This window comes from Otoolea muris (genome assembly GCF_943193115.1).
In the GTDB taxonomy this organism is placed as follows: domain Bacteria; phylum Bacillota; class Clostridia; order Lachnospirales; family Lachnospiraceae; genus Otoolea; species Otoolea muris.
Map to the genome: position 1 here is coordinate 1 of NZ_CALPCY010000043.1, position 41,872 is coordinate 41,872.

Here is a 41,872-nt window from a genome sequence, read left to right on the forward strand (position 1 = left end):
CAGAGCCCATGAAAGTCAAAATGGGCGGAAAAGTAATGACCGGATGCTTTATGGAATTTGCAAAGGGAACGGATTTGGGCTCCAAAAGTGAACGGGTGCAGCGGATGTTCGATCAGGTCGAGAAATTTGAAACAGCGGGGCTTTACCGGGATTCATCGACTCTGGAGGTGTTTGACTTCCTCTGCGGCCAGGTTGACCGGCACGGGAACAACATGTTTTACCAGCTAAGCGAGCCGGATGAGAATGGGAAGCGCGCCATAACAGGGCTTCAGGGGATTGACAGCGATCTTGCCTTTGGAGACGAGGTGGAAGAGTTTAATATGAAGGGCGTGCAGTCCTGGAAAGATACAACGTTTATTGATGCGGGACTGGCGGAGAAGGTGAAGGGCCTTGACCGGGATACGCTGGAATATGCCGTAGGGGATCTGATTTCCCAGAAGCAGATTGACGTGATGATGCAGAGAGTCAATCTTATCAAAGACCATATAGAAAAAGACATGGTGATCGTTGAGCCGGATAAATGGGATTTAAAGGCCAATAAGCCGGAGCAGGTAAAGGATCACAAAGACCAGCGCTACGTGGACGCCCTTGACAGAATGGAAAAGTCTGTAGGGGCAAAGTCCGCGTTGAGTGTAAAGCATAAAAACGCGCTGGTCAATCGAGCGGTAAACAGCCTGAAAACAAAAAGGAAAGAAGGACCCAAAGTGGCCTTAAGCTTTAAGGAGCTGGAGGGAAAGGAAAGGCGGCAGGCATTGAGGCGGGAGCCTAAGATGACGATCGGCAAAGACCGGGTTCTGCCTAAGAAGCAGGGGCCGCAGTTGGGGCCGTGACGGCCGGGCCGGGAGAAGGCTGTGGGAGGGCGCCTTTTACAGCCCTCCCGGCGCGCCGGACGGAGGAAAGGCAGGGAGCATGAAAAGGAATGGCAGGCACATGGCGCTGGCTGTGGCAGTGATAAGCCTTACGGCTTCCTTCCCCTCCCTGGGGGAGGAGCCGGGATGGGCGCTTAAAGAAGACGGGTGGCATTATTACCTGGAGGACGGGAGCGCGGCCGTGGGCTGGGTGGAGAGAGAGGGAAGATCGTATTTCCAGACTCCGGAAGGCGGCATCCTGAGGGATACGGTCACGCCGGACGGGTATTATGTGGGCGCGGACGGGGCGTGGTACGAGAGGAAGGAGACGATTCTGGATACGGACTTTACGGCGTCTTTCACGGTTCCGGATCCGGTAACGGAATGGATCGGGAAGGACGCCCTGGCAGGGGTAAAGTCCAGGGTGAGCCAGCGGTTTTCGGGAAAAAGGAGCCTCCGCATAGGGGATAACGCGGTGGAGTTTGTGAGGCGGGAGACGCAGGAGCAGACAGGGACGGCGAAACGGGATACGGCGTCCGGACGGGGTACCTCCGGCTCCGGTGCGTCGGTTACGGAGACGGTGCTTCTGGGGCTTTACAGGGAGCCGGGGCAGGGCAGGTACCGCCTGGATATCCGGGCGGCCCTGGACGGAGAGCGGGCCGGATCGCAGGCGGCGACGTGGAATTATGAGATTTTCCGGGCTATGGTTTATCAGATGTCGTCAGCGCCGGAGCTGCTGGCGAACGCTCTTTACAGCACCTGGGAGGAAGAAAATATCTGGGGGATCGGCCGCGAGCAGTGGGTGAGAGTAGGCGACTGCCAGGTGCTCTACACATCCGGCAGCGGAGTCGGGAGATTCTATATTAGACCGGTTAGGGAAGGAAATGGATGATGGACAGTGAGTGGAAACAGCTAAAGATTATAAAAGACTTTTTTCAGGTTCAGGAGGACGGCGGGATGCCGGAAGGCTCCAGGATGCTTCTGGAGGCCATGGAGCTGAAACACTTTGCAAAGGGCCAGGACATTGTGTCCGAAGGAGCGGCCCCGGAGGATGGGATGTATATTATCCTGGAGGGCAGCGCGCATGTGCTGGCGGGAAACGGAGCCCTGATCAATGAACTGACGACAGGGGACGTGGTGGGGGAGCTGGCCCTGATCAAGGACGGGGTAAGAAAAGCCACGGTGCGGGCGGCGACGGAGGCGGCCTGCGCCAATATTTCCAGGACGCTGTTTCTTGAGATAGCAAACGCCAACCCAAAGGTGTACGGAGCGCTCCTGGAGCTCCTTTACACCAAGACCACCATGATGGTGACGGAACGGGAGCGGCTTAAATCGGAGATTGAGATTGCCTCCCGGATTCAGACCGGATTTCTGCCAAAATCCTTTGGGCGGTTCTGTGAGCTTCCCCATATGAAGATCACGGCCCGCATGAAACCTGCCAAGGGGGTGGGCGGCGACTTTTACGACGTCTTTCTCATTGACGCGGATCGCCTGTGCTTCCTGGTGGCGGATGTGTCGGGAAAAGGAGTTCCCGCGGCGCTGTTTATGACGCTTGCCAAGACCCACATCAAGAATTATATGATGCTTGACATGCCTGTGGCGGAAGTGGCGGAGCTGGTCAACAACCGCTTAAATGAGGACAACGAAGAGGAGCTCTTTGTCACGGCCTTCCTCTGCGTCCTGGATACCAGGACCAACCGCCTGACGTATGTGAACGCAGGGCATAACAAGCCGTTTATCAGCAGGAACGGCGCCCCGTTCCGGATGATGGACTGCAAGGTGGATTTTGTCCTGGGGGTGATGGAGAAAATGGCGTACCGCGAACAGGCGGCGGACTTTATGCCCGGGGACTGCCTGTGCCTCTATACGGACGGTGTGACGGAAGCCTTTGACATCGATGGGGAAATGTTTTCGGATGAGGGCATGGAGGAGGCATTAAACCGCCATATGGCGGAGGCCATGGAGCCGGAGATTTTTATCGAACATCTGTACGATGAAGTGGAACGATTTGCCCGGGGCGCGGATCAGTCGGATGACATCACGGTAGTTTACGTGGCGCGGCCCGGGGAGGGCGTCTGCGCGGGAAATGATAAGAACACGCGTTTGGAGGGAGAGAAAACAACATGGGAGACGGATTGCAGATAACATTCTGGGGAACCAGAGGTTCTATGGCCGCCCCGTTTTCCGACCGCATGAGCTACGGCGGCAACACGAGCTGCATGTCCGCGGAGTGGGAGGAGCAGATGGCCGTCTTTGACGGGGGCACAGGGCTTATGGCGCTGGGAAAGCGTCTCGGTGAAGAGGCGAATCTTGGAACGAGGAGACGGGATCAGCCGATCCACATCTTCATCGGCCATCTGCACCTGGACCATATCGTGGGAATCCCCTTATTTCCCTGCCTCTTCTGGAACGGGGCCAGGCTGCATTTTTACGGGCCCGGGGAGGAAAAGGGCGCGTTCAGGAAGAAATTGCGGACCATGATGGGCCATCCGTACTGGCCGGTTTCGATTGACCAGGTTCCGGCCCGCATTACCTGGCACGACACCATGGACGGGGATGTGTGGGAGCTGCCGCGGGGCGCGAGAGTCAGGGTCATGAAATCCAGCCACCCGGACGGCTGCGTGCTGTTCCGCCTGGAGAGGGAAGGGCAGTCCGTGGTATACGGGCTGGACTGCGAGCTGGGCGGGCCGGGGACGGATTTCTGGAACAGGTACCGGGAGTTTGCCAAAAACTGCAGCCTTCTCGTGTTTGATTCCCCCTACGGGGAGGAAGAATATCCTTCTTACAGGGGATTCGGCCACAGCTACTGGCAGCAGGGGATCCGCATGGCGGGAGAATGCCGGGCGGGCAGGCTGGTGATCAGCCATCATGACTGGGGCAGGACGGACGGGCAGCTTCGCGCCATGGAACAGGAGGCGGTAAGCTTTGGGAAGTCCCGGAACGTGGACACCGTGTTTGCCAGGGAGGGGGCCTGCCTCTTTCTGGAATCATTTAAGAGAGATGGGGACGGAGGCGAGGCGGGATGAAAGAGAATACCCCGGGAAGCAGAATCCGGATCCTGGCCGTATCAGCGGCGGTTTTCCTGCTGTCAGCCCTGGTATGCGGCCTGGGAGCGGCGGGGATGTGGGATATCAAAGCGTCGGACTGGCTGAACCAGAAGGAATCGGTCACTGACAAGAACATCTATATTATAGGAATTGACGACAGGACGCTTGAGGAGTACGGCCCTGTTGCTTCCTGGAGCAGGGACATTCCGGCGCGGCTCGTGGAAATCCTGAATGCGGATAAAGGGGCGCGGCCGGCTGTGATTGGATTTGATGTGATCTACAGTGAAAAGGGAGATGAGGAAGGGGACGCCCGTTTTGCCCGGGCCTGTAAGGAGGCGGGAAACGTGGTGTCAGCCCTGAGCTTTTCTTTTAAAGAGACGCCCGAGAAAGACGAAGCAGGAACGATCGTTTACAATCCTTACCATGTGGATTATGTCATCGCTCCCTATGACGAATTGAGGGACAGCGCGGCCCTGGGCTTTGCCAACACGACCGTGGACCGGGACGGCTACGTGCGCCAGGCCATGGCTTGGCTGGACAATGAGGGAGAGAGAACCTACAGCCTTGCCGGGCAGGTTTACAGAAATTTTCAGGAAAGCCAGGGGAAGGAAGCGGTATTTCCGAAGACGTACGGGAGAAACAACCGGTTTTATTTTTCTTACTCCGGAAAATCCGGGGGCTATAATGTGGTATCCCTAAAGGATGTGCTGGACGGGACAGTGGACGCCAGGCTGTTTGGCAATGCCATTGTGCTGGTAGGCGCGTATGCGGTGGGGATGCAGGATTCCTACACGCCGGCCGTATCCCACAACAGCCAGATGTACGGCGTGGAGATCCATGCCAATATTATCGAGGCGCTGTTAAAGGGAAAGACGCAGCTCCCCGTTTCGCCCGTGCTGTACGGGCTGGCGGCGGGACTGGTATGCGCCCTGTTTTTTGTTTGCTTAAGAAAAATAAAGCTGGGCCCCGCGGCCGGGATCCTGGCTGCGGCTGTGATTGGCTGCCTTGTGTTTACCAGGGCGCTCTACGGCCGGGGAACCGTGGTTCCGGTGATTTTCATCCCCGTAATCCTGATCCTCATCTACCTGGAACGCATGGTGGAAGGATATCTGACAGAGATTTTGCGCAGGCGGCGGGTGGTCAGCGTGTTCAAACAGTATGTGGCGCCCCAGATTGTGGAAAAGATCAGCAAGGACACGGACTTTGAGCTGGTGCTGGGAGGAGAAAACCGGCATATTGCCGTGCTGTTTGTGGATATCAGGGGATTTACCACCATGTCCGAGAGCTTAAAGCCCGAGGAAGTGGTGGAAATTCTCAACGAATACTTAAGCCTGACGACGAAATCAATCTTTGACAATGAGGGAACGCTCGATAAGTTTGTGGGGGACGCCACCATGGCGGTCTTTAACGCCCCCTTTGCGCTGGATGACTATATTTTTAAGGCAGTCTGCGCGGCGTGGGACATGAAGGCCGGATCGGACGCCATTGCCGAGAAGTTTGAGAAGCGCTTTGGGAAGAGCGTGGCGTTCGGGATCGGCGTCAACTGCGGGGAAGCCGTTGTGGGCAATATCGGCTGTGAATTCCGCATGGACTATACAGCCATCGGCGACACGGTGAACACGGCGGCGAGGCTGGAGAGCAACGCAAAGCGCGGGCAGATTTTGATCAGCGAGGCGGTCTATGAGGCGGTGAAAGACCGGGTGGAAGCGACGCCCATCGGCGAGATTCCGCTGAAGGGAAAGCATAAGGGCGTGTTTGTCTATCAGGTGGATGAAGTGAGGCGGTAAGATAGCGGACGATTGCGGGGCGGTGTTTGTCGTGAGAGGGGACGCCAGTGTCAGCTTCCAAATCCAACGGAACCCCGCTCCCGCTTGGAGAAAAGCGCAGCGGACGCCAGTACAGCCCTGCGTATACAACGATAAATTTCACGGCCCGCTCTTTGCGCCACAGCCATGTTGGAGTCAGTCAACGATGCCGCCGGCATCGCCTCCTTCCTCCGCCTTGCTCTGACACAAAGATCGAACCGTGAAATTCACCGCTGTATACGCAGGTCTGTACAGCTCGAAAAGACCTCGCTAAGCGCCGGCGGTTTTCTACGGGTTCCTTATGGATTTGGAAGCTGACACTGGCTGTATATTCGGTAAGCTATAATAAAAAAACAACAGATAACGTAGCCTGCGCCAGTCCCCTCACAAGGACGGGTGAAGGAACTGAGAGTATATTCCAACTTAAAAGGAGGAGTTTGTGGTGAAAGGAAGGTGGAAGTGGCTTTGCGCTCTGTGGGCTGTTGTGGCCCTGGCGGTTTATGCCGTTCCGGTTACCGCAGAGGATTTTGCAAAGCAGGAGGGAGCGGCGCTGGAAGCTCTGTCAGCGCCCGGGGGCCGGAAGGCTTCTGATTCCGAGGCTTTGGAGATAACGGCGGGAGAAAGCGGAGAAAGTGAGTCTGACTGGACAGAGGAAAGCAGTACGGAAGAAAGCAGTACAGAAGGAAGCAGTACGGAAGAAAGCAGTACAGAAGGAAGCAGTACGGAAGAAAGCAGTACAGAGGAAAGCAGTACGGAGGCTATAGAGACAGACACTTCAGCGCCGGATGAGAGCGAGGGAGAGACAACGATTTCGGTTACCGATAACGCTTCGATTTCCCCGGAGGAGGGAGAAGCGATAGAATTGCCTTCCGGAAAGTGGAAAGTGGACGGCGATCCTACGGTATATCATGGAGGGGTTACAGTCTATGCGGCTCAGAAAAAAACATTTGTATTTCGTAAACAGAAATAAGAAGGAGCGAGCATGATACAGAAAACCATATTGGTGAAGGCCGCCGCCGCAGTCATGGGGACGGCGGTGATTGCGGGAGCGGCGGCGGCCGTGAATCATATGTTAAAGCCAAAGAACTCCTATCGTTCCATTCTGCTTTATGAGATAGAGGGAACTGCAAAGATAGAGCGGCAGGGGACGGGGATGCTGAACGGGGTCGAAAATCTCCATCTGGAATCAGGCGATGAGCTGACCGTGGGGGAGGAGAGCTTTACCCGCCTGCGCCTGGATGATGACAAATATGTGATGGTGGAGGAAAATTCCGCCCTTTCCATCGAAGCGGCAGGCGGCAGGGAGGACTCCAGGACATCCATTCATCTGACAAAAGGCGCGATAATCAATGAAATTCAGAATCCCTTAAGCGCTGGCTCCATGTATGAGGTTACCACGCCGAACTCGGTCATGGCCGTCAGGGGAACGATTTTCCGCGTGGAGATTTATTATGATGAAAATGGGGAAATGTGCACCAGGGTATCGGTCTTTAACGGAGAAGTGGCGTCCAGGCTCATTTACCCTGACGGGACCATGGATGAGGAGGCGGTGACCGGCAGCGGACACGAGGTGATTATCCACAGCAATGCGGATCTGACAGAGTATCTGGGAGAGAGCCGGGAAATTGATTATGAGACGCTTCCTCTGAGCACTCTTTATTTGATCCGGGAAATGATGGATCAGGGAAGCTCTGTGGGAGGGATTACCAGGGAGGAGCTGGCGGAATATATCCTGGAAAAGGAAGGCGCGGGTGACAAGGCTGACAACGATGGAAAAGACGCCGCAGGCGAGTCTCAGGCTTCGGACGGGGACAGGGAAAACCGGGAACCGGAGAGCAGCGGGCCCGCGGACAGCGCAAATCAGACGGAGGCAGCGGACAGGAACGAGCCTGAAGGGTCTCCGGTCAGGGAGACGCAAAGAGAATCCCGGCCCGGGAGAGGGGAAGAAAGCCTGCCTGAGACGACAGGGGCGGCAGAGAGCCTGGAGGAGCAGGCAGGGGAAACAACGGCTGCGCCGTCAGAGACAGAGACGTCGGCTTCCGGCAATGAGAGGAGGGGAATAAGCCACAGGCACAGCAGTTCCGGCGGATCCGGCGGTTCCGGTTCCGGAAGCTCCGGCGGTTCATTGTGGCAGAGGCCGACGCAGGCGCCAACCGAGGCTCCAACGGAGTCAGCAGAATATACGGTGACCTTTAAGTACAACGGAAACACCTTTGGTACTCAGCAGGTCAAAGAAGGCCAGTGCGCAACGGAACCATGGCTGAATCCGTCATCGTCCGGAAGCTGGGATTATGATTTTAAAAATCCGAGTCCGATCACGGCAGATACAACTATTTACTGGCAGAAATGAGTTCGAGTGAGAAGTATTGTTTTTGCAGAACAAGTTTTTCCTCCCCGCAGAAGATAATTTTTGCTGATGGGGTAACAAAAAGTCAATAAAAATGAACCAAAACGAGGATCTTGAGAGAATACACTTTCAAGATCCTCTTCTTCTCCCTCCCTTCCTTCTCCAACTCCTCCCACCTCGTATAATAAGTTTGTAAGCAAGAAATATCGCTTATGAACTTATTCTTTTTATGGGTATGGATGGTAAGGACATCTAAGAGGAACTCCCCTCATCCTGAATCCCATCCATACGACCAACAGTTACTTTTTATATGGTTAATCTTGTGTTATGATATCAGGCAGAGTCTGATGTCCGAAGGCACTGCTTTCCCTCCTTTCAGCCGGCTTTGGCCGTGACTGCTTTTTAAGCATTCAGCCTGGCACATATGGCACATTCCGCTGACACAGAAATTTGATAGTCGGACGAGCTTTAGAAGAAAGTATTTAATTACATTAGTAAAAGAGGGAAAATTAAAGATGACATTGCCGGATAAGCCCAAAAGTAAAAATCAAAAATATTATTCATAATGGAGTTCATAACCCTATCATGACCAAAATGGTTATGATGTGGTCATGATGAAAGCAGTTGTCTTTGCCGAATGTTGTGCAGTATTTGGGTAAACATATGCAAAAACAAATATAAATTGGCTACACAGTATGTAGCCAGAGTCCGATTCTAAATCCATAGGGAACCCGTAGAAAACCGCCGGCGCTTAGCGAGTTCTTTAAAGGGCTTAGCGTCCGCTGCGCTTTTCTCCGAGCGGGAGCGGGGTTCCGTTGGATTTAGAATCTGACTCTGGCGGCCCTCTCACGACAAACAGGCCCTCTCACTTCTTCTCTTTTTTATTCAGGAAACGAAACCTTCCGCCCTCTGATTTTTTTATCCCGTCAGACGGATCATTTGTCCCGTCCGGTGAAACCGCGCCGTTTTCGCGTTTTTGCCTCCGCCTCCTGGCAAAGAACCACAGCGCGGCGGCAAGGAGAAGGATCGGAACCCAGACAGGGGTTGTGCCAACGATCAGGATAAATAAGCCCACACAGAAATCCGACATGTTTCTCAGGCTGTGTGAAAAAGCGCTGCTGATCTGCTGTCCGACGCTCTCCGGGGCCGTGGGAGTGAAAATCGTTACTTCCTCGATCTCCAGGGTAACGGTGCTGTAATCCACATGGTTGTCAATGAGGCGGAGCTTGGATTCCATGGACTCCAGTTCATAACGGATTTCAGAGAGGTGATCCTCCAGCATAATCACCGCGTCCAGGCTGTCGGCCTTTTCAAGGAGCTCCCAGATGCGTTCCTGCTCGATGGTCAGGGACTTCTTTTTGCTCTCCATGTCGCTGTACTGCAGCGTCACATCCTGGGTGTTCTCCGAGCGCCGGAGGATATTGGCCTGCTCTTCCACCGTGGATAAAAAGGTGTCGAGCCGATCGGACGGAATCCGCGCGGTCATGCGGGCGTTTCGCGGGACGGATTCGCTGAGGCGCGCTTCGCGCCCTGTGACGCTTGACTCCTCCACATAGCCGCCCAGTTCCCCGATGCGGTCCTTGATACGGGTCAGAAGACTGTCAAAATCATCGGTTTCCATAACGATATCTACGGTGCGTATCAGCTTGCGTTTTGACATGGCAGCCGCTGCCGGCGCGTCGTATTCCTGATACTCCTGCTCCGGGATGGGGGCGGCCTCCATCTCGTACGCCGCATCGTCATATCCTTCAGAATAATTGCTGTCAGACCCGTTTTCATAAAAGGCCCCGCCTGCGGGCGCGAAAGCCGGGGCGGCGGCTGCTTCGGCGTACATGGGTTCGCCGGGGCCGCCGCTGACAGCGTCCTGCGCGGATTTTGATCCGCCTCCCCCGCAGCCGGTAAAGAGTATCGCGCCTGTGCAGAGAGCCGCCAGGGCGGCGCGCCGGAATGTGATTTTTTTCATATTGCCCTCCTTTTACGATGCGTATGTTTGGCTGCCTGCTTTGCAAGAAGCGTCCAGGCAGGCAGCAGGTATAAGTAGCAGGCGGCCGCTATGCTGGCGGACGGGGCGCCCACGGCGGCGAGGGGCACGGCCCCTGCGATGGACCACGGCACAAGGGGCGCCAGGGTGATGGCAGAGTTTTCAAGGTCTATGGCAAACGTCTGCGGATCCGGCTCATTGTCATGGCAGAGTTGGTGGGTGAGCATCACGGCCAGCGTCTGGTTGCAGGCCACCATGGAGGTGATCGCGCTGACCGCGAGCGTGGCCCCAAAGGAGGTGATCCGGCGGCTGAGCGCTTCGATCTTCTTTTTCAGGGGCTGTAAAAGGCCGGTTCCGTCAAAGATCCCCGCATAGCAGGACGAAAGACTCACAATCATCGCCACCTTGACCATGGAAAGGAGGCCGCCGCCGTCCATCATGGCCGCCAGGGCGGGATCCTGGGCCTTATAGCCGAAAATCATCATGCGGGCAATTTCCGCGATGGTAAGGCCCTGCAAAAAGATGCACAGAAAGAAGGCCAGGATGACGCTCACCAGCATGGTCCGTTTGACCTTTACCTTCAAAGCGGACAGGACGAGGATGGCCAGGGCCGGGAGCACAGCGATAAAGTGGAGACGAAAGCTCTGTGAAAAGAGACTCTCCACATCCATCTGTGCGCCCCCGGCGGCCATGGACCGGCCGGCCGCGTAATAGATCGCACAGGTGATGAGAAACGGTATGACGGAGGTCTTTACCATTTCCCTTATGTTGCGAAAAATGTCGGTTCCTGTCAGCTCGCAGATGAGATTGGCGCTCGAGGAGACAGGGGAACAGCGGTCGCCGAAATAGACGCCGGACAGGATCGCGCCGCCCACCCAAAACGACCCGATATTCAGAGCCTTTGCCATGGCCATGGTCACCACCCCCATGGTGGCCGCCGTCCCGAAGGAAGTTCCGGTCAATATGGACACCATACAATTGAGAAGAAATGCGATGACCAGAAAAGCCGGCGGATACACGAGCCGGGCGCTGTAGCATACGATCACAGGAATCGTTCCGGCGCCCCGCCACAGGGCGGTGATGAGCCCGATCAGGCCGAAAATCATCAGGATATTCTTCACGGTGCGTATGCCGGCGAGGGACATGGACAAAAGCGAGCGGGCCGAATGGCCCTTTTTAAGTCCGTAGGCGCAGAAGATCAGGTATCCGGCCGCCAGCGCATAGAGCACCGAAGCGCCGGAAGCGACACAGATCGCCAGCGCGCCCACAAAGGCCAGAAGTACGACGGTTTCCAACATGGTAATCTCCTCCTTTGGAGAAAGTATAACACAAAGGGGGAGGCAAAGCTACTTTCATTTCCCATGTAAAATACTTAAGAAATGATTACGCAGGAACCGCTTTTATGCGGAGAATGATGCATACCGCATGGCCTTTGTCGAATATAATGATTTGAAAGATCCATGACGGAGTATCTATGAAACGAAATCCCCTGCTTGCCGGCACGCTCCTCCTCACAGCGGCCGGATTCGTTAGCCGGATTCTTGGCTTTTTTTACCGTATTTTTTTATCCCGGACAATTGGGGCCGAGGGGCTTGGCATCTACCAGATGATTTTCCCCATTCACGGAATCGCATTTGCCATCTGCTGCGGGCCGATTCAGACCTCCATTTCCCGCATGGCCTCTGCTGACGTGAAAAAGGGGAGAAGCGCATTCCGGACAGGGCTTGCGATTTCACTCTGTCTTTCGCTCAGCCTTATGGGCGCCATATACGCCGCGGCAGAGCCTCTGGCCCGATATGTTCTCTTAGAGCCGCGCTGCGCGCCGCTTCTCCCGGTCATGGCGCTCTCGATACCATTTTCCGCGATCCATGCCTGCATCTGCGGGTATTACTACGGGCTGAAAAAGACAGCGGTTCCCGCCTTTTCCCAGTTGATCGAGCAGTTGATCCGGATTGGGGCCGTTTTTTTGATTGCGCATGTGGCGGCGGTCAATAAGCGCCCGATTTCCGTATCCCTGGCTGTGTGGGGGATGCTGATCGGGGAGGCCGGGTCAGCGGTTTTCAGCTTCCTGTTTTACAGCATTTCGACTGGCGGAAAGAAAAAAAGAAGTGAAGAGAGCGGGGACGGAGAAGAAGACGAGGCGTTGCAGGAAGAGAGAATGGGGAAAAAGGCGATCCACAGGCCGTCCTTTTTTTCGATTGCAGGCCCGTTGATGGCCATGGCGCTTCCCCTGATGGGAAACCGCCTGATTTTAAACTGCTTACAGAGCCTGGAAGCGATATTTGTGCCCAATAAGCTCATGGCCTTTGGCCTTGGCAATTCGGAGTCCTTAAGCCTTTACGGGGTTCTGACCGGAATGGCGCTGCCCTTTATCCTGTTTCCCTCTGCGATCACGAATTCGCTGGCTGTCATTCTCCTCCCGACCGTGTCAGAGGCGCAGGCATTGGGGAACCAGGGCCGGATTCAGCGGACGATCGCCATGGCGCTGCGCTACAGCCTGTATATGGGGATCCTCTGCATCGGCGTCTTTACCCTGTTTGGCGACGCGCTGGGGCAGACCGTGTACCGCAATGAGGAGGCCGGATCCTTTATCACGGTTCTGGCCTGGCTGTGCCCCTTTATGTATCTGTCCACCACCATGGGCAGTATCTTAAACGGGCTGGGAAAAACGTCGAGCGTATTCTTACATACCGCCATTTCCATGCTGATCACCCTGTCCTCGGTCGTGTTCTGGATTCCGTCGTACGGGATCTACGCATACCTGGGCGGACTTTTGCTCAGCGAGCTGGTACTGGCATTCCTGCATATCCACACCCTGTCCGGCGCGGTCCCGGTGCGGCTGAACCTGGGCTCTATGCTGATGAAGCCGGCCCTGTGTCTGGCAGTTGCCATCGGGATCCTGCGCAGGCTGGAGCCGTATCTGGAAGGGCTTCAGGGCGCCCTGCCGACGGAATTTTTGTATGTAATGATTCAGGCGGGGATCTTGAGCGCGCTGTACGGAGGCGGGCTTTTGGCGCTGCACCGGGGGCGGCCGGAGAGGTCTGGGGCTGCGCGTTAATGAGGGACCGGTAATTCACCGGCGGAGTGCTGCCGGAAGCGGGGGATGGATATGGAACCTTGCAATGGGATCCTTCAAATAAACCCTGCATAATAAAAAACACTTGATTCCAAAATCCATTTGTGATATGCTGATACACAGAAAAAACGAAGAGAGGTGAAAGGATGAGAAAATAACTTACTTTTGATGCATGACAGCTTGCAGCGGGCATTTGCCGCTGTTGTTTGTGGCGTCAAAAGTGGGTTGGGTTCTCGTCCCTCCCTCTCTTTTTTGTGTGCAGATATAGTGCGCACAGAAAATGTGGGGATGAAACACCTGCGCCCTTTTGGCAGCCACCGGTTTTTACGCGCTCCGGCTTAACGGCAGTTCTTTAACGTAAGCCGCCGCGGATATTGAGACTGGAGGGATGTATATGGCACAGATACAGGTTGCAAACCTCACATTTTGCTATGAGGGAAGCTTTGACAATATTTTCGAGGACGTATCGTTTTCCATTGACACGAACTGGAAGCTTGGGTTTATCGGCAGAAACGGCAGAGGGAAGACGACATTTTTACAACTGCTTCTTGGAAAACATGCATATAAGGGAACGATCTCTGCCCCGCGTGGGTTTGACTATTTCCCGTACCGGATTTCAGAGGAGATGGAGGGCCGCTGCGTTTCGGATTTTGCAGAGGAATTAAAGCCGGGGTGCGAGGAGTGGCGGGTGATATGCGAGCTTTCAAAGCTTTCGGCCCAGGCGGATCTGCTGTACCGCCCGTTTAAGACCTTAAGCCACGGAGAGAGGACAAAGGCGCTGCTGGCCGTCTTATTTTCAGGGGATCAGGATTTCCTGCTGATTGACGAACCGACCAACCACCTGGATCAGGATTCGCGGGAGACGGTCAAGCAGTATCTGAACAGTAAAAAGGGCTTTATCCTCGTGTCCCATGACCGGGATCTGCTGGACGCCTGCATTGATCACGCGCTTGTGCTCAACCGCCGCTCGATTGAGGTGCAGAGCGGGAATTTTTCAAGCTGGCAGGAGAATAAAAACCGCCGCGATCATTTTGCCAGGATGGAAAACGAAAAGCATGCCAGGGAGATTGCGTCCTTAAAAAAGTCGGCGGACAGGAGCAGACAGTGGGCGCAGAAAAGCGAGGACAGGAAGATCGGCTATGACCCGGTAAAAGAGCCCGACCGGCCGTTCAGGCCCTGGTTCGGCGCAAAGGCCAAGAAGATGCAGAAACGGGTAAAGCAGTATGAAAGGCGGATGGAGCGGGAGATTGAGGCAAAGGAGGGCCTGCTGGAAGACATCGAAGAGCCGGTTTCGCTGCAGCTAAGGCCGCTCGCGTACCACAAGGAACGGCTGATCTATGCCAGAAATATGACGATTGGCTACGAGGGGCAGGCGGCCGGGTCGGCTGTTCTAAAGGACTTTTCGTTTGAGCTGAATCAGGGAGAACGCGTATTCCTGCACGGGAAAAACGGCTGCGGGAAATCGACATGGATCCGCGCGATTCTGGAGGCCGTGCATGCGCCCGCTGAAAATGGAACGGAGACTTCATCCGGGCAGTCCGCGGCCGCATCCGGAGGGCTTACAGCCCCGTCCGGGGGCCTTGTGATCGCAGCCGGGGAGATCCAGGCAGGCTCAGGGCTTACGGTTTCGTATGTCAGTCAGGATACGGGATTTCTGAGAGGCAGCGTCAGGCAGTTTAGCAGCGAACGCGGGCTGGACGAAAGCCTGTTCTGCGCGCTATTGCGCCAGCTCGATATGGATCGCGCGCAGTTTTCCAAACCTATGGAGAACTTTTCCGAGGGACAGAAGAAAAAGGTCCTGATAGCGGCCAGCCTGATGACGCCCGCCCACCTGTATATCTGGGACGAACCGCTCAATTATATCGATGTTTTTTCCAGAATGCAGATTGAAGAGCTGCTGCTTGCGTACAGCCCGACCATGATACTGGTGGATCACGATATCCGCTTTCAGGAGAGGATCGCGACGCGGGTGGTGGAGATGCCCGTATTTTGTGACTGTGCGGACAGGTCTGCGCACTTGCAGCGCTGACTGTACGGCTTAAGCGGTTTGCTTATCGCACACGGCAGCGGCGGCACACGGCGCGCATGGCGTTATATCGCCTTATCTTTTGCTGATTTTTCGTCTATAATGAAAAAAACAGTCAGATGAGGGGGAGATATTGATGAATAATGTTTTAGATAACCTGATATTCCCTGTTTTGGCGTCTGTGATTTCCGGGCTAATACTGAATTATATGTCAAAGAGAAAAGAACATAAGGCCGGGAAAAAGGGCGGCCCTGCAGGTTCAGAGACGGATGGCGCTGCACAGGGAATGCTCCGTAAAGCGGATGTGCGCATCGCCGCTGTCATGCTGACCGTGTTTTGCGTGGCAAGCGCGGTGTCGTTTCTGAGTACCCAGCCTCCGGATCCCGGCCCGACGGGAGATGATCCGACCCGGTTTCCGCCCGCCCCAACAGAGGGATCATCGCAGGCGCCTTCCGGTGAAGAGACGGATTCGGTCATTTATTATGAGAACGGCGATCGTTACGTCGGAGAAACAGAAAATGGCCAGCCAAACGGCAAGGGAACCTGCAATTACACAGACGGCTCTGAGTATGTCGGCGACTGGAAGAGCGGTTTAAAGGATGGCGCAGGGATCCTGTCCTATGCGGAAGGCGGCAGATATGAGGGAGAATTCAGAGCTGACAGACCGGATGGAGACGGCGTCTACTACTGGAAAAACGGCGATAAACTGGAAGCAAAGTGGGCGGACGGCGCGCTGAACGGAAAAGGGACGATGACCTGTCGGGACGGCTCTGTCCTGACGGGAATCTGGCGCAATGACGAATTGGTTGTAAAAATGATTGATAATCTGCATACATGGAATTCCGCCGATGGAACCGGGTTTACCGGAAATGAGGTGAATGGCCTGATCGAGGGGTATGGCCGCTCAGTAGGCGGCAATGACACGTATCTTGGCGATTTTAAAAACGGCAAAAGGGACGGGAACGGAATCTGTTATTACGGCAACGGCGACCGCTATGACGGAGAATGGAAGAACGGGTACATGGAAGGGAAAGGCGTCTTTTATTATAAAGAATACGATAATTGGTACCAGGGCGAATTTTCCAATGGGAAAAGAAATGGGACAGGGACATTTTATTTTTCAAGCGGAGCCCGCTATGAGGGAGAGTGGAAAGATAACGATTACCAGGGGACAGGAATAATGTGGTACGCCCCTGATGACGGGGCGAAGCGCTGGTATTTTACAGGCGTGTGGGAAGGGGATATGAAACGGGGGACGCTTTATTATAAAGACGGGAGGTGCGAATCAGGAGTCTGGAAGGATGGGGAGATGCTCGAAACGTCTGACGGACCCGTGGGAATATTTGCCGACGAAAATGTCCGGACATGGGAGGATGCTGACGGAAGCAGTCTGACAGGAACGCAAAAGGACGGCCTTTTATCCGGCAATGGAATTTTGGTTTATAAAAATAATTCCATGTATATCGGCGAATTTCAAAACGGCGGGCCGACCGGAAGCGGGACAAGGTTTTACAATGACGGAGGCATTTATGTGGGCAGCGTACAAAACGGGCAGCGGGAAGGAAGCGGCGCCTGCTATTTTCCGTCAGGAGACTGGTATGCCGGCGAATGGAAAAATAATAATCTGACAGGACAAGGCGCGGGGTATTATACAGGGGGAGGTTTTTACACAGGAGAATATGTGGAGAGGAAGCAAAGCGGAACCGGCGTCATGCACTGCTGGGATTCTGTGTACAGCGGAGAGTGGGAAAACGGGCAGAGAAACGGCAAAGGCGTCTGGAGCGGAAGAGACGGGAATTGTTACTTTGGCGAGTACAGAGACAATGTAAAGTGCGGGTATGGCGTTATGTATTATCTGAACGGAGACCGGTATGAGGGGGAGTGGAGAGAGGACAAACAGAACGGCGTGGGCACGATGTATTATGCGGACGGGAGTGAAAAGTACGGAAACTGGGTGGACGGCGTCTGCCAGAACTGACTGCATGGTTCCGTACCCGTTTCCAGCGCCAGGCAGTCTCCATCCTGGATGAACCGCAGAAACGCCATCTGATCTCCTATCTTTTGGAGGGCATCTTTATCCCTGCTGTACTGATTGCGGCTATGTTCATGGGCTGTACGTTCAACGCCGTGAACATCATCTCCGAAAAGGAGGATGGAGTGGCCTTTGTCAACGAGATCCTGCCTGTGACGCCCAGCCAGTACATTTTGCAGAAAGTGGTGGTGGGGTTCCTCTTTGGAAGTCTGTCCTCCATCGCGGCCTCATGTTGAAAAAATCAGGGATTGTCGGCTTTTGTGGCGGCAGGAGATCAATCAGTCATTCAATTGTCACTTTTATCTGGTAAAATATAAGTTACAGGAAGTCCGCCTGCCTGCAAGGGCGGACTTCCTGGGCCAATGAGCCGCTTTACTGCAGGTGATGTCATTGAAAAAGGTAAAGAAGAAAGGACTGGGGAGTGACATGGTTGATCTGTATTATATTGAGGATGATCCGGGTGTTGCATGGATTGTAAAAGAATATCTGGAACAGAAGAATTTTAAGGTAACGGTCTGTGAAACGCTTGCGCAGGCAGGGCAGGCGTTAAAGGAGCATGTCCCGACCCTTGTTTTGCTGGACTGGAACATGCCGGATGGACATGGGGACAGTTTGTGCCGGTGGATCCGCAGGAACTGGAAAGAGCTGCCCATTATTTTTCTGACTGTCCGGGGAGACTGCGCGGATATTGTTTCAGGCTTTGGGTATGGTGCGGATGATTATATAGTGAAGCCTTTTGAACTGGAAGTGCTGTATTCGCGGATTCTGGCATTACTCCGCAGAACCGGTAACGTGGCAGAACAATATCTTTCCTGTGACCGGATCCGGATGGACTTAAACCGTCACACGGTTTCCTGTGATTTGGAGGAAATACCGTTAAGCGAGGCAGAGTATCAGCTTCTTTTGTGTCTGATGCAGAATAAGGGAAAGACAGTTACCAGGGAAAGGATACTGGAACAGGTATGGGATGCAAACGGAAATTATGTGAACAATAATACATTAACAGTTACCATGAAACGCTTGAGAGACAGGCTTCATCAGCCGGAGTGCCTGAAAACCGTCAGAAGCGTAGGCTACCGTATGGAGGATACCCTATGAGCGGACGGAAAAATATACTGGTCACTTTTGGATTTGTTCTGTCCACCAGCCTGGCTGCTGCGGCAGTTTCTGTCCTGCTTGCTTCTTACCATTACAGCCGGCTCCAGTTTGAACTGCTGAATGTAATCTGCGGCGAAGTGGTGGAAGAGGAACCGGAGACAAAAATTATCATTTCTGCGGCATTAAAGGAATATACGGGAGGAAATCCTGACGGTGTGGCGGAGGAAGATGTGCTGTCTGCATTGGGATACCGCATCTCTGATTTTTCAGGCGCCACATCCCGGCAGAATATTTTGTTTGTCGCAGCAGGTTTTCTGACAGGAATCCTGCTGTTTATCGTTACCTTTCTGTATCGGAATAAAAGGGAAGCTATACGGATCCGGAATCTGGCGGAGTATCTGGAACAGGTAAATACCGGCAGGGCTGCCATTTTATCCGCTTCGGGGGAGGATGATTTTTCAAAACTGGAAGACGAGATCTATAAGACAGTGACATTTCTTTATCAGACGAAGGACAAGGCAATACAGGCAAAGAACGATTTTGCTGAAAACCTGTCCAATATTGCCCACCAGCTCAAAACGCCAATCACGGCCATTTCCCTTTCTGTCCAGATGATGAAACAGAACATGGATCATAAACATCTGGAACAGATAGAGAAACAGCTTTTACGGCTGACACATCTTGAAGATGCGCTGCTGCTCCTTTCCAGGATTGATGCCGGAACCTTACGTTTACAGAGGGATGAGGTAGATGTCTTTACGCTTCTTGTCCTTGCGGCGGATAACCTGCAGGAGTTGTTTGTGAGTTCCCGCGCTGCCGTTGATATACCGGAGCAGGGGGAAATGCTGGTGACTGCAGATCTGGACTGGACCATGGAGGCGGTGATGAATCTGATGAAAAACTGTATGGAGCACAGTCCTGGTGGAACGGTTCACTGTTCCTATGCGCAGAATCCACTCTATACAGAAATCCTGATCTGGGACGATGGGGAAGGATTTGCAAAAGAGGACATTCCCCATCTCTTTGAGCGGTTTTACCGGGGGGAAAACGCATGTGAGGGCGGTATCGGAATCGGGTTAGCTCTGTCAAAGGAGATGATTGAACGCCAGAATGGAACCATACGGGCAAAAAATAAACCGGAAGGCGGTGCTCTTTTTGAAATCCGCTTTTACAGTCACTGAGTTGTAACTTTCATTTGCTAAACTGATTATTGTAAAAGCCCATGGGGCAGATGAAAGGAGAAAACCAAAAATGGAAATTTTGAAATGTGAGGGAGTAAAGAAGGTATATGGATCCGGTGGAAATCAGGTGACAGCCCTTAACGGGATCGAGCTGTCCGTCAGCAAGGGGGAATTTGTGGCAATTATCGGGGCATCCGGTTCAGGAAAATCAACCCTGCTGCACATTCTCGGCAGCGTGGATAAGCCCACAGAGGGGAAGGTTATGATAGATGGAACCGATCTTTCCAAACTGAACCGGACAGAGGCGGCAATTTTTAGGCGCAGGAAAGTGGGGCTTGTATATCAGTTTTATAACCTTATCCCAACACTGACAGTGCGGAAGAATATCCTCATGCCTCTTGCCCTGGATAAGAAAAAGCCTAATCAGGAATATTTTGAGAAGATAGTAAATTCCCTTGGTATTGCGGACAGGCTTGACGCTTTGCCGAACCAGTTATCCGGCGGCCAGCAGCAGAGGGTAGCGATTGCCCGTTCCCTGATCTACCGTCCGGCCCTGCTTCTGGCAGACGAGCCTACCGGGAACCTGGATCAGAAAAATTCCAAAGAGATTATCGACATGCTGAAACTTTCTAACCGCAATCTGGAGCAGACCATTTTACTGATCACCCATGATGAAAAGGTTGCCTTGGAAGCAGAGCGTATTATAACGGTGGAAGACGGCTGCATTATCAGTGATGAACGGAGGAGGTAATGGATATGTGGAAAGATTATTCAGCGGGTTATATAAAAAATAACCGTTCCTCCAGCCAGTCCGTCATGATCGCTGCATTTATTTCCGCTTTGCTCTTATCCCTGTTGTGCGGGTTGTTTTATAATGCATGGAAATACGAGGTGGAACGGATTGAACAGGAGGAAGGCGGCTGGCACAGCCGGATTTCCGGGGAATTTACAGAAAAGGACATGGAAACCGTAAAAAATTTTGCACATGTGAAAGATGCCGTGGTAAATGAAAAAGAATCTGACAGTGCAGAAACAGTATTGGATATTTACTTTGGTGATATGGGTTCCGTTTTTTCAGACACGCCCCATATCGCACAGCAGATAGGGGCTGCGCCGGAAAAAATCGTTTATCATTATGAACTCCTGGCAATGTACCTGATCAGGGATTCCAGTGACACGGCTCCGAGGCTTCTGTTTCCGATATTTATCTTGATCACGCTTGCGGCCTCATTCTCACTGATTGTGATCATCCACAATTCCTTTGCGGTATCCATGAACGCACGGATTCATCAGTTTGGTATTTTTTCCAGTATCGGGGCCACGCCAAAGCAGATCAGGACATGCCTTTTACAGGAAGCGGCTGCGCTCAGCGCAATACCGCTTATTTTGGGAAATCTGTCAGGTATTGCAGGCAGTATGGGACTTTTGCAGATGGTAAATGTCCTGCTGGGAAGCGACATTCCGGGACGGCATAAATCGGTTTTTGGCTATCACCCGCTGGTACTGGTATTGACATTGATTGTGAGCGCACTCACCATATGGATTTCCGCATGGCTGCCGGCCAGAAAATTAAGTAAGCTGACACCGCTTCAGGCAATCAGAAATACCGGCGAACTGCAGTTAAAGCGCCGGAAAAATTCTCATTTCCTTTCGCTGCTGTTCGGAGTGGAAGGGGAGCTGGCCGGCAATGCGTTAAAGGCGCAGAGAAAAGCCCTGCGGACGTCATCTTTATCCTTTATCTCTGCGTTTATGGCGTTTACTGTGATGCAGTGCTTTTTTGCCCTTTCCGGGATCAGCACAAGGGAGACCTATTTTGAACGGTATCAGGGAGTATGGGATGTGATGGTTACTGTGAAAGACACGGATGCGGATGCTTTTGAAGAAACAGAACGTATTCAGGGGATTGACGGACTGGAAAGCGCTGTTATATATCAGAAGGCGATGGCGAAGCGGGTCATTACAGAGGAAGAAATGGGCGAAGAGATGAAATCCTTCGGCGGATTTTCCAATGCGCCCAGTAATTATGCAACACAGGTGGATGGCGGCTGGCTGGTGGATGCGCCGGTCATCATACTGGACGATAACAGCTTTCTGGCTTATTGTGAACAGATTGAGATTACGCCGCAGCTTCATGGGGCAGTGATCTTAAATCAGATCCGGGATGTGACAAATCCGGATTTCAGGCATCCGGATTTTATGCCTTATATAAAAGAGCCGGGCGCAGGGGAAGACGCTGCAAGTATCTTGAGACAGTCAGGGAATGAACAGGTGACAGCCGAGATACCAGTCCTGGCTTATACCGAAAAAGTCCCTGTTTTACGGGAGGAATACGCAACGCTTAATTATTACGAACTGGTGCATTTTATTCCGGTATCTTTATGGATGGAGATCGGGGGACAGATAGGAGGCGCGGAGGAAGACAGTTATATCCGCATCCAGGGGAAAGAAAATGCGTCATTGGAAGAACTGAATATGCTTCAGGATGAACTTGGCCAGATCCTCAGCGGGAAATATACTATAGAATCTGAAAACCGCATTCAGGAATATGAAACAAACAATAAGCAGATACAGGGAATGATGGCGATATTTGGAGGCTTTTGTATCCTGCTTGCGATTATCGGCATCGGTAATGTATTTTCCAACACGCTGGGCTTTGTCCGTCAGAGAAAAAGGGAATTTGCAAGATATATGTCGGTTGGAATGACGCCGAAGGAACTTAGGAAAATGTTCTGCACGGAAGCACTGGTGATAGCCGGCAGACCGGTTTTAATCAGCCTTCCCCTTGTAATGATTGCAGTGGCGTATATGCTGAAGGCCAGCTATCTTGAAGTGGAGGTATTTATGGCAGAAGCACCATGGCTCCCCATTTCCCTGTTCATGTTGGCTATTTTGGGCTGTGTAGCGCTGGCATATTATCTTGCGTGGCGGAATGTGCGCAAAATCAGTTTGGCAGAAGTTCTCAGGGATGATACAATGATGTAAAATATTTTAATGTTATCAGGCGGATCAGCCATATATCAGTTGGCTGATCCGGTTTTTTCTTTATCAGGGCAGCTATCAGGGGCTCCTTGGCTCCGGCACATTAACCGGGAAGGCCATGGAGATGCAGATACCCTTTAAGGCGGAGCCAAGGAAACCCAAAGGGTTCCTGCCTGTCAAACATGCCAGCCTGCACAATCTGAAACAGGTTTCCGTCGATATCCCCCTGCATGTGCTGACTGCGGTGACCGGTGTGGCCGGTTCCGGGAAAAGCTCTCTGATCCGGGACGTGTTTGCCGGGCAGTATCCGGAACAGGTCATCCTGGCGGACCAGTCCACGGTGACAGCTGCCGGGCGTTCCACCCCGGCCACATTCCTGGGATTTTTCGATGATATCCGGAAACAGATGGCCAAAGAAAACGACGAGAGCGCCGCCCTGTTTTCCTTTAACAGCAAAGGCGCCTGCCCGGTCTGCAAAGGACGGGGGCTGTCACCACCGAGCTGGTCTTCATGGACCCGGTGACGACCGCCTGCGAGGCATGCGGCGGGAGCCGTTACAGTGACGAGGCGCTTTCCTATTTATACAAAGGGAAAATTATCTGGAAGCGCTGATAAAATCAGCGTTTCCCTAAAGAATCGGAAAACAGCAAAAAAAGTCGAGACAAAAAGCGGGGGGCATTATAAAATAGTAACTGAAAATCCATTAAGCCCCCAGCAGAGCTGGGGTGAACGGAGTAAGCAGTAGCGTTACCTAAAGTATCAAAAATAAAACCTCCATGTTATCATAGATTTGGGTCTGGGCAACCTAATCTATGATAAACAGGAGGTATCCATAATGGATAATCAGATTTTAGCACATACGAAGTATAATTGCACGTACCATATAGTTTTTATTCCAAAATACCGAAGGAAAGTAATGTATGGGAAGATTGGAAAAGAAGTGGGAGAAATTATATCCACCGTATGTAAAATTACAGGGATCCATCTGATAAAGGGCGGGATATGCCCGAACCATGTACATCTTTATGTATCAATACCACCCAAAATGAGCATATCGGATGTAATGTCAAAGCTAAAAGGTAAGAGCGCGCTTATGATATTTGACAGACATCCGGAATACAGGGACAAATATGGAAGACATTTCTGGGCAAGAGGATACTATGCGGAGACAATTGGGCAAGTGAATGAAGATATGATAAAGAAATATATAGAAGAACAAGAAGAATGCAGCAGGATAGAAGGATAAGCACCTCTTTTAAGAGGCTGCCAGGCACCATAGGTTAGAAAAAATACTGCCTATAGGCGGTACCGAAAAATGCCCTGGAGGGGCTTATCCAGACCACCGGCAGAGCCGGTGGTCAAGCCGTATGGCTGTGATTGTTCATGGATTGAGACACCCATATGCAGGAGATGTTCAATGTGCTTATGGGGCTCCGCAGATCCGAGATCAATGGGGTAAAGTATTCGGACGTAGATTATATCAACCATACCTTATAAGTGGAACGTCAGTTAGGGAGAGTACATAACGCAGTAAAAGAGGACTTTGCCCCGAAAACATTTACGAAACAGGAAGTAGGATTGAAGACAAAATCCAGTTACAGAGAGATTCCGATTCCTGATTATGTCTTTGAGGCAATCTTAAAGGAACGGCAGGTGTATGAGAAAAACAGAAACGGCAGAAAGAGAGGGTTTCAGGATCTGGGCTATATCTGTTGTTCCACACTTGGCAGGGCAAGGGCAAAGGGTTCCATTGCAGGTATTATAAGCAGCTTCTTGCCGAAAACGGTTTACCGGATATCCGCTGGCGCGATAGCGCAGCACATACTGTACGCTTCTGTTAAAAGAGTCTTTTAATCCAAAGGCAGTATCAAGGCTCATGGGACATGCCAAAGAAATCATAACAATGGATGTTTATGCAGATAACAGAGGCATCATAGCGGATGGAGCGCCGGAAATAGAAGCGTATATGAAAGAAGTATTACCAAACCCGGAAGAAACAGAAATCTTTAAAAAGGAATTGTTGGAGATTGTAGTAGACGTAACCGAATTTCTTCCGGATGCAGTATGACAGAAAAGACGAAAAGAACAAAAGTTCGATTTTGCATCTATACAAATTTAATGATTTGTGGTAAGATAAAAAAGCTCTTTAGTGCTGCCACGTCCGTATAGAATTACGGAGGTGCGCTGAGTTGCAAAAACAGCAAATTGTGAACGGGATTCGTCAAGGGCTTTTTTTCCTCCGATGTGAGTAAATGCCATGACGAAAATGAAAAGTTCCTTGACGAATTTGTGGCATATACGCATCTTTTTTTACGATGAATTTTGGAGGTGGTATTTGTGCAAACTGCACAAAAAATGTTCGAACTTCACAGCGAATACAAGCCCACCGGCGACCAGCCCCAGGCCATAGAAGCCCTGGTCAATGGGTTCCGGGAAGGCAACCAATTCCAGACTTTACTGGGTGTTACGGGCTCCGGCAAGACCTTTACCATGGCCAATGTGATCGCACAGCTTAACAAGCCGACTTTGGTAATAGCGCACAATAAGACATTAGCGGCCCAGCTCTATGGCGAGTTCAAAGAGTATTTTCCGAGTAACGCGGTAGAGTACTTTGTGTCCTACTACGACTACTACCAACCCGAGGCATATGTCCCGTCCACTGACACATATATTGAAAAGGATTCCTCCATCAATGACGAGATCGACAAGCTGCGCCATTCCGCGACGGCGGCTCTGTCAGAGCGCAGCGACGTGATCATCGTGGCATCCGTGTCCTGCATTTACGGGTTGGGAAGCCCGATTGATTATAAGGAAATGGTGATTTCCCTCCGGCCCGGCATGGTGAAGGATCGGGATGAGGTGATCCACAAGCTGATCGATATTCAGTACACGCGAAATGACATGGATTTTAAACGCGGGTGCTTCCGCGTGCGCGGGGATGTGCTGGAGATTTTTCCGGCTTATTCCGGAGGCGACGCCTACCGGGTGGAGTTTTTCGGGGACGAGGTGGATCGGATAGCGGAGATTGACACGCTGACTGGGGAGATTAAGGCCCAGTTAGGTCATGTGGCGATTTATCCCGCATCGCATTATGTGGTGTCCAAGGAGAAGATGGAGGCGGCGGCCAGGAATATTCTGGAGGAGATGAAGGAGCAGGTCGCTTATTTTAAAAGCGAGGATAAGCTGCTGGAGGCGCAGCGGATCTCGGAGCGGACGAATTTTGACGTGGAAATGATGCGCGAGACGGGCTTTTGCTCCGGGATTGAGAATTATTCCAGGCATCTGGTGGGCTCAAAGGCCGGGGAACCGCCCTGCACGCTGATCGATTATTTCCCGGAGGAATTCCTGATCATTATTGATGAGTCCCATATTACCCTGCCGCAGGTGCGGGGGATGTATGCAGGCGACCGTTCGAGGAAAAAGACGCTTGTGGAATACGGCTTCCGCCTTCCGTCCGCGCTTGACAACCGCCCTCTGAATTTCGGTGAATTCGAGAGTAAGATTGACCAGATGCTGTTCGTTTCCGCCACGCCGTCTGTCTATGAGGCGGATCATGAGATGATGCGGACTGAACAGATCATCCGGCCCACCGGACTCCTGGATCCGCCGATAGAGGTGCGTCCTGTGGAGGGGCAGATTGACGATCTGATATCTTCGGTAAATCAGGAGGTGGAAAAGGGCTTTAAGGTACTGGTCACGACCCTGACCAAGCGGATGGCAGAGGATCTCACGGACTACATGCGCGAGGTGGGGATCCGTGTCAAGTATCTCCACTCGGATATCGATACCTTAGAGCGCGCGGAGATTATCCGGGATATGCGGTTGAATGTGTTTGATGTTCTGGTGGGGATCAACCTTTTAAGAGAGGGCCTGGATATCCCGGAGATTTCGTTGGTGGCGATTCTCGACGCGGATAAGGAGGGCTTTCTGCGATCGGAGACATCCCTGATCCAGACCGTGGGGCGCGCGGCCAGAAATGCAGAGGGCCATGTGATTATGTATGCGGACAGCATTACGGATTCCATGCGCTCCGCAATCGAGGAGACGGAGAGAAGGCGGAAGATTCAGACCGAGTACAATGAGCTTCATCACATAACGCCGACCACGATTAAGAAAGCGGTGCGGGATCTGATTGCGATCTCACAGGCAGTGGAGAATATTACAAACGAGGTCACAAAGGATCCGGAGTCCATGGATCGCCAGGAGCTGGAAAAGCTTGTGAAGGAATTAACAAGGAAGATGCATCAGGCGGCGGCGGAGCTGAATTTTGAGGAAGCGGCAGCGCTGCGCGACCGGATGGTGGAGCTGAAAAAGATGCTGTTGGATATGGAGGAGGAATAACACTTTTTTGAGGCTTTGTCAAGGCGTACCCGGGACGCCGTATGAGATTGCGGACCTTTTTGCAGAGGGAGCTCTGAGAGGACGGCTAAAAGCCCTGGGGATTTATCCGTACACCCGAGTTGAGATTGTGACAAAGAAAAGGAGCGGCGCGCTGATTATTCTCCTGAGAGGAACAAGGCTTGCCATGGGACGAAAGATTGCAGACGGAATCGAAATCAGGGAGGCTTACGATCCATGGGGAGAAGGCGATGCAAAAGGGGCTGCGAAAGGTGCGGGTACACAGAGCAGGGCGGCGGGGGAACCGGGCAGCCGGCCGACAGCCTGACAATCGGGCTTGCCGGCAATCCGAACTGCGGAAAGACCACGCTTTTTAATGCCCTGACCGGGGAACGGCTGAAGACGGCCAACTGGCCTGGCGTTACGGTGGAGCGGATGGAGGGCATAGCGTATTACAAAGGCAGGGCGGTTCACATTGTGGATCTTCCGGGGATTTACAGCCTGTCATCCTACACCATGGAGGAGAGAATTACAAAGGCGTGCCTGGAGGATCCGGGACTTCATCTGATTGTCAATGTAGCGGACGCTTCTTGTCTGGAGCGCAGCCTTTTCCTGACGCTTCAGCTTCTGCGCTGCCGTCAGCCGGTTCTGTTAGCGCTTAATATGATGGATGCGGCAAAGAGGAAAGGGATCGCGATACGGACCGACAGTCTGTCCCGGATGCTTGGAGGTATACCGGTGATCCCGGTATCCGCCCGGAAAAGAGACGGGATCGATCGCCTTCTTAAAGAAGCTGTCGCGGCGGCAAAAGCAGGAAGACAGGCCAAACCAGAAAGACAGGCAGAACCAGAGGATGCTGCGTTTTTTGCCGGAGACGGGTATGGTTACATTGAAGAGATTTTGTCAGAATGCGTTGTGCAGATCGGGAAGACGGCCCGTGACAGGGCTGCCCGTACATTTTCAGCGGACAGGGTATTGACGCATCCTGTATGGGGCATTCCGGCTTTTTTGTTGATTATGGCTGTGGTATTTTTTCTCACATTTTATGTGGGAGACGCTCTGCACGGTTTTCTGGACTCCGGTCTGACCTTTGTTTCAGGGGGATTAAGGTCGGTGCTCATAAAGGCGCATTCCCCGGACTGGTTTCTTTCCCTTATCGTGGATGGGATTGTGGCCGGAGTAGGGGGCGTGCTGACTTTTTTTCCGAATCTCTTTATCCTGTTTCTGGCTCTGGCTGTGCTTGAAGACAGCGGTTATATGGCTCGCGCGGCTTATGTCATGAACGAGATAATGGGAGCGGCAGGGCTTTCAGGGCGCGCGTTTCTGCCGCTTCTGTTAGGCTTTGGCTGCAGCGTTCCGGCTGTCATGGCCAGCAGGACGCTTGAAACCGTAAAGGATAAGAGAAGAACTATCCTGATGACGCCGTTTATGTCCTGCTCGGCAAAGCTTCCGATCTATATCCTGTTTTCCGGCATGTTTTTTCCGGAGTATGCGGCTGCGGCTGCAATCCTGCTTTATACAGCGGGCGTGACTGCGGCGGTGATGGCCGGCGCTGCGCTGCGGGCGGCTAATCCGGGAAAGAATCAGGAGGGCAGCGGGTTCCTTTTAATTGAGCTCCCGGAATACCGCCTTCCGGATGGCAGGACGATTCTCTCTTCTGTGTGGGAACGGGAAAAGGAGTATCTCGTAAAGGCAGGGACTGTCATATGTTCTGCCTCGGTTCTCATGTGGATACTCCTGCACACAGGGCGGGCCGGGTTCTGCACAGAGCTGTCGGAGAGCTTTGGCGCGGTTCTTGGCGGGTGGATGGCCCCCTTGCTTCGCCCGGCCGGTCTGGGAAGCTGGCAGACAGCGGTTGCGCTGCTGTCGGGTCTGACAGCCAAGGAGGTAGTGGTGTCCAGCTTTTTTGTTCTTTACGGCATTCCGGATATAGCCGCGGCAGGGGGAGGCAGGGCGGTCAGGCTGGCGTCTGCTCTGAGAGAGACAGGTTTCGGGGCGGCGAACGCCTGTGCGCTGATGGTGTTCTGTCTGTTTTATCCGCCGTGCATGGCCGCTCTGAGCGTTATCTGTAAGGAATCCGACTCTTTCCTTTGGACGGTTGGTATGGTATTATTAGAGCTGATGATTGCATGGGCGGCGGCGGTGGCTGTATTTCAGGCAGGAAGCCTGGCGTTCGGCTGAGCGCTCTAGAGCGTGTTTGAAAAATCATTCCCGCCATCTGCACGCCCCACTTTGCGGCATATTTGTGCCAAATTCACTTAACGCAGCCCACTGCGCCGCGTTCATTTGGCCCAAATCTCCCACAAAGCGGAACGCACATCTGGCAGAAAGCATTTTTCAAACACGCTCTAGCGCGGGAGATATTTTCACGGCCAGGATGCCTGCTCTGCCTCCAGGTGTCTGCATGGTCAGAGCGGCAGGTGCGCAGACCCGCCTGAACTTTTACATATTAGAATACATTTACAGTGAATGACTACTGTAATCCGATTTAAATATCTGAACTTCATGGGTTTTACAAAATACCATGATAGCTCTGGGGCATTCGGAATACTAATGCAAAGATAATGAAAATGGGTGATACTACGTGTTAAGAGCAAAGAGGAAAAAATGGACTACCAGGCGTTGATGGATATGGCGGCGCTGGCTGGCGAGATCATGCTGAACAGCGGCGCGGAGGTATACAGGGTGGAGGATACAGTCAGCCGGATTCTGGGGAAATCGGGTATGGAGCGTATCGATGTGTTTGCTCTGGCAACCGGGCTTTTTGTGACGATTTCTGATCCCGGAGTAGGGGCATTCACAGTGATAAAACGAGTGGATCGCCACGCAACGAATTTAAACCGTATTTACAGTGTAAACAATGTGTCGAGAAGGTTCTGCCAGGGTGAGATGACCGTGACACAGGCGCAGGAAGAACTTTTGCAGATCGCGGCGGAACGGGAATACGGATTTTTTTATAAGTGTATCGGCTATGTGATGACAACCGGTTTTTTTGCGATCTTATTTGGAGGAAGCTTCCTGGACTGTCTGGCCGCGGCTGTGGTGGGGCTTGTTCTGGCGTTGGCAGTCGCGGGAGCAGGCCGGCTGCGCTTTAACGACTTCTGTCAGAATGCGTGCGGCTCGTTTGCCCTGGCGATGGCGGCGCTGCTTTTAAAAGGCGTTTTTCTGGCAATGAATCTGGACGCAGTGATTATCAGTGCGATCATGCCCATGGTTCCGGGCGTTACATTTACATCTGCGATCCGGGATACCTTAAACGGCGATTACAGCTCCGGCGTGGCGAAGATGGCGGAGGCTGTGGTCGTGGCGCTGGCCGTGGCATTTGGCGTTGGCGCTGCGATGATGGCATTCCGTGCGATGGGAGGCAGCGTATGATGGAATTAGAATTATGGATTCAGACGGCCGGCGCTTTTTTTGCGATACTGGGTTTTTCGTTCATTCTGGACGCGCCCCGGCGTTTTCTGTTGTACACAGGTTTATCCGGAGCCGTGGGCTGGCTGGCCTATCTTTTGACGCAGAGAGGCGAGCATGAGGTGATTATGGCGGCTTTTATATCCAGCCTGGCAGCGTCTCTTTTCAGCCATGCGATCGCCAGGCGGCTGAAAGCCCCTGTGACCGTGTTTCTTGTCTGCGGTATCCTGCCGGCTGTTCCGGGCGCATCGATTTACAGGAGCGTATCCTGTCTGATAGAGGGCGCGAGGACGCTGGCCAGCTTTTATCTGATGGAAACCCTTCAGGTCGCCGGAGCGATGGCGCTGGCCATTTTCATTGTGGATTCCCTGTTCCGTCTGGCGCAGAAACCGGGCCCGGGGACGATACGGAGGGAAGAAACAGACAGCTCTGCGCACGGCTGAAGCAGTAAATATGGTCAGAAAGGCGATCCTCGATCGGGACGTCTGTCCGGTTGATACAGGAAACCATGGCGTTTAATTCGTCAGGCGGGAAGGACTGGGAGCGCGGGGTGAGTAAAACCTCATGGATACTGGAAGGCAGAATAAACAGATCATCCTGAAGCTGCTCTGCGAAGTCTTTCAGGATGCCCGGATACAGCATGCAGGAAGCGCCGTTGATTCCCTTCTGGTTGGTAAGGACATAAAGCGGGAGCGTGGGCTGATGTACGGAAGGATTCGCGGGATCGATCAAGTCAAGCTCGGCCAGCGCTGTTTCAATGGGCGTAATACAGCCGGGCATAAGGCGCAGCGTATTCTGCTCGGCCAGAGTCCACAGCTCTTCCTTTGTGATGCCCCACAGTTCGAGGTGGTTATGATGGATCAGGGCTGTCATCTGCCCGTCTTCATTTTCAGAGACGATCAGATAAAATACAATCGCGAGATCCAGATAAGGGTAATGCGGGATGTCTGAAAGGAGCCACTGATTCTTCTTTGCATTGATCAGGCGGTAGGCAATCCGCTCGCGGACAAAGGAAAAGCTGTGGAGAGCTTCCTCCAGTCTCTCCGGCAGAGCGGGATTTTCTTCACACAGAAGCATGATCTGATCCGTGATAGCAGACAGGGGCACGCCCTCCTCCGCCTCCTCGTAGTACGAGTTCAGATAGATCGTGGGGGCCGTTTTGGACGAGGGGGAGGATATGGTGAGCCCGTCGAGCAAAAGTCCGTTATTTTTGAGGACGCGTCGCACAGTGACGTCAGCCCTGCCTCCGAACCGGGCCTGAACCAGGGACTGGATGTTGCTTAAAAATGTTTCATATACCATGAGGTACCTCCTGAGAAATAATATTATGACAACTGCCTTGGCAGCAGGTGCATGAAAGGAAAAACAGAACGGTAAAAGAGTCTGACATCAAATCTGCGGAATCGAATCAGAATCACTTCAGAACAGAAATCTGTGAATATCCTTATAAGAAACGCCGGAAATCGGCAATAATACAGAACATCGGCAGGCCGATGATGGAAATTGGTATTATTATAGCGGAATGCGGGGCAAAATACAAGAGGAAAATGAAAAAAAATTATGGAACATTAATGATAAAATATTTTTATTTTTTAAAAATTAGATAAAAAATATATTAAACAACCAATTAAAGTGATTTAATTCGGGAAAGCTGAGATTAATTTAAAAATAAAATATAAAATATAAAAAAGGTATTGACAAATCAAAAATAGAAGTATATAATAAAGACAACAAAACAAAAGAACCACAGAATTAAAAATCTAAGTAAAGGAGGTACGGACCACCGAAGAGATTAAAATCGTCTGATTTACTTTATTAAATCAGACAAAGGAAAACAACAACCTGAAAAGTCAAACATGAGTCTATAGTAATATCGGAAATGAAGGTTCGATTTAGTAATATGACGAGAAAGTATTATTAGGAAGAAGAGAGATTCCGTAAAAAGTAGAATGGTAAAGGAGGTTTGGTAAGAGAACAGGTTGTTGGTAAAAAAAATTTATATAGATAACAAAAACAGGAGGTACAAACCAATGGACGAGATTTCCTGAAATCGGGTATCGGTTAAGCGGAAAAGCCAATCGATACCCGATTTCTATCGTTTCTGTTGCCTGTTGTGATCCCGTCGCAGGCGGTTTACGTGGTTATAGTTACTGTTGCAGTTATTTTACAATTCCCTCCAGTCCGAATGGAGGCGTGTATTCTTCTTTTGCACTGCTTTTTTTCTGCATATATCCTTGTGTCAATCCGAGATCGATGGCTGTATTCAGGACAGTATTATATTCATAGGAGGTAATTCGCCGGTTCAGCTCAGGGTAGAGCGGGTTTTTGTTATATGGGGTGTACTGGCTCATGAGGCTGATGAGGAAGCTGTCCTTTGGCAGCTCGTCGTGGATCCAGCGCATGAGCCGTATGGAATCGTGCTTCTGGCCGGGCAGGACCAGATGCCGGATCAGGACTCCGCGTTTGAGCAAAAGGGCGCTGCGTCCGCCTTCGGAAACTGTTTCAAGTACAGGAGGGCCGGCGGCGCGGATCATACGCTTTACGGCCAGTGAGGCGGCCTGAAAGTAATCCGGGGCCCCGGAATAGCGCGCGGCCAGCGCCGGATCAAAGTATTTGAGATCCGGCAGCCAGACATCAATGTAGGGCGAGAGAGCATCGATCGCTTCCTTTGTCTCATAGCCGCCGCAGTTATAGACAACCGGAATAACAAGCCGCTGCCGGACTGCCCTGAGGGCGGCCAGGACGGAGGGGAGGTACTGGGTAGCGGTGACCAGGTTAATATTATGCGCGCCCTGAGACTGGAGTGTCAAGAAGATTGCTGCCAGGCGCTCTTGCGTGACCGGCGCGCCGAAGCGCCCGCTGCTGATACGGTAATTCTGGCAGAAGCAGCACCGGAGCGTGCATCCGCTGAAAAAGACGGTTCCGCTTCCCCGAAATCCGCTGATACACGGCTCTTCCCAGTCATGGAGCGCGGCGCGGGCCGCTACGATGTGATCCGGGCCTCCGCAGTATCCGGGCTGCCTGGAGCGATCGATCCCGCAGCGTCTGGGACAGAAATTGCAGGAGTGGTAGGAAAAGGCATGGCTGGCTGGTGTGTTCATTTGTGACCTCCATTGTATATTGATAAGGTAATGTCCGGCGCAAAACAGACGAAATTATTTTACCAATATCAGGGGCGGATTTCTGACGCCTCCCTGACACAGCTCCAGGCTTTCAGAAGAGCTTGTATGTCTGCCGCGGCATTGGCCGGGCTGGTGGACGGGAGCGGGACAGCCTCAATGTTTGTAAGCGGAAAGCAAAAACGCTTATAAAGACGCGCGGCGGCGCTTCCATTTGTAAAGATCCGGGAAATGGGGGCTCTGGAGAGGATGCGGTTCAGATCATTGGGCAGGGGTTCCCGGATCGAGCTGTCGCTGGAGCCTGCGATTTCACAGCTTTCGATCACATCCCAGACTGCGATTTTGTGCCGCAGTAGAAAGCGGAGCTTTTCAGGAACAGAGTCCGGAACGGGTTCTTCAAAAAGCCCGGCCAAAACCAGCCAGAACCGGTTTCTGGGGTTGCCGTAGTAAAACTGGCTCTCCCTCGATTTGACAGAGGGGAAGGAGCCGAGAATCAGGATGCGCGAGCCCGAATCAAAGATCGGCTCGATCGTGTGGAGGACGCGGGAGTTCATAAACATATTACCTCTGGAGTTGTTCGTGGCTGTCTGTTCAGGCCGCTGCCACGGTTTATTGTATTGCCAGAGCATGTTTTAAACACGTTCCGGCGAAGCGCAGCAGTGCCGGTTCTTAGTATATCACAGCAATGTAAAAAAGGATACAGAAAGGATATATTAAAATGATAGAATAAAACCATCAAAAACACCGGTTATGGAGAGTGCGTATGGGACAAAGGATGTTGATTGTGGAAGATGACCGCCTGCTTGCCGAGGCTGCGGCCGATTATTTTACCGGAAGAGGCTGGTGCGTTTATACAGAGGAAAACGGCGCGCGCGCGGCAGCGCTTCTGATGAGGGAGAGCTTCCATTTGATTTTACTGGATGTGACGCTGCCCGGGATGGACGGCTTTGCCGTGTGCCGTGAGATTCGCAAAGTCAGTGAAGTTCCGGTTGTTTTTATCACGGCCCGGGTGCTGGAGGAGGATGAGCTGAACGGATATTCGCTGGGGGCGGACGATTATGTGACAAAGCCGTTTTCCCTGCCTGTGCTGTACGCAAAAGCCATGGCTCTCACAAGACGCGTACACAAAAGCGCCGTTTTTCTGGAAGCGGGCTCTCTTAAGGCGGATGTGGAGGGCCGCCGGGTGTGGAACCGTGGAGAGCTTTTGGCCCTGCCGCCTAAGGAGTACGAAATGCTCCTGTTTTTCATGCAGAATCCGGGGCGGATTTACAGCAGGGAACAGCTTCTGATCCGGTTCTGGGGCTATGATTTTGACGGAAACGAGCGGGTGGTTGACAATCACATCAAAAAGCTGCGCAGAGCGATTGGCCCCTGCGGGTGCGCCATACAGACCGTGCGCAAATCCGGTTACCGGCTGGAGGTGGAAGGATGAGGAAAAACAAGAAGAGCTTTTGGAGGCCGGCAGCGGCGGGATTTGGCGTTATGTATCTGGCGATTACAGGACTGGCGACGTGGCTTGTAAAAGAACAATTCGCGGACGATTACGGACAGCGCTTCAGGGAAGGAGTCGTGTCCATAGTCAAAAAGGCGTCGGAAAAGGAATTCTCTGTGGAGGAAGCCGGGGAAGGATGGGACGGCGAGCAGAGAAAGGATTTCTATCAGGATCTGGCCAATGAGGAGCTTTGGAGGGTGGACAGTGACCGGATTCTCATTTCTGCAGCGTTTTACGATGAGGAGGGGAAGCTGCTGGCCAAAAGCCGGGATCAGATCGGCGGCGGTTCTGTACGGGAGAGCGGCACAACGGTTCGCGAATACGCCTCCTTTGCGCTGGATGATTTCCTCTCCCAGGAGGAAAAGATGCAGTTAGTTCAGCATCACAGTAAACGGCTCGAGACGCGGGATCTGGCGCATCCGGATCCGCTGCGCTTTTCGATGAGAGTTTCCCCGGACGGGCGTGAGCTTTGGGCCATTTATGTCCAGGAGCTCGTGTGGGCAGAGGAGGGGGAGCGGTATACGGATCCGGTGACGGGAAGCAGGCATATAGTGGATTCCGGCGTGATGGTTGATTATGCGACCGGTGAAGAGCTGGGGGAGGGCAAGACCTTTTACGAGACAGGCAGCGAGATCGTGTGGCAATGGCTCAATCCGGCCGTCGGAGGTGAAGAGAGAACGGATGGGATTATTTCCGACGGGGATCTGAGACTTCCTTATATGGATGTATATGGGGGCGGATCCTATGAAAAATGGAAGAGGTGGAGCGATAGCCCCTATCTGCATGACGTTCCTGAGACAGGGGAATTTACCTGGGGATCCGGCCTCGATGAGCCGCCTTTGATAATCGACTCAGACGGGTTCTATTACAGGGGGCGGTATCAGTTAAAGGTGGGGATGGTGGACGCGCCGTCTGCTTACATGGAGATCCGTATGGAAAGCCGTCCATGGCTTGCGGCTATGAATTACATGAAATATGTATATCTGGCGGGAGCGGCGCTGACGCTTGTATGCATGGCGGGGATCGTGCAGTCATTTCGCAGGGCGTACGACAGGCAGGCGGCGCTTGAGGAGAACAGGCGGGACTTTATCAACGCCATGGCCCATGAGCTGAAGACACCGCTTGGCGTGATCCGGAATTTTGCGGAAAACCTTTTGGAACATAATATGGAAGAGAAACGTGATTATTACCTCGCCCAGATCATCCGGCAGACGGAGGAGATGGATCGTATGGCAGCAGAGATGATTGAGCTTTCAAAGCTGGATTCAGAGGAGCTGATTCTGGGAAATGAGCCCGTGTCCTTTTCAGATCTTATACGGGAGCAGATGGCAAGGCTTGAGCCGCGGCTTCAGGAGATGCGTCTTGCGGTGGAGTATCAGGAGGATGGCTGCTTTGTGGTAAATGGGGACCGGAATTATCTCGCAAAGGCAGTGTGGAACCTTCTGTCCAACGCGGTGGAGTACAATCAGCCGGACGGCGGCATATGGATCCGAATCGGGACAGGGCAGTGCGTGATAGAGAATACCGGGCAGCCGCTTAAGGAGGATCAGCTCCTGCGCGCCTTTGATCTGTTCTACTCAGGGGCAAAGAAAGCAGGCGGAGGAAAACGCCATATGGGAATGGGGCTGTTCCTTACAAGGAAGATTCTGAGGCTTCACGGCCTGGATGCCGCGCTTGAGAATGCGGACGGCCGCATTCGGGCGATTATAAAATAAAATACCAGGATTGCTTTACAAGGCGCTGTTTTTTCAGTATAATAGGCAAATATCCGCAGAAACGGCAGATGAAAACGACCGGATGGTTACCTGCCGGGAATCTGCCAGAAAGGAAGAAAGCCTATGAAACGAAACGTATTTCTGGAAAACGGTAAAGAATTTGATTTGTCTGATTTCATGGAATTTGGCAAAGAAGAACGGGAAATTCTGGGAAGCGAGATTCCGATCATGGTATATCGTCTTATGGAATTTTCCCTTCGGGAGGAGATAATCAGCGAGTGTGGAAAAGAAAAGCAGATTGAAATTTTCAGGGAGGCAGGGCGCAGGGCCGGTACATATATTGCCCAGCATATGCTGGATCTGTCGCTGCCCTTTAATGAATTTATCGCGCAGCTCCAGGCGCGCATTGAGGAGATGAAGATGGGGATTCTGCGGGTGGAGGCGCAGGATGGAAAGGCGAAGAAGCTTATTCTTACCGTTTCTGAGGATGCCGATTGTTCCGGTATACCGCTTCTAGGGGAGACAGTGTGCAATTATGATGAAGGGCTGATTGCGGGCATCCTGTCCGCGTACAGTAACGTGGCGTGTCAGGCCGTTGAGGTGGACTGCTGGGGCACGGGATCACGCGTCTGCCGGTTTCGGGTTGAAGCTTTAGAAAAGGAAGGCTGGCAGGCAGATGGAGAGTAGGGCGGCAGAAGCGGGACAGACAAGGGAAGAGAAGAATTGCAGCCTTCTTTTTGACTATTTAAAAGATATTTTATATGGCAGAGATGTGCAGACGCTGTCTGTGGAAGAGCTGGATGAGCCATACAGGCGTCTGGGAGCAGGTCTCCAGTTTCTGGAAGAGGCGGTGAAGGAAATGCTGCGCTATTCCAGGGAGATTTCGAGAGGGAATCTGTCAGGGCAGCGTCCGTCCAGGGACAACTTTTTGTGCGACAATTTAAAGAATATAAGTTCGATTTTGAATCATTTGACCTGGCAGGCCACACAGGTGGCTTTGGGCGATTATTCCCAGCGCGTTTCCGGCCTGGGAGAATTTTCGGATGCCTTTAATACCATGACAGGACAGCTAAAAGAGCGGGAGCGGCAGTTAAAGGAAGAGCGCGATGAGGTAAAAAAACGGGCGGTAGTCATCAAGCAGTATAATGAATTTCTGATGGATCTGATCAATAAGCGCAATGAGTGGATTATGGTGGTTGACACAGAGACAAAGGAGATCGTTTACTGCAATAAAAGGGAAGGGCAGGAAGATGCGGATCCTTCCCGGTGCAAATATCATCTCTCTTTTCGCGAGCAGCTCCGGAACTGGAAAATTGGCGATGAGAAGATGCGCGAGATAACGGACGACAAGAAAAACATCTATGAAGTCAATACCTTTCCGGTCGAATGGATGGAAAACAAGTCGTTTGTCCATATCATATCCGATGTTACGGAGCGGAAGCGGCGGGCGGAGAAGCTGGCCATGAAGGCTTATCATGATCCGATGACAGGGCTCCGGAACCGGTTTTACTATGAGGAGCGCATGAACAAGATTCTGGAGTCGGGCGAGGAGGCGGCATTCTGCTTCCTGGATCTGGACGGGTTAAAAACGGTGAATGATCAGTTTGGACACCTGGAGGGCGATCGGTATATCCAGTCCTTTGTTTCTGTTATCCAGAAAAATATACGGAGCAGCGATGAGTTTGCCAGAATCGGGGGCGACGAATTCGCTCTGATACTTTATCGGTGCGAGGGCCAACTGGCGCTGAAGAAGCTTTCACAGGCGCATCATGAATTCTCAGAAAAAAGCAGCGGGGATTACGTTTCGAGCTTCAGCTACGGCGTCGTGGAGATCGGCGGCAGCGCAGTCCGGTACTCACTGGAGGAGCTCACACGGCTCGCGGATGAGCAGATGTATCTCTGTAAACGCAGGAACAAAGAAAAATACCATATACAGATGCGGTGATTTTCGCTTATTCGCTTGACAAACCGCAGCGCAGGTGATATAAAAGAAACAAGTTGCAAAAACAAAGGCGTTTTGGAGGATTCCAGACGCCTTTTTTTATGCGCAGGGGCGCGTAAGGAAAACAGCGGCTTTGCTGCGCGCGAGCAGGGGAAGATGGCTCTTCCCTACTCGATTGCACACGGGCGTTCAAAGGAGATATGTCAGCAAGATGACGGACGCTCGGCGCGCGAGCAGGTAAGGAACTGTGCAGGGGAAAGGGAGGAGATTGTGTATGGAAGATTTAAAACTGATGGAGCAGGCGGAAACCGTAAACAGGCTGCTGGCCAGATATGGCGTGAAATTTGGGATATATAAGAACAATGAATTCAAAGAGCAGCTTTTCCCATTTGACACGATTCCCAGGATCATTGAAAAACAGGCTTTTGCGTACCTGGAACGGGGGCTGAAGCAGCGGGTGACGGCCCTGAATGCTTTTATAAAGGATATATACGGGAAAAAGAGGATTGTCAGAGATCATGTGGTTCCCGAGGAATTTGTCTACAGCTCCTCCGGCTTTCTTTCTCCCTGCGACGGTGTTCGGCCGCCAAAAGACATTTTCGCCCATATCGCAGGCATTGATCTGGTGCAGGGCAGGGACGGGGCATGGTTTGTGCTGGAGGATAACCTCCGGGTTCCCTCAGGCGCTTCGTATCCTGTGATAGCGAGAGAACTGTGCCGCAGAAGCAGTCCCAATACGTTCGAGCAAAATCATATTGAAGACAATCGAAATTATGCCGCATTGCTCCGGCGCGCCATGGATTATTGCAACACAGGCGGCCATACGGTGATTCTCACGCCTGGACGGTATAACGCCGCTTATTTTGAGCATTCCTATCTTGCTGAGCAGACAGGAGCGCATTTGGTGACGGGAAGCGAGCTGGCGGTTGAGAACGACGTGCTGTATTTCATTGACTATTCGGGTAAACGGGAGCGGGTGGGGGCTGTTTACCGGAGAATCTCGGATGAATATCTGGATCCGATGACGTTTAAGGAGGAATCTGTGATCGGCATCCCCCATATTTACGATGTATATAAGAGGGGAAATGTGGCGCTGATGAATGCGCCGGGAAACGGCGTTGCGGATGACAAGGGAATCTATTATTTTGTTCCTAAAATGATCCGATATTATTTGGGAGAGGATCCCATTCTCCAAAATGCGCCGACCTATCTTCCGTTTTATGATAAAGACATGAAATTTGTTCTGGAACACTTTGACCGTCTGGTCTTAAAGGATGTTGCAGAGGCCGGAGGTTACGGCGTCGTATTTGCGGATAAGATGGCTGCTGCGCAGAAGGAGGCGTTTATCGCGCTCCTGAAACGGGAGCCGAGAAGGTTCATTGCGCAGGAGGTGATTGATTTTATGGATATCGACATTCTGGAGAATGGAAAAAGGACGCCGAGAAAAGCGGATTTAAGGGCTTTTGTGCTGATGGCTGACGAACCGCTTGTATGGAAGAGCGGTTTGACAAGGTTTTCCAGAAACCCGGAGTCCTTTATTGTCAATTCATCGCAGGGAGGAGGATTTAAAGATACATGGGTATTATCTCAATAGAAAATTCTGACAGGCTGTTTTGGCTCGGGCGGTATTCCGAGCGCGTTTATACGAGCGCCAGGCTGTTTGCAGCCAGCTTTGATAAAATGATTGACGTGGATATGGGACAGTATTCCATTTTCTGCGAGAGGCTCGCCATCCCCAATATTTACGGATCCAGGGAGGATTTTTGCGGGAGATATATCTCGGACGAAACGGATCCGAACTCGATCTGCGCCAATTTAATGAGGGCCTATGACAATGCGGCGGCGCTGCGGAATGAGATCGGGAGCGAGGCGATCACGTACATACAGCTTGCCGTTTACGACATCAAAAAATGCGGGGAATCACAAGCGCCGGTTATAGAACTGCAGGAGGTCGTGGATCATATCCTGGCCTTCTGGGGGATCGTGGATGATATGATCGAGAGTGAAAATATAAGGAATATCATAAAAACCGGAAAACGGGTGGAGAGGCTTGACCTCTACGGACGCCTGAAGCTGGATCCGGCGTCCATCAGCCGCGAAATCAACCGTCTGGCCGGGCGGATCACAAAGACAAATCTTCATTACGACGCCGATAAGCTGGAAGAACTGAAAATGCTTGTCAGGGCAGAGCCATTAGATTATGACAGAATTATAGAATTGGCAGATCATCTGCGCAGGGACTGAGAACGATGAAAACATTGCAATTTCATTATCATATGGATATTGTATTTTCTGAGCCGGTATATAATCACACCTACACCTTAAAATGCCTGCCGCAAACGACGCAGACTCAGGAAATAACAGAATGTGCCGTCGAGGTGTTTCCAAAGGGAAAAATGCAGGAGAGCGCAGACTCATTTGGAAACAGGATGCTGTACGGGGAGGCGCAGGAGAAACAGAGCTGTTTCTCCGTGGATGTAACGGGCATGGCCAAAACAGGTCTTTATAAGCAGGCTGCGGAAAGTGATTCGGAGCGGGCGCTCTATAAATATCAGACTTCGCTTACCAGTCCGGGCATGCAGATCCAAAGCCTGCTCGGCAGGCTCCGGAAAAACAGCGCATGCTCCCAGAAGGAGAGAATCTATTCGTACATGAATGCAGTATACGAGAGTATGCAGTATACAAAAGGCGTTACCAGCATTTCTACAACGGCGGAGGAGGCGCTTTCTCTGGGACAGGGCGTATGCCAGGATTATGCGCATATTCTCCTGTCCCTGTGCCGGGAGGAAAAGATCCCGGCGAGATATGTGGTGGGACTGCTTCTCGGGGAGGGCGAGAGCCATGCGTGGATTGAAGCATTTGACGGAGAACGCTGGCGGGGCTTTGATCCAACAAATAACCGGTTAGCCGAAGAGGATCATATAAAAATATCACATGGCAGAGACTATCGGGACTGCTCCATCAACAGGGGCGTGTTTACAGGGAGGGCGACACAGAGGCAGACGGTGCTTGTGAGAGTGACAGAGGTGTGAGCGGATGGAGGCCGCGGACATCTGCCCCAACGCGAAGCGATTTTTAGGGGCAGATTCTCCGTCGCCTGAATTGCTGTCATCAGAATTGAAAAAACAGGAAAAAAAAGTAAAAACGGGGTTGACATTTCCTATAAGATTTGCTATTATAATACTCGCCTTGAAAAACAGGAAACCAAATCAGACAGGAAAACCTGAAAAGAGACAAAAAAAGTTAAAAAAGTTGTTGACAAAAACAGAAACATGTGATAAACTATAAAAGTTGCTGAGAGAGACAACAACACAGAACCTTGAAAACTGAACAGTATATAAAACCCTGAAAATTCTTAAGACAAAAGGCTTATGGTTAAGCCTTGAAGTTTGAGAAAACATTCAGAACAAAACCAAACAGTAATAACGATTAAAA

At 52.1% G+C, this 41,872-nt stretch carries 37 protein-coding genes and 2 pseudogenes; 33 read left to right on the top strand and 6 right to left on the bottom strand.

All coding sequences use genetic code 11. The features are described 5' to 3' along the window. From NFS31_RS19785 to NFS31_RS27955, 8 genes are all read left to right on the top strand, one after another. Positions 1–830, top strand: an 830-nt coding sequence (locus NFS31_RS19785; RefSeq protein ID WP_251498994.1) for a hypothetical protein, incomplete at its 5' end; no start/stop codon positions are given. Between the two features lie 79 nt (positions 831–909). Further along, positions 910–1,740, top strand: coding sequence for a hypothetical protein (locus NFS31_RS19790; protein WP_160228222.1), 831 nt, complete (start codon positions 910–912; stop codon positions 1,738–1,740). Then, positions 1,737–2,993 carry a PP2C family protein-serine/threonine phosphatase gene (locus NFS31_RS19795; RefSeq protein ID WP_251498997.1) on the top strand — a complete coding sequence of 419 codons (1,257 nt, stop codon included), beginning with the start codon at positions 1,737–1,739 and terminating at the stop codon, positions 2,991–2,993. The genes NFS31_RS19790 and NFS31_RS19795 overlap by 4 nt, the downstream gene beginning before the upstream one ends. Beyond that, a complete protein-coding gene (locus NFS31_RS19800; RefSeq protein ID WP_251499000.1) occupies positions 2,972–3,874 on the top strand; it encodes an MBL fold metallo-hydrolase in 903 nt (300 codons plus the stop codon). Before NFS31_RS19795 ends, NFS31_RS19800 begins: the two co-directional genes overlap by 22 nt. Then, entirely contained in the window at positions 3,871–5,682 is a 1,812-nt protein-coding gene (locus tag NFS31_RS19805) for a CHASE2 domain-containing protein (RefSeq protein ID WP_160228219.1), read from the top strand. Before NFS31_RS19800 ends, NFS31_RS19805 begins: the two co-directional genes overlap by 4 nt. Before the next feature lie 460 nt (positions 5,683–6,142). Next, positions 6,143–6,670 (top strand): hypothetical protein, encoded by a 528-nt coding sequence (locus tag NFS31_RS19810; protein WP_251499003.1) that lies wholly within the window; start codon positions 6,143–6,145, stop codon positions 6,668–6,670. 12 nt (positions 6,671–6,682) lie between these two features. After that, complete coding sequence (locus NFS31_RS19815; protein ID WP_160305131.1) at positions 6,683–8,050, top strand: FecR domain-containing protein; 1,368 nt, start codon at positions 6,683–6,685, stop codon at positions 8,048–8,050. Between the two features lie 434 nt (positions 8,051–8,484). Then, complete coding sequence (locus tag NFS31_RS27955; protein WP_334303116.1) at positions 8,485–8,613, top strand: Fic family protein; 129 nt, start codon at positions 8,485–8,487, stop codon at positions 8,611–8,613. Between the two features lie 299 nt (positions 8,614–8,912). On the opposite strand, the gene NFS31_RS19820 is transcribed toward NFS31_RS27955, so the two are convergent. Then, positions 8,913–10,010, bottom strand: a complete 1,098-nt coding sequence (locus NFS31_RS19820) for a DUF4349 domain-containing protein (RefSeq protein ID WP_251499005.1) — start codon at positions 10,008–10,010, stop codon at positions 8,913–8,915. Then, positions 10,007–11,326 (bottom strand): Na+/H+ antiporter NhaC family protein, encoded by a 1,320-nt coding sequence (locus tag NFS31_RS19825; protein ID WP_251499007.1) that lies wholly within the window; start codon positions 11,324–11,326, stop codon positions 10,007–10,009. The genes NFS31_RS19820 and NFS31_RS19825 overlap by 4 nt, the downstream gene beginning before the upstream one ends. A 176-nt stretch (positions 11,327–11,502) precedes the next feature. Between NFS31_RS19825 and NFS31_RS19830 the strand changes: the two genes are divergently transcribed. From NFS31_RS19830 to feoB, 15 genes are all read left to right on the top strand, one after another. Then, complete coding sequence (locus NFS31_RS19830) at positions 11,503–13,086, top strand: putative polysaccharide biosynthesis protein (RefSeq protein WP_251499009.1); 1,584 nt, start codon at positions 11,503–11,505, stop codon at positions 13,084–13,086. Between the two features lie 412 nt (positions 13,087–13,498). Next, a complete protein-coding gene (locus NFS31_RS19835) occupies positions 13,499–15,133 on the top strand; it encodes an ATP-binding cassette domain-containing protein (RefSeq protein ID WP_251499011.1) in 1,635 nt (544 codons plus the stop codon). Between the two features lie 133 nt (positions 15,134–15,266). After that, positions 15,267–17,108 (top strand): MORN repeat-containing protein, encoded by a 1,842-nt coding sequence (locus tag NFS31_RS19840; RefSeq protein WP_251499013.1) that lies wholly within the window; start codon positions 15,267–15,269, stop codon positions 17,106–17,108. Positions 17,109–17,236: 128 nt separating this feature from the next. Beyond that, positions 17,237–17,398: a hypothetical protein gene (locus tag NFS31_RS19845; RefSeq protein ID WP_331482777.1), complete on the top strand. Its 162-nt coding sequence runs from the start codon at positions 17,237–17,239 to the stop codon at positions 17,396–17,398. A 190-nt stretch (positions 17,399–17,588) separates the two neighbouring features. After that, a complete protein-coding gene (locus NFS31_RS19850; protein ID WP_251499049.1) occupies positions 17,589–18,260 on the top strand; it encodes a response regulator transcription factor in 672 nt (223 codons plus the stop codon). Beyond that, positions 18,257–19,441 carry a sensor histidine kinase gene (locus NFS31_RS19855; RefSeq protein ID WP_251499015.1) on the top strand — a complete coding sequence of 395 codons (1,185 nt, stop codon included), beginning with the start codon at positions 18,257–18,259 and terminating at the stop codon, positions 19,439–19,441. Before NFS31_RS19850 ends, NFS31_RS19855 begins: the two co-directional genes overlap by 4 nt. Positions 19,442–19,511: 70 nt before the next feature. Beyond that, on the top strand, positions 19,512–20,192 hold the full coding sequence (locus tag NFS31_RS19860; protein WP_251499017.1) for an ABC transporter ATP-binding protein: 681 nt from the start codon (positions 19,512–19,514) through the stop codon (positions 20,190–20,192). A gap of 5 nt (positions 20,193–20,197) precedes the next feature. After that, positions 20,198–22,423 carry an ABC transporter permease gene (locus NFS31_RS19865; protein WP_251499019.1) on the top strand — a complete coding sequence of 742 codons (2,226 nt, stop codon included), beginning with the start codon at positions 20,198–20,200 and terminating at the stop codon, positions 22,421–22,423. Between the two features lie 121 nt (positions 22,424–22,544). Beyond that, positions 22,545–22,943, top strand: a complete 399-nt coding sequence (locus NFS31_RS19870) for a hypothetical protein (protein WP_251499021.1) — start codon at positions 22,545–22,547, stop codon at positions 22,941–22,943. 312 nt (positions 22,944–23,255) lie between these two features. Beyond that, the gene (gene tnpA / locus NFS31_RS19875; RefSeq protein WP_251499022.1) at positions 23,256–23,666 is read left to right on the top strand and encodes an IS200/IS605 family transposase; all 411 of its coding nucleotides are present in this window, start codon (positions 23,256–23,258) and stop codon (positions 23,664–23,666) included. A 332-nt stretch (positions 23,667–23,998) separates the two neighbouring features. After that, entirely contained in the window at positions 23,999–24,274 is a 276-nt protein-coding gene (locus tag NFS31_RS19880; RefSeq protein WP_251499023.1) for a hypothetical protein, read from the top strand. A gap of 22 nt (positions 24,275–24,296) precedes the next feature. Next, the gene (locus tag NFS31_RS19885) at positions 24,297–24,488 is read left to right on the top strand and encodes a hypothetical protein (protein WP_251499024.1); all 192 of its coding nucleotides are present in this window, start codon (positions 24,297–24,299) and stop codon (positions 24,486–24,488) included. A 287-nt stretch (positions 24,489–24,775) separates the two neighbouring features. Further along, positions 24,776–26,761 (top strand): excinuclease ABC subunit UvrB, encoded by a 1,986-nt coding sequence (gene uvrB, locus NFS31_RS19890; protein WP_251499051.1) that lies wholly within the window; start codon positions 24,776–24,778, stop codon positions 26,759–26,761. A 7-nt stretch (positions 26,762–26,768) separates the two neighbouring features. Then, positions 26,769–27,086 carry a FeoA family protein gene (locus NFS31_RS19895; RefSeq protein WP_251499025.1) on the top strand — a complete coding sequence of 106 codons (318 nt, stop codon included), beginning with the start codon at positions 26,769–26,771 and terminating at the stop codon, positions 27,084–27,086. Further along, positions 26,996–28,939: a ferrous iron transport protein B gene (gene feoB / locus NFS31_RS19900; protein WP_251499026.1), complete on the top strand. Its 1,944-nt coding sequence runs from the start codon at positions 26,996–26,998 to the stop codon at positions 28,937–28,939. The genes NFS31_RS19895 and feoB overlap by 91 nt, the downstream gene beginning before the upstream one ends. Here the strand turns inward: feoB and NFS31_RS27960 are convergent. Continuing rightward, a pseudogene (locus NFS31_RS27960) lies at positions 28,821–29,078 on the bottom strand (DUF6783 domain-containing protein). The gene feoB and the pseudogene NFS31_RS27960 sit on opposite strands and share 119 nt — an antisense overlap. Between NFS31_RS27960 and NFS31_RS27965 the strand changes: the two are divergent. The 3 genes and pseudogenes from NFS31_RS27965 to NFS31_RS19910 form a co-directional block, all read left to right on the top strand. Continuing rightward, positions 29,016–29,231: pseudogene (locus NFS31_RS27965) on the top strand (DUF6783 domain-containing protein); the annotation flags it as partial. The pseudogenes NFS31_RS27960 and NFS31_RS27965 overlap by 63 nt on opposite strands. A 134-nt stretch (positions 29,232–29,365) precedes the next feature. After that, positions 29,366–30,133, top strand: a complete 768-nt coding sequence (locus tag NFS31_RS19905) for a threonine/serine exporter family protein (protein WP_251499027.1) — start codon at positions 29,366–29,368, stop codon at positions 30,131–30,133. Next, positions 30,130–30,612, top strand: a complete 483-nt coding sequence (locus NFS31_RS19910) for a threonine/serine exporter family protein (RefSeq protein WP_251499029.1) — start codon at positions 30,130–30,132, stop codon at positions 30,610–30,612. The genes NFS31_RS19905 and NFS31_RS19910 overlap by 4 nt, the downstream gene beginning before the upstream one ends. On the opposite strand, the gene NFS31_RS19915 is transcribed toward NFS31_RS19910, so the two are convergent. From NFS31_RS19915 to NFS31_RS19925, 3 genes are all read right to left on the bottom strand, one after another. Continuing rightward, the gene (locus NFS31_RS19915; RefSeq protein WP_251499031.1) at positions 30,524–31,471 is read right to left on the bottom strand and encodes a DUF5688 family protein; all 948 of its coding nucleotides are present in this window, start codon (positions 31,469–31,471) and stop codon (positions 30,524–30,526) included. The two genes, NFS31_RS19910 and NFS31_RS19915, sit on opposite strands and share 89 nt — an antisense overlap. Before the next feature lie 857 nt (positions 31,472–32,328). Continuing rightward, the gene (locus tag NFS31_RS19920; RefSeq protein ID WP_251499033.1) at positions 32,329–33,270 is read right to left on the bottom strand and encodes a radical SAM protein; all 942 of its coding nucleotides are present in this window, start codon (positions 33,268–33,270) and stop codon (positions 32,329–32,331) included. Between the two features lie 68 nt (positions 33,271–33,338). Next, positions 33,339–33,842 (bottom strand): DNA-deoxyinosine glycosylase, encoded by a 504-nt coding sequence (locus NFS31_RS19925; RefSeq protein WP_251499053.1) that lies wholly within the window; start codon positions 33,840–33,842, stop codon positions 33,339–33,341. Positions 33,843–34,051: 209 nt separating this feature from the next. On the opposite strand from NFS31_RS19925, the gene NFS31_RS19930 reads away from it, so the two are divergent. The 7 genes from NFS31_RS19930 to NFS31_RS19960 all read left to right on the top strand — a co-directional run bounded on the left by NFS31_RS19930 (position 34,052) and on the right by NFS31_RS19960 (position 41,469). Beyond that, positions 34,052–34,720: a response regulator transcription factor gene (locus NFS31_RS19930; protein WP_251499036.1), complete on the top strand. Its 669-nt coding sequence runs from the start codon at positions 34,052–34,054 to the stop codon at positions 34,718–34,720. Continuing rightward, positions 34,717–36,495 (top strand): sensor histidine kinase, encoded by a 1,779-nt coding sequence (locus NFS31_RS19935; RefSeq protein WP_251499038.1) that lies wholly within the window; start codon positions 34,717–34,719, stop codon positions 36,493–36,495. The genes NFS31_RS19930 and NFS31_RS19935 overlap by 4 nt, the downstream gene beginning before the upstream one ends. A gap of 123 nt (positions 36,496–36,618) precedes the next feature. Continuing rightward, complete coding sequence (locus NFS31_RS19940; protein ID WP_251499040.1) at positions 36,619–37,182, top strand: V4R domain-containing protein; 564 nt, start codon at positions 36,619–36,621, stop codon at positions 37,180–37,182. Next, the gene (locus tag NFS31_RS19945) at positions 37,172–38,440 is read left to right on the top strand and encodes a sensor domain-containing diguanylate cyclase (protein WP_251499041.1); all 1,269 of its coding nucleotides are present in this window, start codon (positions 37,172–37,174) and stop codon (positions 38,438–38,440) included. Before NFS31_RS19940 ends, NFS31_RS19945 begins: the two co-directional genes overlap by 11 nt. A gap of 271 nt (positions 38,441–38,711) precedes the next feature. Further along, on the top strand, positions 38,712–40,031 hold the full coding sequence (locus tag NFS31_RS19950; RefSeq protein ID WP_251499043.1) for a circularly permuted type 2 ATP-grasp protein: 1,320 nt from the start codon (positions 38,712–38,714) through the stop codon (positions 40,029–40,031). After that, the gene (locus NFS31_RS19955; protein WP_251499045.1) at positions 40,013–40,681 is read left to right on the top strand and encodes an alpha-E domain-containing protein; all 669 of its coding nucleotides are present in this window, start codon (positions 40,013–40,015) and stop codon (positions 40,679–40,681) included. Before NFS31_RS19950 ends, NFS31_RS19955 begins: the two co-directional genes overlap by 19 nt. A gap of 5 nt (positions 40,682–40,686) precedes the next feature. Next, a complete protein-coding gene (locus NFS31_RS19960; protein ID WP_251499047.1) occupies positions 40,687–41,469 on the top strand; it encodes a transglutaminase domain-containing protein in 783 nt (260 codons plus the stop codon). The last annotated feature ends 403 nt before the right edge of the window (positions 41,470–41,872 follow it).

Coding starts and splice junctions, on each gene's coding strand:
- NFS31_RS19945 (WP_251499041.1), top strand. CDS start 37,172: ATGGAGAGTAGGGCGGCAGAAGCGGGACAGACAAGGGAAGAGAAGAAT.
- NFS31_RS19885 (WP_251499024.1), top strand. CDS start 24,297: ATGGGACATGCCAAAGAAATCATAACAATGGATGTTTATGCAGATAAC.
- NFS31_RS19840 (WP_251499013.1), top strand. CDS start 15,267: ATGAATAATGTTTTAGATAACCTGATATTCCCTGTTTTGGCGTCTGTG.
- NFS31_RS19845 (WP_331482777.1), top strand. CDS start 17,237: ATGGGCTGTACGTTCAACGCCGTGAACATCATCTCCGAAAAGGAGGAT.
- NFS31_RS19920 (WP_251499033.1), bottom strand. CDS start 33,270: ATGAACACACCAGCCAGCCATGCCTTTTCCTACCACTCCTGCAATTTC.
- NFS31_RS19830 (WP_251499009.1), top strand. CDS start 11,503: ATGAAACGAAATCCCCTGCTTGCCGGCACGCTCCTCCTCACAGCGGCC.
- NFS31_RS19815 (WP_160305131.1), top strand. CDS start 6,683: ATGATACAGAAAACCATATTGGTGAAGGCCGCCGCCGCAGTCATGGGG.
- NFS31_RS19955 (WP_251499045.1), top strand. CDS start 40,013: ATGGGTATTATCTCAATAGAAAATTCTGACAGGCTGTTTTGGCTCGGG.
- NFS31_RS19855 (WP_251499015.1), top strand. CDS start 18,257: ATGAGCGGACGGAAAAATATACTGGTCACTTTTGGATTTGTTCTGTCC.
- NFS31_RS19805 (WP_160228219.1), top strand. CDS start 3,871: ATGAAAGAGAATACCCCGGGAAGCAGAATCCGGATCCTGGCCGTATCA.
- NFS31_RS19935 (WP_251499038.1), top strand. CDS start 34,717: ATGAGGAAAAACAAGAAGAGCTTTTGGAGGCCGGCAGCGGCGGGATTT.
- NFS31_RS19925 (WP_251499053.1), bottom strand. CDS start 33,842: ATGAACTCCCGCGTCCTCCACACGATCGAGCCGATCTTTGATTCGGGC.
- feoB (WP_251499026.1), top strand. CDS start 26,996: ATGGGGAGAAGGCGATGCAAAAGGGGCTGCGAAAGGTGCGGGTACACA.
- NFS31_RS19910 (WP_251499029.1), top strand. CDS start 30,130: ATGATGGAATTAGAATTATGGATTCAGACGGCCGGCGCTTTTTTTGCG.
- NFS31_RS19835 (WP_251499011.1), top strand. CDS start 13,499: ATGGCACAGATACAGGTTGCAAACCTCACATTTTGCTATGAGGGAAGC.
- NFS31_RS19795 (WP_251498997.1), top strand. CDS start 1,737: ATGATGGACAGTGAGTGGAAACAGCTAAAGATTATAAAAGACTTTTTT.
- NFS31_RS19865 (WP_251499019.1), top strand. CDS start 20,198: ATGTGGAAAGATTATTCAGCGGGTTATATAAAAAATAACCGTTCCTCC.
- NFS31_RS19930 (WP_251499036.1), top strand. CDS start 34,052: ATGGGACAAAGGATGTTGATTGTGGAAGATGACCGCCTGCTTGCCGAG.
- NFS31_RS19940 (WP_251499040.1), top strand. CDS start 36,619: ATGAAACGAAACGTATTTCTGGAAAACGGTAAAGAATTTGATTTGTCT.
- NFS31_RS19820 (WP_251499005.1), bottom strand. CDS start 10,010: ATGAAAAAAATCACATTCCGGCGCGCCGCCCTGGCGGCTCTCTGCACA.
- NFS31_RS19850 (WP_251499049.1), top strand. CDS start 17,589: ATGGTTGATCTGTATTATATTGAGGATGATCCGGGTGTTGCATGGATT.
- NFS31_RS19825 (WP_251499007.1), bottom strand. CDS start 11,326: ATGTTGGAAACCGTCGTACTTCTGGCCTTTGTGGGCGCGCTGGCGATC.
- tnpA (WP_251499022.1), top strand. CDS start 23,256: ATGGATAATCAGATTTTAGCACATACGAAGTATAATTGCACGTACCAT.
- NFS31_RS19950 (WP_251499043.1), top strand. CDS start 38,712: ATGGAAGATTTAAAACTGATGGAGCAGGCGGAAACCGTAAACAGGCTG.
- NFS31_RS19960 (WP_251499047.1), top strand. CDS start 40,687: ATGAAAACATTGCAATTTCATTATCATATGGATATTGTATTTTCTGAG.
- NFS31_RS19790 (WP_160228222.1), top strand. CDS start 910: ATGAAAAGGAATGGCAGGCACATGGCGCTGGCTGTGGCAGTGATAAGC.
- uvrB (WP_251499051.1), top strand. CDS start 24,776: ATGTTCGAACTTCACAGCGAATACAAGCCCACCGGCGACCAGCCCCAG.
- NFS31_RS19915 (WP_251499031.1), bottom strand. CDS start 31,471: ATGGTATATGAAACATTTTTAAGCAACATCCAGTCCCTGGTTCAGGCC.
- NFS31_RS19905 (WP_251499027.1), top strand. CDS start 29,366: ATGGACTACCAGGCGTTGATGGATATGGCGGCGCTGGCTGGCGAGATC.
- NFS31_RS19870 (WP_251499021.1), top strand. CDS start 22,545: ATGCAGATACCCTTTAAGGCGGAGCCAAGGAAACCCAAAGGGTTCCTG.
- NFS31_RS19860 (WP_251499017.1), top strand. CDS start 19,512: ATGGAAATTTTGAAATGTGAGGGAGTAAAGAAGGTATATGGATCCGGT.
- NFS31_RS19800 (WP_251499000.1), top strand. CDS start 2,972: ATGGGAGACGGATTGCAGATAACATTCTGGGGAACCAGAGGTTCTATG.